Origin of the sequence: Thermococcus sp., assembly GCF_027052235.1 — an archaeon.
GTDB lineage: Archaea > Methanobacteriota_B > Thermococci > Thermococcales > Thermococcaceae > Thermococcus.
Genome location: NZ_JALUFF010000063.1, coordinates 1 through 51901, shown reverse-complemented (window position 1 = coordinate 51901; position 51901 = coordinate 1). Strand labels below are relative to the sequence as shown.

At 53.6% G+C, this 51901-nt stretch carries 72 protein-coding genes and 9 tRNA genes (1 of these 81 cut by a window edge); 60 read left to right on the top strand and 21 right to left on the bottom strand.

All coding sequences use genetic code 11. The features are described from left to right. From MVC73_RS08220 to MVC73_RS07980, 49 genes are all read left to right on the top strand, one after another. A protein-coding gene (locus tag MVC73_RS08220; RefSeq protein WP_297509508.1) for a 50S ribosomal protein L2 crosses the window boundary here: on the top strand, nucleotides 1–444 show its 3' portion. Its footprint begins 276 nt before the window's first position; 444 of the gene's 720 nt are visible here — the last part of the coding sequence; the start codon falls outside the window, past its left edge; it ends in the stop codon at nucleotides 442–444. A gap of 2 nt (nucleotides 445–446) precedes the next feature. Then, nucleotides 447–848: a 30S ribosomal protein S19 gene (locus MVC73_RS08215; protein WP_297509617.1), complete on the top strand. Its 402-nt coding sequence runs from the start codon at nucleotides 447–449 to the stop codon at nucleotides 846–848. Between the two features lie 10 nt (nucleotides 849–858). Next, nucleotides 859–1329 carry a 50S ribosomal protein L22 gene (rplV, locus tag MVC73_RS08210; RefSeq protein ID WP_297509505.1) on the top strand — a complete coding sequence of 157 codons (471 nt, stop codon included), beginning with the start codon at nucleotides 859–861 and terminating at the stop codon, nucleotides 1327–1329. Between the two features lie 4 nt (nucleotides 1330–1333). Then, the gene (locus tag MVC73_RS08205; protein WP_297509503.1) at nucleotides 1334–1963 is read left to right on the top strand and encodes a 30S ribosomal protein S3; all 630 of its coding nucleotides are present in this window, start codon (nucleotides 1334–1336) and stop codon (nucleotides 1961–1963) included. Further along, nucleotides 1950–2153 carry a 50S ribosomal protein L29 gene (gene rpmC / locus MVC73_RS08200; RefSeq protein WP_297509500.1) on the top strand — a complete coding sequence of 68 codons (204 nt, stop codon included), beginning with the start codon at nucleotides 1950–1952 and terminating at the stop codon, nucleotides 2151–2153. Before MVC73_RS08205 ends, rpmC begins: the two co-directional genes overlap by 14 nt. A gap of 36 nt (nucleotides 2154–2189) precedes the next feature. Continuing rightward, nucleotides 2190–2456: a stress response translation initiation inhibitor YciH gene (yciH, locus tag MVC73_RS08195; RefSeq protein ID WP_206205113.1), complete on the top strand. Its 267-nt coding sequence runs from the start codon at nucleotides 2190–2192 to the stop codon at nucleotides 2454–2456. Further along, nucleotides 2342–2719, top strand: a complete 378-nt coding sequence (locus MVC73_RS08190) for a ribonuclease P protein component 1 (protein ID WP_297509497.1) — start codon at nucleotides 2342–2344, stop codon at nucleotides 2717–2719. Before yciH ends, MVC73_RS08190 begins: the two co-directional genes overlap by 115 nt. Continuing rightward, nucleotides 2716–3060, top strand: a complete 345-nt coding sequence (locus MVC73_RS08185; protein ID WP_297509495.1) for a 30S ribosomal protein S17 — start codon at nucleotides 2716–2718, stop codon at nucleotides 3058–3060. Before MVC73_RS08190 ends, MVC73_RS08185 begins: the two co-directional genes overlap by 4 nt. 1 nt (nucleotide 3061) lies before the next feature. Beyond that, complete coding sequence (locus tag MVC73_RS08180) at nucleotides 3062–3487, top strand: 50S ribosomal protein L14 (RefSeq protein WP_297509492.1); 426 nt, start codon at nucleotides 3062–3064, stop codon at nucleotides 3485–3487. Between the two features lie 10 nt (nucleotides 3488–3497). Then, the gene (gene rplX, locus MVC73_RS08175) at nucleotides 3498–3863 is read left to right on the top strand and encodes a 50S ribosomal protein L24 (protein WP_297509489.1); all 366 of its coding nucleotides are present in this window, start codon (nucleotides 3498–3500) and stop codon (nucleotides 3861–3863) included. Then, nucleotides 3863–4594, top strand: a complete 732-nt coding sequence (locus MVC73_RS08170; RefSeq protein ID WP_297509613.1) for a 30S ribosomal protein S4e — start codon at nucleotides 3863–3865, stop codon at nucleotides 4592–4594. The genes rplX and MVC73_RS08170 overlap by 1 nt, the downstream gene beginning before the upstream one ends. 11 nt (nucleotides 4595–4605) lie before the next feature. Further along, a complete protein-coding gene (locus MVC73_RS08165; protein ID WP_297509487.1) occupies nucleotides 4606–5157 on the top strand; it encodes a 50S ribosomal protein L5 in 552 nt (183 codons plus the stop codon). 1 nt (nucleotide 5158) lies between these two features. After that, on the top strand, nucleotides 5159–5329 hold the full coding sequence (locus tag MVC73_RS08160; RefSeq protein ID WP_297509484.1) for a 30S ribosomal protein S14: 171 nt from the start codon (nucleotides 5159–5161) through the stop codon (nucleotides 5327–5329). Between the two features lie 11 nt (nucleotides 5330–5340). Beyond that, nucleotides 5341–5733 carry a 30S ribosomal protein S8 gene (locus tag MVC73_RS08155; protein ID WP_297509481.1) on the top strand — a complete coding sequence of 131 codons (393 nt, stop codon included), beginning with the start codon at nucleotides 5341–5343 and terminating at the stop codon, nucleotides 5731–5733. A 10-nt stretch (nucleotides 5734–5743) separates the two neighbouring features. Beyond that, the gene (locus MVC73_RS08150) at nucleotides 5744–6298 is read left to right on the top strand and encodes a 50S ribosomal protein L6 (protein WP_297509478.1); all 555 of its coding nucleotides are present in this window, start codon (nucleotides 5744–5746) and stop codon (nucleotides 6296–6298) included. 15 nt (nucleotides 6299–6313) lie between these two features. After that, complete coding sequence (locus MVC73_RS08145) at nucleotides 6314–6697, top strand: 50S ribosomal protein L32e (RefSeq protein WP_297509475.1); 384 nt, start codon at nucleotides 6314–6316, stop codon at nucleotides 6695–6697. 5 nt (nucleotides 6698–6702) lie between these two features. Beyond that, complete coding sequence (locus MVC73_RS08140) at nucleotides 6703–7149, top strand: 50S ribosomal protein L19e (protein ID WP_297509472.1); 447 nt, start codon at nucleotides 6703–6705, stop codon at nucleotides 7147–7149. Between the two features lie 10 nt (nucleotides 7150–7159). Next, the gene (locus MVC73_RS08135) at nucleotides 7160–7765 is read left to right on the top strand and encodes a 50S ribosomal protein L18 (protein WP_297509469.1); all 606 of its coding nucleotides are present in this window, start codon (nucleotides 7160–7162) and stop codon (nucleotides 7763–7765) included. After that, a complete protein-coding gene (rpsE, locus tag MVC73_RS08130; RefSeq protein ID WP_297509467.1) occupies nucleotides 7762–8466 on the top strand; it encodes a 30S ribosomal protein S5 in 705 nt (234 codons plus the stop codon). The genes MVC73_RS08135 and rpsE overlap by 4 nt, the downstream gene beginning before the upstream one ends. Nucleotides 8467–8477: 11 nt before the next feature. Then, on the top strand, nucleotides 8478–8945 hold the full coding sequence (locus MVC73_RS08125; RefSeq protein WP_297509464.1) for a 50S ribosomal protein L30: 468 nt from the start codon (nucleotides 8478–8480) through the stop codon (nucleotides 8943–8945). Between the two features lie 11 nt (nucleotides 8946–8956). Further along, a complete protein-coding gene (locus tag MVC73_RS08120) occupies nucleotides 8957–9403 on the top strand; it encodes an uL15 family ribosomal protein (RefSeq protein WP_297509462.1) in 447 nt (148 codons plus the stop codon). Nucleotides 9404–9436: 33 nt separating this feature from the next. Continuing rightward, a complete protein-coding gene (gene secY, locus MVC73_RS08115) occupies nucleotides 9437–10888 on the top strand; it encodes a preprotein translocase subunit SecY (protein WP_297509459.1) in 1452 nt (483 codons plus the stop codon). 72 nt (nucleotides 10889–10960) lie between these two features. Next, nucleotides 10961–11551: an adenylate kinase gene (locus tag MVC73_RS08110; RefSeq protein WP_297509456.1), complete on the top strand. Its 591-nt coding sequence runs from the start codon at nucleotides 10961–10963 to the stop codon at nucleotides 11549–11551. Further along, complete coding sequence (locus MVC73_RS08105) at nucleotides 11544–12068, top strand: DUF106 domain-containing protein (RefSeq protein ID WP_297509453.1); 525 nt, start codon at nucleotides 11544–11546, stop codon at nucleotides 12066–12068. The genes MVC73_RS08110 and MVC73_RS08105 overlap by 8 nt, the downstream gene beginning before the upstream one ends. 41 nt (nucleotides 12069–12109) lie before the next feature. After that, nucleotides 12110–12382: a 50S ribosomal protein L34e gene (locus MVC73_RS08100; RefSeq protein ID WP_297509450.1), complete on the top strand. Its 273-nt coding sequence runs from the start codon at nucleotides 12110–12112 to the stop codon at nucleotides 12380–12382. Nucleotides 12383–12392: 10 nt separating this feature from the next. Further along, a complete protein-coding gene (gene cmk, locus MVC73_RS08095) occupies nucleotides 12393–12989 on the top strand; it encodes a (d)CMP kinase (protein WP_297509447.1) in 597 nt (198 codons plus the stop codon). Beyond that, nucleotides 12990–13241, top strand: a complete 252-nt coding sequence (locus MVC73_RS08090) for a 50S ribosomal protein L14e (protein WP_297509444.1) — start codon at nucleotides 12990–12992, stop codon at nucleotides 13239–13241. It abuts the gene before it with no gap. Nucleotides 13242–13297: 56 nt separating this feature from the next. Further along, entirely contained in the window at nucleotides 13298–14011 is a 714-nt protein-coding gene (locus tag MVC73_RS08085; RefSeq protein WP_297509441.1) for an SDR family NAD(P)-dependent oxidoreductase, read from the top strand. Between the two features lie 58 nt (nucleotides 14012–14069). After that, nucleotides 14070–15074 (top strand): RNA-guided pseudouridylation complex pseudouridine synthase subunit Cbf5, encoded by a 1005-nt coding sequence (locus tag MVC73_RS08080; protein ID WP_297509610.1) that lies wholly within the window; start codon nucleotides 14070–14072, stop codon nucleotides 15072–15074. Between the two features lie 756 nt (nucleotides 15075–15830). Beyond that, complete coding sequence (locus MVC73_RS08075) at nucleotides 15831–16730, top strand: hypothetical protein (RefSeq protein ID WP_297509438.1); 900 nt, start codon at nucleotides 15831–15833, stop codon at nucleotides 16728–16730. Nucleotides 16731–16786: 56 nt separating this feature from the next. Then, nucleotides 16787–16978, top strand: a complete 192-nt coding sequence (locus tag MVC73_RS08070; RefSeq protein WP_297509435.1) for a hypothetical protein — start codon at nucleotides 16787–16789, stop codon at nucleotides 16976–16978. Nucleotide 16979: 1 nt separating this feature from the next. Next, nucleotides 16980–17303 (top strand): hypothetical protein, encoded by a 324-nt coding sequence (locus tag MVC73_RS08065; protein ID WP_297509432.1) that lies wholly within the window; start codon nucleotides 16980–16982, stop codon nucleotides 17301–17303. Between the two features lie 277 nt (nucleotides 17304–17580). Continuing rightward, nucleotides 17581–18168, top strand: coding sequence for a class I SAM-dependent methyltransferase (locus MVC73_RS08060; protein ID WP_297509429.1), 588 nt, complete (start codon nucleotides 17581–17583; stop codon nucleotides 18166–18168). Continuing rightward, nucleotides 18154–18240, top strand: a tRNA-Ser gene (locus MVC73_RS08055). Before MVC73_RS08060 ends, MVC73_RS08055 begins: the two co-directional genes overlap by 15 nt. Before the next feature lie 45 nt (nucleotides 18241–18285). Next, nucleotides 18286–18735 carry a 30S ribosomal protein S13 gene (locus MVC73_RS08050; protein WP_297509607.1) on the top strand — a complete coding sequence of 150 codons (450 nt, stop codon included), beginning with the start codon at nucleotides 18286–18288 and terminating at the stop codon, nucleotides 18733–18735. Between the two features lie 10 nt (nucleotides 18736–18745). Continuing rightward, complete coding sequence (locus MVC73_RS08045; protein WP_297509427.1) at nucleotides 18746–19288, top strand: 30S ribosomal protein S4; 543 nt, start codon at nucleotides 18746–18748, stop codon at nucleotides 19286–19288. Beyond that, a complete protein-coding gene (locus tag MVC73_RS08040; RefSeq protein WP_297509424.1) occupies nucleotides 19285–19707 on the top strand; it encodes a 30S ribosomal protein S11 in 423 nt (140 codons plus the stop codon). Before MVC73_RS08045 ends, MVC73_RS08040 begins: the two co-directional genes overlap by 4 nt. Nucleotides 19708–19728: 21 nt before the next feature. Next, nucleotides 19729–20514: a DNA-directed RNA polymerase subunit D gene (locus tag MVC73_RS08035; protein WP_297509421.1), complete on the top strand. Its 786-nt coding sequence runs from the start codon at nucleotides 19729–19731 to the stop codon at nucleotides 20512–20514. 1 nt (nucleotide 20515) lies between these two features. Then, nucleotides 20516–20603: transfer RNA gene (locus MVC73_RS08030), tRNA-Leu, on the top strand. Between the two features lie 58 nt (nucleotides 20604–20661). Next, nucleotides 20662–21027, top strand: a complete 366-nt coding sequence (locus tag MVC73_RS08025) for a 50S ribosomal protein L18e (protein ID WP_297509418.1) — start codon at nucleotides 20662–20664, stop codon at nucleotides 21025–21027. A gap of 6 nt (nucleotides 21028–21033) precedes the next feature. Beyond that, a complete protein-coding gene (rplM, locus tag MVC73_RS08020; protein ID WP_297509415.1) occupies nucleotides 21034–21462 on the top strand; it encodes a 50S ribosomal protein L13 in 429 nt (142 codons plus the stop codon). Between the two features lie 11 nt (nucleotides 21463–21473). Beyond that, nucleotides 21474–21881, top strand: a complete 408-nt coding sequence (locus MVC73_RS08015; protein ID WP_297509412.1) for a 30S ribosomal protein S9 — start codon at nucleotides 21474–21476, stop codon at nucleotides 21879–21881. A gap of 33 nt (nucleotides 21882–21914) precedes the next feature. After that, entirely contained in the window at nucleotides 21915–22112 is a 198-nt protein-coding gene (locus MVC73_RS08010; protein ID WP_297500424.1) for a DNA-directed RNA polymerase subunit N, read from the top strand. Between the two features lie 15 nt (nucleotides 22113–22127). After that, nucleotides 22128–22205, top strand: a tRNA-Pro gene (locus MVC73_RS08005). Nucleotides 22206–22261: 56 nt separating this feature from the next. Continuing rightward, the gene (locus tag MVC73_RS08000; RefSeq protein WP_297500473.1) at nucleotides 22262–22435 is read left to right on the top strand and encodes a DNA-directed RNA polymerase subunit K; all 174 of its coding nucleotides are present in this window, start codon (nucleotides 22262–22264) and stop codon (nucleotides 22433–22435) included. A gap of 6 nt (nucleotides 22436–22441) precedes the next feature. Then, complete coding sequence (locus MVC73_RS07995) at nucleotides 22442–23467, top strand: hypothetical protein (protein ID WP_297509409.1); 1026 nt, start codon at nucleotides 22442–22444, stop codon at nucleotides 23465–23467. Nucleotides 23468–23480: 13 nt separating this feature from the next. Then, entirely contained in the window at nucleotides 23481–24086 is a 606-nt protein-coding gene (gene rpsB, locus MVC73_RS07990) for a 30S ribosomal protein S2 (RefSeq protein ID WP_297509406.1), read from the top strand. Nucleotides 24087–24125: 39 nt separating this feature from the next. After that, nucleotides 24126–24213 (top strand) — tRNA-Leu (locus MVC73_RS07985). A gap of 52 nt (nucleotides 24214–24265) precedes the next feature. Next, nucleotides 24266–24421, top strand: coding sequence for a 50S ribosomal protein L40e (locus MVC73_RS07980; protein ID WP_011250446.1), 156 nt, complete (start codon nucleotides 24266–24268; stop codon nucleotides 24419–24421). Here the strand turns inward: MVC73_RS07980 and MVC73_RS07975 are convergent, their stop codons facing one another. Continuing rightward, a complete protein-coding gene (locus tag MVC73_RS07975; protein WP_297509400.1) occupies nucleotides 24422–24751 on the bottom strand; it encodes a PadR family transcriptional regulator in 330 nt (109 codons plus the stop codon). It lies immediately after the preceding gene. A gap of 106 nt (nucleotides 24752–24857) precedes the next feature. On the opposite strand from MVC73_RS07975, the gene MVC73_RS07970 reads away from it, so the two are divergent. Beyond that, nucleotides 24858–25157, top strand: a complete 300-nt coding sequence (locus MVC73_RS07970; RefSeq protein WP_297509397.1) for an FUN14 domain-containing protein — start codon at nucleotides 24858–24860, stop codon at nucleotides 25155–25157. Nucleotides 25158–25162: 5 nt separating this feature from the next. Here MVC73_RS07970 and MVC73_RS07965 read toward each other — a convergent pair whose 3' ends face one another. Together MVC73_RS07965 and MVC73_RS07960 are read right to left on the bottom strand one after the other, a co-directional pair. Then, on the bottom strand, nucleotides 25163–25924 hold the full coding sequence (locus tag MVC73_RS07965) for a metallophosphoesterase (RefSeq protein WP_297509395.1): 762 nt from the start codon (nucleotides 25922–25924) through the stop codon (nucleotides 25163–25165). A 379-nt stretch (nucleotides 25925–26303) separates the two neighbouring features. Next, nucleotides 26304–26381: transfer RNA gene (locus tag MVC73_RS07960), tRNA-Arg, on the bottom strand. Between the two features lie 69 nt (nucleotides 26382–26450). Between MVC73_RS07960 and MVC73_RS07955 the strand changes: the two genes are divergently transcribed. After that, nucleotides 26451–26900: an Lrp/AsnC family transcriptional regulator gene (locus MVC73_RS07955; RefSeq protein WP_297509604.1), complete on the top strand. Its 450-nt coding sequence runs from the start codon at nucleotides 26451–26453 to the stop codon at nucleotides 26898–26900. Here MVC73_RS07955 and MVC73_RS07950 read toward each other — a convergent pair. From MVC73_RS07950 to MVC73_RS07930, 5 genes are read right to left on the bottom strand one after another with little or no spacing between them, the layout of a single operon-like run. After that, nucleotides 26883–27212: a hypothetical protein gene (locus tag MVC73_RS07950; protein ID WP_297509393.1), complete on the bottom strand. Its 330-nt coding sequence runs from the start codon at nucleotides 27210–27212 to the stop codon at nucleotides 26883–26885. The genes MVC73_RS07955 and MVC73_RS07950 overlap by 18 nt on opposite strands. Before the next feature lies 1 nt (nucleotide 27213). Then, entirely contained in the window at nucleotides 27214–27930 is a 717-nt protein-coding gene (locus tag MVC73_RS07945; RefSeq protein ID WP_297509390.1) for a phosphoribosyltransferase family protein, read from the bottom strand. Nucleotides 27931–27990: 60 nt separating this feature from the next. Beyond that, nucleotides 27991–28485 carry a YkgJ family cysteine cluster protein gene (locus MVC73_RS07940; protein ID WP_297509387.1) on the bottom strand — a complete coding sequence of 165 codons (495 nt, stop codon included), beginning with the start codon at nucleotides 28483–28485 and terminating at the stop codon, nucleotides 27991–27993. Between the two features lie 4 nt (nucleotides 28486–28489). Then, nucleotides 28490–28729 carry an Lrp/AsnC ligand binding domain-containing protein gene (locus MVC73_RS07935; protein WP_297509385.1) on the bottom strand — a complete coding sequence of 80 codons (240 nt, stop codon included), beginning with the start codon at nucleotides 28727–28729 and terminating at the stop codon, nucleotides 28490–28492. Beyond that, nucleotides 28726–30072, bottom strand: a complete 1347-nt coding sequence (locus MVC73_RS07930) for a signal recognition particle protein Srp54 (RefSeq protein ID WP_297509382.1) — start codon at nucleotides 30070–30072, stop codon at nucleotides 28726–28728. Before MVC73_RS07930 ends, MVC73_RS07935 begins: the two co-directional genes overlap by 4 nt. 474 nt (nucleotides 30073–30546) lie before the next feature. On the opposite strand from MVC73_RS07930, the gene MVC73_RS07925 reads away from it, so the two are divergent. From MVC73_RS07925 to MVC73_RS07910, 4 genes are all read left to right on the top strand, one after another. Continuing rightward, the gene (locus MVC73_RS07925; RefSeq protein ID WP_297509601.1) at nucleotides 30547–30756 is read left to right on the top strand and encodes a hypothetical protein; all 210 of its coding nucleotides are present in this window, start codon (nucleotides 30547–30549) and stop codon (nucleotides 30754–30756) included. Nucleotides 30757–30835: 79 nt separating this feature from the next. Next, nucleotides 30836–32131: a hypothetical protein gene (locus MVC73_RS07920; RefSeq protein ID WP_297509379.1), complete on the top strand. Its 1296-nt coding sequence runs from the start codon at nucleotides 30836–30838 to the stop codon at nucleotides 32129–32131. Between the two features lie 41 nt (nucleotides 32132–32172). Beyond that, nucleotides 32173–32976 carry an S-methyl-5'-thioadenosine phosphorylase gene (gene mtnP / locus MVC73_RS07915; protein ID WP_297509376.1) on the top strand — a complete coding sequence of 268 codons (804 nt, stop codon included), beginning with the start codon at nucleotides 32173–32175 and terminating at the stop codon, nucleotides 32974–32976. 77 nt (nucleotides 32977–33053) lie between these two features. Continuing rightward, nucleotides 33054–34409, top strand: a complete 1356-nt coding sequence (locus tag MVC73_RS07910) for an FAD-dependent oxidoreductase (protein WP_297509373.1) — start codon at nucleotides 33054–33056, stop codon at nucleotides 34407–34409. A gap of 1121 nt (nucleotides 34410–35530) precedes the next feature. On the opposite strand, the gene MVC73_RS07905 is transcribed toward MVC73_RS07910, so the two are convergent. Both MVC73_RS07905 and MVC73_RS07900 read right to left on the bottom strand, forming a co-directional pair. Beyond that, nucleotides 35531–35608, bottom strand: a tRNA-Ile gene (locus MVC73_RS07905). 6 nt (nucleotides 35609–35614) lie between these two features. Then, nucleotides 35615–35690: transfer RNA gene (locus tag MVC73_RS07900), tRNA-Asn, on the bottom strand. Nucleotides 35691–35784: 94 nt separating this feature from the next. Between MVC73_RS07900 and MVC73_RS07895 the strand changes: the two genes are divergently transcribed. Beyond that, a tRNA-Thr gene (locus tag MVC73_RS07895) sits at nucleotides 35785–35861 on the top strand. Nucleotides 35862–35863: 2 nt separating this feature from the next. Here MVC73_RS07895 and tmk read toward each other — a convergent pair. The 3 genes from tmk to MVC73_RS07880 form a co-directional block, all read right to left on the bottom strand. After that, nucleotides 35864–36484: a dTMP kinase gene (tmk, locus tag MVC73_RS07890; protein WP_297509370.1), complete on the bottom strand. Its 621-nt coding sequence runs from the start codon at nucleotides 36482–36484 to the stop codon at nucleotides 35864–35866. Nucleotides 36485–36561: 77 nt separating this feature from the next. Continuing rightward, complete coding sequence (locus MVC73_RS07885) at nucleotides 36562–37269, bottom strand: phospho-sugar mutase (RefSeq protein WP_297509598.1); 708 nt, start codon at nucleotides 37267–37269, stop codon at nucleotides 36562–36564. A gap of 10 nt (nucleotides 37270–37279) precedes the next feature. Next, the gene (locus MVC73_RS07880; protein WP_297509594.1) at nucleotides 37280–38365 is read right to left on the bottom strand and encodes an NDP-sugar synthase; all 1086 of its coding nucleotides are present in this window, start codon (nucleotides 38363–38365) and stop codon (nucleotides 37280–37282) included. A 141-nt stretch (nucleotides 38366–38506) separates the two neighbouring features. On the opposite strand from MVC73_RS07880, the gene MVC73_RS07875 reads away from it, so the two are divergent. The 3 genes from MVC73_RS07875 (at nucleotide 38507) to MVC73_RS07865 (ending at nucleotide 44381) form a co-directional block, all read left to right on the top strand. Beyond that, nucleotides 38507–40381 carry a phosphoenolpyruvate carboxykinase (GTP) gene (locus MVC73_RS07875; RefSeq protein WP_297509367.1) on the top strand — a complete coding sequence of 625 codons (1875 nt, stop codon included), beginning with the start codon at nucleotides 38507–38509 and terminating at the stop codon, nucleotides 40379–40381. A 90-nt stretch (nucleotides 40382–40471) separates the two neighbouring features. Further along, nucleotides 40472–42964 (top strand): maltodextrin phosphorylase, encoded by a 2493-nt coding sequence (gene malP, locus MVC73_RS07870; RefSeq protein ID WP_297509364.1) that lies wholly within the window; start codon nucleotides 40472–40474, stop codon nucleotides 42962–42964. Nucleotides 42965–43088: 124 nt separating this feature from the next. Next, the gene (locus tag MVC73_RS07865) at nucleotides 43089–44381 is read left to right on the top strand and encodes a sodium-dependent transporter (protein ID WP_297509361.1); all 1293 of its coding nucleotides are present in this window, start codon (nucleotides 43089–43091) and stop codon (nucleotides 44379–44381) included. Nucleotide 44382: 1 nt separating this feature from the next. Here MVC73_RS07865 and MVC73_RS07860 read toward each other — a convergent pair whose 3' ends face one another. From MVC73_RS07860 to dcd, 7 genes are all read right to left on the bottom strand, one after another. Further along, on the bottom strand, nucleotides 44383–46101 hold the full coding sequence (locus MVC73_RS07860) for a glutamate--tRNA ligase (RefSeq protein WP_297509591.1): 1719 nt from the start codon (nucleotides 46099–46101) through the stop codon (nucleotides 44383–44385). A 122-nt stretch (nucleotides 46102–46223) separates the two neighbouring features. Further along, nucleotides 46224–47582, bottom strand: coding sequence for a DNA primase DnaG (gene dnaG / locus MVC73_RS07855; protein WP_297509341.1), 1359 nt, complete (start codon nucleotides 47580–47582; stop codon nucleotides 46224–46226). Beyond that, a complete protein-coding gene (locus MVC73_RS07850; RefSeq protein WP_297509338.1) occupies nucleotides 47579–47977 on the bottom strand; it encodes a toprim domain-containing protein in 399 nt (132 codons plus the stop codon). The genes dnaG and MVC73_RS07850 overlap by 4 nt, the downstream gene beginning before the upstream one ends. A 45-nt stretch (nucleotides 47978–48022) precedes the next feature. Next, complete coding sequence (locus MVC73_RS07845) at nucleotides 48023–48352, bottom strand: hypothetical protein (protein WP_297509335.1); 330 nt, start codon at nucleotides 48350–48352, stop codon at nucleotides 48023–48025. A 44-nt stretch (nucleotides 48353–48396) separates the two neighbouring features. Further along, complete coding sequence (locus MVC73_RS07840; protein ID WP_297509332.1) at nucleotides 48397–49668, bottom strand: TIGR04013 family B12-binding domain/radical SAM domain-containing protein; 1272 nt, start codon at nucleotides 49666–49668, stop codon at nucleotides 48397–48399. A 67-nt stretch (nucleotides 49669–49735) separates the two neighbouring features. Then, nucleotides 49736–49939 (bottom strand): archaeal histone HpkA, encoded by a 204-nt coding sequence (gene hpkA, locus MVC73_RS07835; protein WP_297509329.1) that lies wholly within the window; start codon nucleotides 49937–49939, stop codon nucleotides 49736–49738. A 282-nt stretch (nucleotides 49940–50221) separates the two neighbouring features. Continuing rightward, a complete protein-coding gene (gene dcd, locus MVC73_RS07830) occupies nucleotides 50222–50695 on the bottom strand; it encodes a dCTP deaminase (protein ID WP_297509325.1) in 474 nt (157 codons plus the stop codon). Between the two features lie 92 nt (nucleotides 50696–50787). Between dcd and MVC73_RS07825 the strand changes: the two genes are divergently transcribed. Continuing rightward, nucleotides 50788–50863: transfer RNA gene (locus tag MVC73_RS07825), tRNA-Arg, on the top strand. Nucleotide 50864: 1 nt separating this feature from the next. Here the strand turns inward: MVC73_RS07825 and MVC73_RS07820 are convergent. Continuing rightward, the coding region (locus MVC73_RS07820) for an ABC transporter permease (protein ID WP_297509323.1) at nucleotides 50865–51901 on the bottom strand (1037 nt) is incomplete at its 5' end.

The following is a 51901-nucleotide window of genomic DNA, read 5'->3' as shown; positions in this document are numbered from 1 at the left end:
ATAGGCAACACCCTTCCGCTGGCGAAGATACCGGAGGGAACCTACGTCTACAACATCGAGGGCATTCCTGGAGACGGCGGAAAGTACGTTAGGGCTGGAGGAACCTACGCCCTCGTCGTCAGCAGGGAGAGGGGAAAGGTCATCGTCCAGCTCCCGAGCGGTGAGCTGAAGCAGTTCAAACCCGAGTGCAGGGCAACGATAGGTGTTGTCGCTGGCGGTGGAAGGCTTGAGAAGCCGATCGTCAAGGCCGGTAAGGCCTACTACATAGCCAAGGCCAGAAACAGGTTCTGGCCGAAGCCGAGGGGCGTCAAGATGAACGCCGTCAACCACCCGCACGGTGGTAAGGAGCACCACATTGGAAGGCCTTCAACAGTCTCTAGAAGAGCCCCACCCGGAAGGAAGGTCGGTCACATAGCCGCGAGAAGAACCGGTAGGAGGAAGTGAAGATGGCGAGAAAGAAGGAGTTCAGGTATAGAGGTTACACCCTCGATGAGCTTCTCAACATGTCACTGGAGGAGTTCGCCAAGCTCCTCCCGAGCAGGCAGAGGAGGAGCCTAAAGAGGGGCCTTTCCCCGGAGCAGAAGAAGCTCCTCAGGAAGATAAGGCTCGCCAAGAAGGGCAAGTACAAGAAGCCCATAAGAACCCACAGCAGGGACATGGTTATCTTGCCAGAGATGGTTGGCATGACAATCCACGTCCACAACGGCAAGGAGTTCGTCCCGGTGGAAATAAAGCCTGAAATGATAGGTCACTATCTCGGAGAGTTCGCCATGACGAGGAAGGTCGTTCAGCACGGTTCACCGGGTGTTGGAGCAACCAGGTCGTCGATGTTCGTGGCAATCAAGTGAGGTGGTTTAGATGAGCAGGGGCAGGTTTTCCTACTCATTCCAAAATTTTGACCCCGACAGGATGGCGAGGGCGAGCGGAAGGGACTTAAGGATTTCGCCAAAGCACAGCGTTGAACTGCTCAGGGAAATCAGGGGAATGATGCTCAACGACGCCCTCAAGTACCTCGATGACGTCATAGCAAAGAAGAGGCCCGTTCCAATGAGGCGCTTCAACGACAGCCAGGGACACAAGCCGGGCAAGGGCTTCGGTCCCGGAAGGTATCCGGTCAAGGTGGCAAAAGCCGTCAAGAAAATACTCCTCAACGCCAAGAACAACGCGGAGCAGAAGGGCCTTGACGTTGACAGGCTCAAGATAATCCATGCCGCTGCCCACAGGGGCCCTGTCCTCAGGGGATACATCCCAAGGGCATTCGGTAGGGCAACCCCCTTCAACGAAGAAACAACCCACATAGAGATAGTCGTCGAGGAGATTAGGAGGTGAGACTTTGGCGATCGAGAGATACTTCATCAGGGAAGGCGTTAAGGAGATGCTCATCGACGAGTACCTTGAGAAGGAACTCAGAAGAGCCGGCTACGGTGGGCTCGACATAAAGAAGACCCCCCTCGGAACAAAGGTGATAATCTTCGCTGCAAGCCCCGGCTACGTCATTGGAAGGGGCGGAAGGAGGATAAGAGAACTTACCAGGACCCTTGAGAGGAAGTTCGGACTTGAGAACCCCCAGATCGAAGTCGAGGAGATCAAGAACCCCTACCTCAACGCCAAGGTTCAGGCGGTTCGCTTGGCTCAGGCCCTTGAGAGGGGTATACACTTCAGGAGAGCTGCCTATTCAGCGATCAGAGCCATCATGAGGAACGGTGCTCGCGGTGTCGAGATTCGCCTGAGCGGGAAGCTCACCGGCGAGAGGGCCAAGAGCGTCCGCTTCTACCAGGGTTACCTCGCCAAGGTCGGAAACCCGGCCGAAACCCTCGTCAGCAAGGGCTATGCTCAAGCTCTGCTCAAGCTCGGTGTCATAGGTGTCAAGGTCGCCATAATGCCGCCCGAGGCCAAGCTTCCGGATGAGATTGAGGTCAAGGAGATAGTCGAGGAAGAGGTGAGCGGAAATGAAGCCCAGTGAGATTAGGGACATGACCATCGAGGAGATCGACAAGAAGATAAGGGAGCTCCGCCTTGAGCTTGCCAAGGAGCGTGGTGTGCTCACCATGGGGGCCTCCATGGAGAATCCCATGGTCATCCGCAATCTTAGGCGCGACATAGCGCGCCTGCTTACCATAAGGAATGAAAAGCTTAGGGAGAAAAAAGGGTGAGGTTAGGTGCCGAGGATTGTGAACCCTCTGGATGAGATGCTCTTTAAGGAAGTGCTGAAGGAACAGCAGAGGATTAGGGTCTACATTGAGAGGGCCCGTTACGGAAAGCTTAAGACCATAATCGAGGGCATAGACGAGAAAGAGTTCGACCTTGAGGACATAGCAAAGAAACTGAAGGCGAAGCTGGCATGCGGCGGAACGGTAAAGAAAGGACGGATAGAGCTCCAGGGAGACCACAGAGACCGTATCAAGAAGTTGCTGGCAGACCTTGGATTTTCAGAGGAGCTCATAGAGGTCGAGTGACGGCAAAAAACATAATCTGGCACGAGCTCATTGGACTGAAAGCAAAGATTATAAGGGCATCTCATCCAGAGCTGGTCGGCATCGAGGGCTACGTCCTCGACGAGACTAGGAACACCCTCGTGATAGGTGGGGAGAGGGTGTGGATTGTCCCGAAGGATGTGGTCGAGATAGAGTTTGACCTCGGCGATGAGAAGATTAGGATTAACGGTCGCGAACTAATCGGCAGGCCCGAGATGAGATTGAAAAAGAGGTGGCGGAAATGAGAGAGATAGGATTGAAGGTTCAGCCTCCCTCTGAGGTTTGTAACGACCCCAGGTGCCCCTGGCACGGGAACCTCAAGATACACGGCAGGTACTTTGAGGGTGTAGTCGTCAGCGACAAGGGCAAGAAGACCGTAGTCGTTGAGAGACAGTACTACCACTACCTCAAAAAGTACGAGCGTTATGAGCTCAGGAGGAGCAAGATACACGCCCACAACCCCGAGTGCATCAACGCCAAGGTTGGCGACCGCGTTCTCATAGCGGAGACCAGACCGATAAGCAAGACCAAGAGCTGGGTTGTCGTCGCGGTAACCAAGAGAGCCGAGCACAGGGAGGGAGTGTGAAATGGCCAAGAAGGGTGCCGGTGCAACCAGGGGAATTAGCCCCGTCAGGCCCACCCGTGCTTTGCCCGTTGGGGCCTACCTCAAGGTTGCCGACAACAGCGGAGCCAAGGTAATCCAGATTATAGGTGTCGTCGGCTACAAGGGGACGAGGAGGAGGCTCGCAAGCGCGGGCGTTGGCGACATGGTCATAGCTACCGTCAAGAAGGGAAGGCCCGACATCAGGCATCAGGTAGTTAGGGCCGTCATCGTCAGGCAGAGGAAAGAATACAGGAGGCTCGACGGCATGCGCGTCAAGTTTGAGGACAACGCGGCAGCTATAGTTACCCCCGAGGGTGTTCCGAGGGGAACCGAGATCAGGGGTGCCATTGCTAGAGAAGCAGCTGAAAGGTGGGTCAGGCTCGGAAGCATAGCGAGCATAGTGTTGTGAGGTGAGAGAGATGGAGTTGAACACGAGACAGCCGAGAAAGCAGAGGAGGTTCCTCTACAACGCTCCCCTTCACCTGAGGGGCAAGATAATGAGCGCAACCCTCAGCAAGGACCTGAGGGAGAAGTACGGAGTTAGGAACCTCCCAATCAGGGTTGGGGACAAGGTCAGGATCATGCGCGGTGACTTCAGGGGGAAGGAAGGAAAGGTCGCTGAGGTCGACCTCAAGAGGTACAGGATATACGTTGAGGGCGTCACCCAGAAGAAGACCGACGGAACCGAGGTGTTCTACCCGGTTCACCCGTCGAACGTCATGATTGTGGAGCTCAACCTTGAGGATGAGAGAAGGGAGAAGATAATTAAGAGGAGGGCTGAGTGATGGCGAGAAAGGGCCCAAAGAGGCATCTTAAGAGGCTTGCCGCTCCCACGGCTTGGTACATCCCTAGGAAGGCCCACAAGTGGGCCGTCCGCCCGAGCCCGGGACCGCACAACATGAAGACATCAATTCCTCTGCTCTACATCGTCAGGGACTACCTCGGCTACGCAAAGACCGCCCGTGAGGCCAGGAAGATACTCAATGAGGGCAAGGTTCTCGTTGACGGTCGCGTTAGGAAGGACTACCGCTTCCCGGTTGGCATAATGGACGTCATCTCGATACCAGAGACCGGCGAGCACTACAGGGTTCTCCCGAACAGGATAGGAAAGCTCATACTCCACCCGATAAGCGAGGAAGAGGCCAAGATTAAGCCCTTCAGAATAAACAACAAGCGCATGGTCAAGGGGGCAAAGGTTCAGCTCAACCTCCACGACGGAAGCAACCACCTCGTGAGCCTTGTTGAGAAGGACGCCTACAGAACATCCTACACCGTCATAATGCAGGTTCCCGAAAGGCAGATCATCAAGGTGCTTCCCTTTGAGGTCGGCGCCTACGTCTTCGTTACCCAGGGTAAGAACGTTGCAAGGAAGGGCAGGATTGTCGAGGTCAGGCAGTTCCCGATGGGCTGGCCGGACGTCGTCACCATCAAGGACGAGAACGGTGAGCTCTTCGATACCCTGAAGGAGTACGCCTTCGTCGTTGGAAAGGAGAAGCCCGAGATTTCCCTGCCGTGAGGTGAGATGAGATGCAGATAAACAGAGAGGCTATCCTAGCGGACTGGGAAGCTCACCCGATGAGGAAGCCGAGGATAGCGAAGGTCACCATAAACATAGGAGTTGGCGAGAGCGGTGAGAGGCTTACCAAAGCCGAGAAGATGCTCGAAGGACTCGTTGGCCAGAAGCCGATAAGGAGGCGCGCAAAGCAGACCAACAGGGACTTTGGCATAAGGCGCGGCGAGCCGATAGCGGTGAAGGTCACCCTCCGCGGTGAGAAGGCCTACAAAATGCTCGACAGGCTTTTGGAAGCAGTTGACAGGAAGCTCAGCGTCGGCAACTTCGACGAGCACGGAAACTTCTGCTTTGGAATCCAGGAGCACATAAACATCCCGGGCGTTGAGTACGACCCGGAGATAGGAATCTTCGGTATGGACGTCTGCGTGACCCTTGAGAGACCGGGCTTCAGGATAGCGAAGAGGAAGAGGCAGAGGAGGAAGATACCGAACAGGCACAAGCTGACGAAGGAGGAAGGTATCGTATTCGCGATTGAGGAGCTCAACGCCAAGGTGGAGGGATTGTGAGATGGCGAAGGCTGACTACAACAAGAGGAAGCCGAGAAAGTTTGGTAAGGGCGCGAGAAGGTGCATGCGTTGCGGTCAGTACGGCCCTGTCATCAGGATACACGGCCTTATGCTCTGCAGGCATTGCTTCCGTGAGGTCGCCCCAAAACTCGGCTTCAAGAAGTATGAGTGAGGTGAGTGAAGATGACTTTGCTTGATCCGCTGGCGAACGCGCTCTCACACATAACCAACAGCGAGAGGGTTGGCAAGAAGGAAGTCTACATAAAGCCCGCCTCAAAGCTCATCGGCGAAGTGCTGAGAGTCATGCAGGAGAACGGCTACATAGGCGAGTTCGAGTTCATCGACGACGGAAGGGCCGGCATCTACAGGGTTCAGCTCATAGGCAAGATAAACAAGGCCGGTGCAATAAAACCCCGCTTCCCCGTCAAGGCGAGGGACTACGAGAGCTGGGAAAAGAGGTTCCTTCCAGCGTTTGAGTTCGGTATCCTAATAGTCTCGACCTCCCAGGGAGTTATGACCCACAAGGAGGCCCGTGAGAAGGGCATTGGCGGAAGGCTGATAGCCTACGTCTACTGAGGTGAGAGCGATGCCGATAGACGCGTGGATTCGTGAGGAAGTTGAGATACCAGAGGGAGTCGAGGTCACCGTTGAAGGTAATACGGTCAAGGTCAAGGGGCCGAAGGGAGAGCTTGAGAGGGAGTTCAGCTATCCGGGCGTTCAGATATTCACCGAAGACGGTAAGGTTGTAGTTTACAAGGAGTTCCCGAGGAGAAAGGATGTCGCCATAGTCAGGACCTTCAAGGCCCACATAGCCAACATGATCAAGGGCGTTACCGAGGGCTTCACATACAAGCTCAAGGTCGTTTACAGCCACTTCCCGATGACCGTCAAGGTTCAGGGAGACGAGGTGGTCATAGAGAACTTCCTCGGCGAGAAGAACCCGAGGAGGGCCAAGATACTCCCGGGAGTCACAGTCAAAGTTCGCGGTCAGGAGATAACGGTCGAGGGCATAGACAAGGAGGCTGTAGGTCAGACCGCTGCGAACATCGAGCAGGCGACGAGGATAACCAAGTGGGACAGGCGCGTCTTCCAGGATGGGATTTACATAGTTGAGAAGGCAGGCAAGCCGATTAAGTTCTGAAGTGAGGTGTGAGGGATGAACGAGAAGGCGAGACTCCTGAGGATAAGGGCCAAGCTCAAGAGGAAGAAGCCGAGGTTCCTCCGCCAGGAGTGGTGGAGGTTCCCCAAGTTCAAGAACGACCCCAAGTGGAGAAGGCCAAAGGGAATTGACAGCAAGATGAGGCTCAAGAAGAAGGGCAAGCCCCGCTCACCCAGCATAGGCTGGAGCTCTCCCAGGGCAGTCAGGGGACTTCACCCGAGCGGTTACGAGGAAGTCCTCGTTCACAACGTGAAGGAGCTCGAAGCCATAGACCCCACAAGGCAGGCAGCGAGGATAGCGAGAACCGTTGGTGCAAAGAAGAGGGAGCTTATCGTTGCAAGGGCTAAGGAGCTCGGGATTAAAGTTCTCAACGCGAGGTGAGGCTCATGCTCAAGATGCAGAGAAGGATTGCCGCCGAGCTGTTGAAGTGCGGTGAGAACAGGATATGGATAGACCCCGAGAGAATTGACGATGTTGCCTCGGCAATAACCCGTGAGGACGTGAAAAGGCTCATCCACGAGGGCGTCATCAAGAAGAAGCCGATAAAGGGCCAGAGCAGGGCCCGTGCCAGGGCCTTCCACGAGGCTAGGAAGAAGGGCCGTCACCGCGGTCCTGGAAGCAGGAAGGGTAAGAAAACCGCTAGGATGGGCAAGAAGGAGCGCTGGATGATGACCATAAGGGCTCTGAGGAAAGAACTTAGAAAGCTCAAGGCCGAAGGGAAGCTCGATGCCCACACCTACAGGAGGCTCTACATCCGTGCCAAGGGCGGTCAGTTCAAGAACAAGAGGCAGCTCTACCTGTTCATGCAGGAGCACGGTATCTTAAAGGAGTGAGGTGAGATAGATGGCGAGAGGACCTAGGTATAGGGTTCCGTTCAGGAGGAGGAGAGAGGGCAAGACCAACTACCACAAGAGGCTCAGGCTCCTCAAGAGCAAGAAGCCGAGGCTCGTTGTTAGGAAGAGCCTCAACCACCACATCGCCCAGATAATCGTTTACGACCCCAAGGGTGACAGGACACTCGTTTCCGCCCATACGAGGGAGCTCATCAGGGACTTCGGCTGGAAGGGACACACCGGGAACACCCCGAGTGCCTACCTTCTCGGACTGCTCATCGGTTACAAGGCAAGGCAGGCCGGCATCGAGGAGGCCATCCTTGACATAGGCCTCCACCCGCCGACGAGGGGTTCGAGCATCTTCGCAGTCCTCAAGGGAGCGGTTGATGCCGGCTTAAACGTCCCGCACAGTGAGGAGATATTCCCGGAGGACTACAGGATAAGGGGCGAGCACATAGCGAACTACGCCAGGGCCCTCAAGGAGGAGGACGAGAGCTTGTACCGGAAGCAGTTCGGTGGATACCTTGTTAAGGGCCTTGAGCCTGAAAAACTCCCCGAGCACTTTGAAGAGGTCAAGGGCAAGATAATCGAGAAGTTTGAGGGGGCGAGAGAATGAGCGACCCGAGAGAGATAGCCCAGAGGGTTCTTGAGGAGTGGGAGCCGAGGACGAAGCTCGGCAGGCTCGTTAAGGAGGGCCAGATAACGGACATTCACGAGATATTCAGGAAGGGTTACCAGATAAAGGAGCCCGAGATAGTTGACGTCCTCCTTCCCGAGGTCAACCTCCGGGAGAACCAAGAGGTACTCGACATAGCCCTCACCGTGAGAATGACCGACAGCGGTAGAAGGATTCGCTTCCGCGTTCTCGCGGCAGTTGGCAACAGGGACGGCTACGTGGGCCTCGGAATCGGCCACGGAAGGGAAGTCGGCATAGCCATCAGGAAGGCCATCAACTACGCCAAGATGAACATCATCGAGATCAAGCGCGGATGTGGCTCATGGGAATGCCGCTGTAGAAGACCGCACTCGATACCCTTCGCCGTCGAGGGCAAGGAGGGAAGCGTTAGGGTCAAGCTCATGCCCGGTCCGCGCGGTCTCGGCCTCGTCATAGGTGACGTCGGCAAGAAGATACTCAGCCTCGCTGGAGTGCAGGACGTCTGGTCTCAGACACTTGGTGAGACTAGAACGACAGTAAACTTCGCAAAGGCCGTCTTCAACGCCCTCTACAACACCAACCGCGTTGCCATCCAACCCGGCATGGAGGAGAAGTACGGTATCGTCGTTGGCAGGGCGATGCCCCAGAGCTTTGAGCTGTGAGGTGAGAGAAGATGGCCAAGTTAGCGCTCATAAGGCTGAGGAGCGGTATCAGGGCGAGGGGCGAAGTGAGGGATACTCTAGCTATGCTCCGCCTCCACAGGATAAACCACCTCGTAATCGTTGACGACAACCCGAGCTACCGCGGAATGATACAGAAGGTCAAGGACTACATAACCTGGGGCGAGATAGACAAGGAAACCCTGGCAAAGCTCCTCAGGAAGCGCGGAAGGCTCATTGGAAACAGACCCGTTACCGAGGAGTACGTCAGGGAGAAGCTCGGAATAGGCATCGATGAGTTCGCCGAGAAAGTCGTTAACGGCGAGATGAGGCTCAAAGATTTGCCAAATCTCAAGCCGGTCTTCAGGCTCCACCCGCCGAGGGGTGGCCTCAAGGGGAGCAAGAAGCGCTCCTTCAAGGAGGGTGGCGCTTTAGGCTACCGCGGTGAGAAGATAAACGAACTCATTGAGAGAATGCTCTGAGGTGGCGAGAGATGATAAGGAGGAGGAAGAAGGTTAGGAAGCTCCGCGGAAGTCACACTCACGGATGGGGCTGCAAGAAGAAGCACCGCGGCGGCGGAAGCAAGGGCGGTAAGGGAATGGCAGGAACGGGCAAGAGGAAGGACCAGAAGTTCACCTGGCTTATCAAGTACGCCCCCGACCACCTTGGCAAGAGGGGCTTCCACAGGCCCAAGGCTGTCCAGTACACCCCGACTGTTATAAACCTCAGCGAGATAGAGGAGAACTTCGAGCTCTTTAAGGACATGGGCGTCATCTACGAGGAGGAAGGAAAGCTCGTCTTCGACGCGACACAGCTCGGCATCGACAAGGTTCTTGGAACAGGGAAGCTCACCCGCGCTCTCGTCGTCAAGGCCTACTACGTCACCCCCAAGGCAGAGGAAAAGATCAAGGAAGCCGGTGGCGAGGTCATCCTCGCCTGACACCTTTAATTTAACTTTTGGCGGGTGTTAATCATGGGAAAGACTAGGGACATAATCTATGCTCTGGAAAGGTATTTCCCCGAGGTCGAGAGGCCCAAGAGGCACGTTCCCCTCAAGGAAAAGTTCATGTGGACGGGCATAGTGTTGCTCCTCTACTTCATCCTCGCGGAGATACCCGTTTACGGAATCCCCTCGAAGGTGCAGGATTACTTCGCAACGCTACGTTTCGTTCTCGCCGGTAGAAACGGTTCCCTTCTTACACTTGGTATAGGCCCTATCGTCACCGCGAGTATAATCATGCAGCTCCTCGTTGGTTCGGAGATAGTTAGGCTCGACCTTTCCAACCCTGAGGACAGGCGCTTTTACCAGGCCACCCAGAAGCTCTTCGCAGTCTTCATGAGCTTCTTCGAGGCCGCTATCTACGTTTTCGCCGGGGCATTCGGTAAGGTCAACGGTGGAATCGGGGCATTCCAGACCGTTACCAGCCCCACCGGTGTGGTCTACATAGGTCTCGGTCTTGCAACCCTCATAATACTCCAGCTTGGCTTTGCATCGACCCTCCTGATACTCCTTGACGAGCTCGTGAGCAAGTGGGGTATAGGGAGCGGTATAAGCCTCTTCATAGCGGCGGGCGTTTCCCAGACGGTCATATACAAGTCCCTAGCGCCTGTGCCAAGCAACCAGTACATTGACCCCCTCACGAACCAGCCGGCCATAGTCGGCGCCATACCTGCTTTCATCCAGCACCTGCTCAAGGGTGACATAATGGGTGCACTTTACCGTGGTCCAACGTTGCCGGACATAGTGAAGCTCACCGGCACGATAGTGGTGTTCCTCATAGTTGTCTACCTCGAAAGCATGCGCGTGGAGATACCCCTTAGCTACGGCCGTGTAACCGTCCGTGGCAGGTATCCAATAAGGTTCATGTACGTCAGCAACATTCCGATAATCCTCACCATGGCCTTATACGCCAACATACAGCTCTGGGCCAGGCTCCTCACCAACTACGGCATAACTTGGCTCGGTACCTTTGACAAGAACGGCTTCCCGGCTAGTGGATTCGTCACGTACCTATATCCGCCGAGGGACATCTTCCATGTTATCAACGAGCCCGTAAGGGCCACTGTGTATGCCCTCCAGACGATATTCTGGTCGCTGATCTTCGGTTTCCTCTGGGTTGAGCTGACGGGTCTCGATGCCAGAAGCATAGCCAGACAGCTCCAGCAGGCGGGCCTCCAGATACCCGGCTTTAGGAGGGATCCGAGGATCCTTGAGAGGGTTCTCCAGAGGTACATACCCTACGTTACCTTCTGGGGCTCCTTTACGCTGGCAGTGGTGGCAGTACTAGCCGACTTCCTCGGGGCGCTTGGTACTGGAACGGGAATACTGCTTACAGTCGGTATACTCTACAGGTTCTACGAGGAAATAGCGAGGGAGCAGGCGACCGAGATGTTCCCGGCCCTGAGAAAGTTCTTCACGAAGTGATTTCCTTTTTTGCAAAACCTTTTAAGTCCGCTTTTTTATTATCCTTGCAGAACCCCCCCCTGGGTGAGGCTCATGCCGTTCGTAGTGATGATCACCGGTATTCCTGGAGTCGGAAAGAGCACCATCACCAGAATTGCCCTTAAGAGGACGAGGGCCAAGTTCAGGCTCGTTAACTTCGGTGACCTCATGTTCGAGGAGGCGGTTAAGGCCGGCCTCGTCAAGCACAGAGACGAGATGAGGAAGCTCGAACCTAGAACCCAGAAGGAGTTACAGCTCAAAGCGGCCCAGAGGATTGTGGAGATAGCCCGCAAGGAGCCCGTGCTACTCGATACCCACGCCACAATAAAGACCCCCGTTGGGTATCTCCTCGGCTTTCCCAGGGAGGTCATCGAGGTTATAAACCCAAACTTCATAGTCATCATCGAGGCCACCCCAAGTGAGATCCTCGGAAGACGCCTCCGTGACCTCAAAAGGGACAGGGATGTCGAGACTGAGGAGCAGATTGAGAGGCATCAGGATCTCAACAGGGCCGCGGCGATAAGCTACGCCATGCACTCAAACGCCCTCGTGAAGATAATCGAGAACCACGAGGATAAGGGTCTTGAGGAGGCCGTTAATGAGCTTGTAAAAGTACTTGATCTGGCGGTGGGAGAGTATGAGTGAGGCGATATACCACTTCCTTGACGTCCTGTTCGGACCCTTTATCATGAAGTACCACCCGATATGGGTGATAACGGTAGCGGGAGCAATAATCGGCGGTTTCTACACGCTGATATACTACTTCTTCACCGACGTGGAAAAGCAGAAGAAGATACAGAAGCTCAGCAAGGAGCTCCAGAAGGAAATGCGTGAGGCTCAGAAGAGTGGGGACGAGAAGAAGCTCCGCAAGGTTCAGCAGAAGCAGATGGAACTTATGAAGATGCAGAGCGAGGTTATGAAGCAGACTATGATTCCAATGCTGATCACACTGCCCCTGTTCTGGGTGTTCTTCGGGTGGCTCAGGCGGTGGTACGTTGAAGTGGGCATAGCAAAGTTACCCTTCAACTTCTTCCTCTTCGACTGGTTCCACAAGATGTATCATTCCAACCTGCCACCTGATCAGCTCGGCTACCTTGGCTGGTACTTCCTCACGAGCTATGCGGTCGGTATGATACTGAGAAAGCTCCTCGACATGGGATAAATTTAAAAACGCTCCGCTAAAAGGGGTTGCGAGGTGAGAGCATGAAGCCGATGTACAGGTCAAGGTCATGGAGGAGGAAGTACGTCCGCACTCCGGGCGGAAGGACGGTCATACACTTTGAGAGGAGGAAGCCGAGGATAGCCCACTGCGCCCTCTGTGGCAGGCCCCTCAACGGTGTCCCGCGCGGAAGGCCGAGCGAACTCAGGAAGCTCCCCAAAACCAAGAAGAGGCCTGAGAGGCCCTACCCGAACCTCTGCCCGAGCTGTATGAGAAAGGTCATGAAGGCCCAGGTAAGGGCCGGCATAGCCCTCTGAAGGTGTCCCCATGCCGAAGGGCTGCCTCGTAATAACCGTCAGTGGCCTTGCCGGGTCCGGGACAACGACCCTCTGCCGGAACCTAGCTAGGCACTATGGCTTCAAGCACATCTACGCTGGTCTAATCTTCCGCCAGATGGCCAAGGAAATGGGTATGACCCTTGAGGAGTTCCAGAAATATGCGGAACTCCACCCGGAGATAGACAGAGAGGTTGACAGGAGGCAGGTCGAGGCAGCCAAGGAGTGTAACGTTGTTATTGAGGGCCGTCTCGCCGGTTGGATGGTCAAGAACGCCGATCTAAAAATCTGGCTCGACGCTCCAATAATGGAGCGCGCCAAGAGGGTCGCGAGGAGAGAGGGCATCTCCGTTGAGCGGGCCTTCATTGAGATAGCCGAGAGGGAGAAGGGGAACAGGAAAAGGTATTTAAACCTCTACGGCATCGACATCGAGGACAAGTCGATTTATGATTTGATCATAAACACCGCGAAATGGGGTCCCGATGGGGTCTTCGCGATTGTGAAGGCCGCCATCGACCACCTTTACCCCGACGGCGACGCGGGGTCGGGTAGATACCCGGGCAACGAAAAAAAGAAGGAGGTGGGATGAATGCCTGCTATAGACGTTGGAAGGATTGCCGTTGTTATTGCCGGAAGGAGGGCCGGTCAGAAGGTAGTCGTTGCCGACATAATAGACAGGAACTTCGTCCTCGTTACCGGTGCTGGCCTCAACAAGGTCAAGCGCAGGAGGATGAACATCAAGCACCTTGAGCCCCTTCCGGAGAAGATAAACATCCCAAGGGGCGCCTCAGACGATGAGATAAGGCAGGCCCTTGAGCAGGCTGGAATCAGCCTTGAGTGAGGCCTTTTGGCCTCTTCTATCCTATGTTTTGAAAGGACTTTTTCTCAGGTGGTTCCATGAAGATTGCTCTCGTTACGGGAGTCACCGGTGGCATTGGCAGGGAACTTGCTGTGGCTCTCCTCAGAGAGGGTTACTTTGTTGTTGGCGTTGCCAGAAATCTGGAAAAGCTTAAGGAAATGAAGAATAAGCTCGGCGAGAGGTTTGAGTTTTTGGTTGCCGACCTCCTCAGGCAAGGTTCTTCAGAGAAGGTTGCCGAGGGGTTGAGGGACCTTGGCATCGAGAGGCTCGACGTGCTCGTGAACAACGCTGGCTATGGGCTTAGAAAGCCTCTCATCAAGCACTCCCCGGAGGAACTTGAGGGTGTCTTCAAGCTCAATGCCCTATTTCCCGTTATTCTCACAAGGGAACTCCTTCCCTTTATGGGCCAAGGCTCCACTGTTGTTTTCGTTATAAGTGGTGTGGCCTTTGTCAACGCCCCTGAGCTACCCTCCTACTGCGCCTCCAAGGCTGCCCTCCACAGTATGGCCCTGAACCTCGCTGGAGAACTCGGGAAGCTGGGAATCAGCGTAATGCGCGTCTATCCAAAGCAGGTCAAAACCGATTTCTGGGATGGAAAAGTTCCCAGGGGCTCAATAGGGCCAGAAAAAGTTGCCAGGGCCATAGTCAAAGGTCTTGAGGCCGGAAAAAGCGAGGTCTTCGTACCGGGCTACCTAAAACTCCTGAAGTATCTCCCGGGCTGGCCTGCATTTACCTACAGGTTCAAGTATTAAGCTCAGGTTTATAAGCAGTGTCAGGAATTTAGAGCGATAACGCTCATCGGTGATGCTCATGGCGAGGGATGAAGTCAGGAGAATCCTACCAGCTGATATAAAGCGCGAGGTTCTGGTTAGGGATGAGAAGGCTGAGACGAACCCGAAGTGGGGCTTTCCGCCCGAGAAGAGGCCCATGGAAATGCACATCCAGTTCGGCATAATAAACCTCGACAAGCCTCCTGGCCCGACGAGCCATGAGGTGGTTGCATGGATTAAAAGACTCTTCAACCTCAGCAAAGCAGGTCACGGCGGAACCCTTGATCCGAAGGTGAGTGGAGTTCTCCCTGTTGCGCTTGAGAGGGCAACAAGAGTAGTTCAGGCGCTTTTGCCAGCGGGTAAGGAGTACGTCGCTTTAATGCACCTCCACGGTGACGTTCCCGAGGATAAAATCAGAGCAGTCATGAAGGAATTCGAGGGTGAGATAATCCAAAGGCCACCCCTTAGGAGCGCAGTCAAGAGAAGGTTGAGGACGAGGAAGGTCTACTACATCGAGGTGCTTGAGATTGAAGGAAGGGATGTGCTCTTTAGGGTTGGGGTTGAGGCAGGAACCTACATCCGCTCCCTTATCCATCACATAGGCCTGGCCCTCGGCGTCGGTGCCCACATGGCCGAGTTGCGCCGCACCAGAAGCGGCCCATTCAAGGAGGATGAAACCCTCGTCACGCTCCACGATTTGGTTGACTACTACCACTTCTGGAAGGAGGACGGCATCGAGGAGTACTTCAGGAAGGCGATACAGCCGATGGAGAAAGCGGTGGAGCACCTGCCCAAGGTGTGGATTAGGGACTCTGCGGTTTCCGCGGTAACTCATGGTGCAGACTTGGCGGTTCCCGGGATAGTGAAGCTGCACAAGGGCATAAAACCCGGCGATCTGGTTGCAGTAATGACCCTGAAGGATGAGCTGGTTGCCCTTGGAAAGGCCAAGATGACTAGTCAGGAGATGCTCACAAAGACTAGGGGAATAGCTGTGGACGTTGATAAGGTTTTCATGCCGAGGGACTGGTATCCAAAGCTCTGGTAGCGGCCCTTGCTGACGCAAGCGCCGGCGGAAGGTTGAGTGCTTTTTGATTTTGATTTTTAGCTTTTAGTGGGTTTGTTCTCAACTTTATTTTTTGGTGAATGTTCCACTTTTAAAACGGCGTCCGAAGGACGCCAATAATGAGCTGGAACCGCTTTAAAGTTTCCATTGACATTAAACCCCCGCTTAGAATTATTAAATCAGGTGCACAACTGATTTTCTGCTCCTTGAAACGAGAGGGTACTTTTTCGCCAGCCTTTCCCAAAGGCTATTGCAAAGTTTCATCAAAGTTTGTACGTGCTTTTCGTGTGCTTTATTCCCATGGGCTTTCACACTCGAACTAACTTTTTGGATGTGGTTTACTTTCCATAGCGCCCGAGGGGCGCGAAGGAGATAAACCCAGCAGATATCAGCTACTCTATCCAAGAAAGTCAACTACAAGCCTTCTCATTACAAAGCACGTACGAACTGTTCCAAGGTGATTAAATTGAGTCAGAGCCATTTGGTCAGGCTTTGTGCAAGCAAAGGTTGCTGAGGGGCTATGCCCCCACGCCCCGAGCTTTGGTTGCATAAAATAATCGTTTGTGTTCTTTTGTTCGTTCTTTTACTTGGGCTTTTTTCGACTTAATTGATTCGTTTTTGCATGGTTATAAATTGAAAATCCTACGAAAAAAAAACGTTAGTTAATTCAACTTTAAAAAGAAAAGTTTATATAGTTTCATGTGTTATTGAATATGGCCAACTGGTCAGGTGGTGGCCATGAATTGGAGAAAGACTGCTTTCGGAACGTTTCTCGTGGCCATGGTGCTGAGTCTTCAATTGATTGCGGCTCCCCAAGCAATGGCAATGAGCACTAACAACGCCAGTATAACATTCCGCAGGGCGGTTGTTGCCTGGTATGACGATAAGGGCAGGCTCCAGATGAACGTTACATGGGTGAATAAGGTCGTTAACTTCACTAACCTGACTAAGGGCTGTCCGCTCTACAAGTCCAACGTTACTCCCAAAGTTAACGTTTCAGTAGTCACGCTTTACAACATGAGTGAAAGGCATGAGCAGTTGCTGTTCTTCAGGCTGAACTTCTACAACAGCACGTTTAACTATACGATGTACGCGCTCGTTTATCGTGCCGAGAGGAGCCAGTACAACTTTACTCTCGTCACGAGGATATTTACTGACCCTAAGACTGGCGAGTACAGGGCTTATCTAACTGGGATGAACATTGCTCCAAAGGACGAAAATAGAGTAGTTCCTGTTGCTGACAGTATTATTGTCAGAAACAACTTGACTCTCTCGGAGTATTACTGGACTCTTAACAAGGTTCTTATGAAGCTTAGGAGGCATGATGAGACAGCTTGGATCTGGGGCAGAAGTGCTTACGAGCTGAGACACTTATCGCACTTAGTAAGACTCACACTTCCAGAATACAACCAACAGAAAGCAGTGGGAGTGGCAGTGATCATAGATGGATATGGGGCATGTGTTGTAGGTTGTATACTAGAAAAACTTGTCGGAGATAGCGACTTAGCTAAATTATGCTATTGGACCTGTTGGACTGCTTTTGTAATGCCCAATCCCTACAGTGTGGGATTATGCGTGGCATGTGTTGGTTTAGCATTTGCACTTCCTTGTCTCGTACAGTGCAAATTAGAGGGATAAAACCTTATACTTTTTATTTTGTACAAACTCTGTGCACAAACTCAGAGGTGATCCCAATGGATGATATCACGAGGGAGGAACTTCTAAGGGCTGTACCGTTGTTTATTTTAGTTTTTATGACATATGCGTTTGTGTGGAATGCAACTGGTCAGAAGATACCTGCTGTTTGGGCGCCGGTGATCTCATTGGTGGTTACAGCCATCATCACTCCCTTACGTATCTGGTACCGGCACAGGAGGGGGTGGTGATGTGAGACTTGCATTTGGCATTCTTGGCCTCGTCCTTTATGCACTCCTTGGGGTAGCGGGCTCTTACTTGAACAGTCCACTCTGGAGGACAGTTCTCTTTATCCTGAGTATTATCCCAGTCACGCTCATGACTTTCCTGTTCGTTGACAACCTTAATGAACTCAAGGATGCCAAAAAGTTCGCCTCGTTTGTAACTCTCCTAATTTTCCTTACCCTTATTGGCTCCCTTTACCACGGAACTGCTACTAAGGAGAACCTAACCGAACTGTTACTCTTCGGGTTTTTTGTCTGGATATTAATTCCACTAAGCAAAACTAGGCTTTAAAGTCAATGGAGGTAAAACTTATGTCGTGGATAGAGTTGATGCATACGCACGATAATTGCGGGAATCCTTATACTCTTTTCTACTTTTTGCGTTTAGATGCTCCTTGTGCGGATAGGAGCCTAAAAACCCAACTTGGTGGTTCTTCTGTGTACTTGGATGCAACTGTGTGAATATGGTTCACAGTGATTATACTCAACAGTTCTTATTAGCTTTAGGCGGCATTAACCAACGAATCCCTTTCCCCCATCTTTATAAACCCCATCTCTTACCCTCCACTATGACCCACTACTACTCAGAGGAGCCGAGCACACCGTTGAAGACCAAGACTATAGAGGTCTGCCTTAGGGGGCAGTGCTTCAAGTTCATAACTGCCAGTGGAGTCTTCTCCTTCGGGAAGCTCGACAGGGGGACCGAACTTCTCATAGAGAGCATGGTGCTCGATGATAACTGGCGCGTCCTCGATCTCGGCTGCGGCTACGGCGCCATCGGCATTGTCGCCTCCCGCTTCGTTGACCATGTTATTATGACCGACGTGAACAGGAGAGCGGTTAGCATAGCGAGGAAAAACTTAAAAATCAACGGCGTTAAAAACGCCGAAGTCAGATGGGGGAACCTCTACGAGCCCGTTAAAGGCGAGAAATTCGATTCAATCATAACTAACCCCCCGGTGCACGCGGGAAAGGATGTCCTGAGGGAAATAGTTATAAACGCTCCCCGGCATCTCAACGATGGTGGCTTGCTCCAGCTCGTCATCAAGACGAAGCAGGGGGCAAGGTTCATAAGGTCCCTGATGGAGGAGACCTTCAGCGAGGTGAGGGAGCTCGCCAAGGGAAGCGGGTACCGCGTATACGCCGGGATCGCCTAGCCTGGGATGGCGCGGGCCTTGAGAGCCCGTGGGCGTTAGCCCACCGGGGTTCAAATCCCCGTCCCGGCGCCAAAATCACTGTAATCGTTTGAAACCCAAAGTGGAGGTGTGGTGATAATGTCAGACAACTTCAGGCATATCGTTCGTGTTGCGGGTGTTGATCTCGACGGACACAAGCAACTGAGATGGGCCCTTACTGGAATAAAGGGCATTGGAATAAACTTCGCCACTATGGTGCTCAGAGTAGCGGGCATAGACCCCTACATGAAGGCAGGTTACCTGACGAACGAGCAGGTCAAGAAGCTTGAGGAGATTATAGCGAATCCGGTGAAGCACGGCATCCCCTCATGGGCCGTCAACAGGCCGAAGGACTACGAGACCGGCAAGGATATGCACCTTGTCACCGCCAAGCTCGTCATGGCTTGGCGCGAGGACATCAACAGGCTAAGGAGGATTAGGGCCTACCGCGGTATAAGGCACGAGCTTGGCCTGCCACTTCGCGGTCAGAGAACGAGGTCGAACTTCAGGCATGGCACTACCGTTGGTGTGAGCAGGAGGAAGAAGTGAGGTGGTGTAAATGGGAGACCCGAAGAGGCAGAGGAAGAAGTACGAGACTCCCTCTCACCCCTGGATTAAGGAGAGGCTCGACCGCGAGAGAGTCCTAATGAGGAAGTACGCCCTTAAGAACAAGAAGGAACTCTGGAGGCATGAGACTCAGCTCAAGGAGTTCAGGAGGAGGGCAAGAAGGCTCCTCGCAGCCCGTGGCAAGCAGGCGGAGATCGAGAGGGCACAGCTCCTCCAGAGGCTCAACAGGCTCGGCCTTCTCCCGGCCGATGCGGTTCTCGATGATGTCCTATCCCTGACCGTTGAGGACGTTCTCGACAGAAGGTTGCAGACCATCGTCTACAAGAAGGGCCTCGCCAGGACAATTAGGCAGGCCAGACAGCTCATAGTTCACGGCCACATAGAGGTCAACGGACAGGTCATCCGCTCACCCGGCTACCTCGTTCTCCGTGAGGAGGAAAACTCAATAACCTACGCCAAGGGCTCACCTTTCGCCAAGGAGAGCCATCCCGAGAGGATTGTTATTGAACAGGCTAAGCAAGGTGGTGAGGCATGAGCGAGGAGCAGACCCAGCAGGTTAGTCTGAAGAAGAAGGAGAAGTGGGGAGTGGCACACATCTACTCCTCCTATAACAACACGATAATACACATCACCGACATCACCGGAGCCGAGACTGTCAGCAGATGGAGCGGTGGTATGGTCGTCAAGGCCGACAGGGACGAGCCATCCCCATACGCGGCCATGATAGCTGCGAGAAGGGCGGCCGAAGAGGCAATGGAGAAGGGCTTCGTCGGCGTCCACATCAAGGTTCGCGCCCCTGGAGGGAGCAAGAGCAAGACCCCTGGTCCGGGTGCCCAAGCTGCTATCCGTGCTCTGGCAAGGGCCGGTCTCAGGATTGGTCGCGTTGAGGACGTCACCCCAATCCCGCACGACGGAACGAGGCCCAAGGGCGGAAGGCGCGGAAGGCGCGTCTGACCACAACTTCTTTTTTTGGTGATGCCCATGGTGGAGTTTGAGATTCTTGAAAAGAAGGAGGACTCGATAAAGTTCATCCTCAGGGGCGTTGAAGTACCATTTGCCAACGCCCTAAGGCGGACAATCCTGGCGGAAGTTCCCACCTTTGCTGTCGACGAAGTTGAGTTTTTCGAAAACGACTCCGCCCTCTTCGATGAGATAATCGCCCACAGGCTTGCAATGATACCCCTGACAACCCCCCACGAGAGGTTCTCACTTGACTCTCTGGAACTTGATGACTACACCGTTACGCTCTCCCTGGAAGCGGAGGGGCCGGGGATGGTTTACTCCGGCGACCTTAAGACGGACGACGAGGGCATAAAACCCGCTAACCCAAACATCCCGATAGTCAAACTTGCAGAGGGCCAGAGGCTGGTCTTCAACGCCTACGCGAAGCTCGGTCGCGGTAAGGACCACGCCAAGTGGCAACCCGGCTTCGTCTACTACAAATACCTCACGAAGATTCACGTGAGTAAAGAAGTCCCCGACTGGAAAGAGCTTGGAGAGCTCGCCAAGAGGCGCGGTCTGCCCGTTGAAGAAACTGAAAACGAGCTCATCGTAACAACGACCAAGGCTTTCTACCTCCCCCGGAAGTTCGAGGCCTACTGGGGTGACAAGATACGGGAGGAAGTCCTTCCCAATACGTTCGTCTTTACGGTGGAAACGAACGGAGAACTCCCCGTTGAGGAAATGGTGAGCATAGCGCTCAAGATACTCATGAGAAAGAGCGATAGATTTATAAACGAGCTCCATAAATTAGCCGACTGACGCGGGGGTTGCCGAGCCTGGTCAAAGGCGCGGGATTCAGGGTCCCGTCCCGTAGGGGTTCCGGGGTTCAAATCCCCGCCCCCGCACCATAACGCTCACCCCGTCCACCTGTCGGTTTCCCTGCGAGAGCGTTGGGGAGGTATGTTCATGGTTAAGAGAACCGGTCCAACCGACATCAACCTGAGGAGGCTCATTCGCTCCCTCAGAAAGAAGTCGAACGAGGAAGGAGTTAAGATATGGAAGGACCTAGCCTGGCGCCTTGAGAGGCCCAGAAGGCAGAGGGCAGAGGTAAACGTCAGCAAGATAAACCGCTACACCAAGGAAGGCGATACCGTCGTTGTCCCGGGAAGCGTTCTTGGAGCGGGAAAGCTTGAGCACAGGGTAATCGTTGCCGCATGGAAGTTCAGCGAGACTGCAAGGAGGAAGATAGTTGAGGCAGGCGGAGAGGCCATCACGATAGAGGAGCTTATGGAGAGAAACCCCAAGGGTAGTGGAGTAATCATAATGGAGTGATGGGCCATGAGGATTATTAACGCTGAAGGACTTATCCTTGGAAGGCTCGCCTCGAAGGTTGCCAAGATGCTCCTCGAAGGCGAGGAGGTTATCATAGTCAACGCCGAGAAGGCCATCATCACAGGAAACCGTGAGGACATCTTCGCCAAGTACAAGCAGAGAACCGAGCTCAGAACCAGAACCAACCCGAGAAGAGGCCCCTTCTACCCGAAGAGGAGCGATGAGATCGTCAGGAGAACCATCAGGGGAATGCTCCCGTGGAAGACCGACCGGGGAAGGAAGGCCTTCAAGAGGCTCAGGGTCTACGCTGGAATTCCGAAGGAGTTCGAGGGCAAGGAGCTTGAGACCATAAGCGAGGCCCACATGTCGAGGCTCGCAACCCCGAAGTACGTTACAGTTGGTGAGGTTGCCAGGTTCCTCGGTGGAAAGTTCTGAGGTGAGAGAAGATGAAGGTCATCCAGACTGCTGGAAAGAGGAAGACCGCCATAGCGAGGGCGACCATAAGGGAAGGGAAGGGTCGCGTTAGGATCAACCACAAGCCGGTCGAGATTATCGAGCCGGAGATAGCGCGATTCACCATTATGGAGCCCCTCATTCTGGCAGGGGAAGAGATTGTGAGCAAGGTTGACATTGACGTCAAGGTTGAGGGCGGGGGTTTCATGGGACAGGCCGAGGCAGCGCGCGTCGCCATAGCGAGGGCTTTGGTTGAGTGGACGAATGACATGAACCTCAAGGAAAAGTTTATGAAGTACGACAGAACCATGCTCGTTGGGGACAGCAGGAGAACCGAGCCCCACAAGCCCAACCGCTCAACCAAGGGTCCGAGGGCCAAGAGGCAGAAGTCCTACCGCTGATGCCCTTCCTTTAAAAATTTGAGGTGTTGAGAAATGATAGTTCCCGTCAGGTGCTTTACCTGCGGAAGGGTGCTGGCAGATAAGTATTATGAGTTCAAGAAGAGGGTTGAGGCCGGGGAAGACCCGGGCAAGGTGCTCGACGACCTCGGGGTTGAGAGGTACTGCTGCAGGAGAACCCTCCTCAGCCACGTCGAGCTCATCGACCAGGTAATGGTTTACAAGGTGTACTAAAACCACAATTCTTGGGGGGCCGTGGGGTAGCTTGGTCTATCCTCCCGGCTTGGGGTGCCGGAGACCCGGGTTCAAATCCCGGCGGCCCCACCAAAACTCTCTGAATGGGAAAAACGGCTCTTGGAGGCGGAAGGAAGGGGGGAATAGCCGTGTTTAAGTACACCCGCTTTGAAAAGGCCCGCATCATCGGAGCAAGGGCCCTGCAGATAGCTATGGGAGCTCCCGTGCTCATAGACGTCCCCGAGGGGGCAACGCCACTGGAGGCTGCCCTGCTTGAGTTTGAGAAGGGTATCATACCAATCACTGTGATAAGGCCGAGCTGATGAAAGATGACGGTCATAGAAAACGTAATAGGCAGGGTTGCAGTGCTCAGGGGAGGTAAATACTCCGTCGAGGTAGACGTTATAACCAGCTCTGGCTTTGGTCGCTTCGCCTCCCCGATAGACGAGAACCCCGACCTCTACATAGCCGAAGCCCACAGGGCGGTCAGCGAGGTAGATGAGATAATTGGGCCCGAGCTAATAGGCTTTGACGCAACGGAGCAGGAGCTTATAGACAGTTACCTGTGGGAGATAGACGGAACCGACGATTTCAGCCACATCGGGGCAAACACCGCTCTGGCAGTTTCTGTTGCCACGGCCAAGGCCGCCGCCAACGTTAAGGGGATGTCCCTCTACAGCTATCTCGGGGGAACCTTCACTACAGAGCTCCCTGTTCCCGTACTCAGGCTCTCGGGGGAGGAGCTCTTCGAGTACTACGTGATGGTCAGGGATTTGATGGAGATTACAGACGTCGTTGATGCCCGCAACAGCGTCCTCAAGAACCTTGAGGGTAGGGACATAGGTGATTACTCAAAGGCAACAGAGAAGGCGAGCGATGAACTGGGCCTTGACGTTGCTCTTGGCATCGTCCAGAGACGGCCCCTTGAGATCGAAGAAGTCCTATCTCTCGTTGAAGACAATAACGTCTCATACATAAAGCCGGTCGGGGGGGAGGAGCTCTTCCTTGAGCTTATAGCTGGCACGCACGGTGTTTTTATAGATGGGGAGAATCTCTTTCGTGAGAAGGGCATACTTGACAGGCGCTATTACAACGCGCTCTCAATCAAGCCCATAAACCTTGGCACTCTCACAGACCTCTATAATCTCGTGAACGATGCGAGGTCTGAGAGGATAACCCCAATCCTCGCGGAGGCTCGCTACGAGTCCTCCGACGAGGCACTGGCCCACTTAGCCGTGGGCCTGCGCTTCCCGGCGATGGTGCTCCAATCGGACTCCATCGCCAAGCTGAACGAGCTGATAAGGATAGCCGAAGATTTGGGTGAAAGGGGTAGAGTGATAACCTTTGAAGGATGAGGAGGTGATAAGAATGGAGGAATATCTCGTTCCGCTTGACCAGTACCTCGCTGCGGGCGTCCACATCGGAACCCAGCAGAAGACGCAGGACATGAAGAAGTTCATCTACAGGGTTAGGCAAGACGGTCTCTACGTCCTTGACGTCAGGAAGACGGACGAAAGACTTAGGGTCGCTGGTAAGTTCCTTGCAAGGTTTGACCCGGAGAGCATTCTCGCTGTGAGCGTTAGGCTCTACGGTCAGAAGCCCGTTAAGAAGTTCGGTGAGGTTACCGGTGCCAGGGCAATCCCCGGCCGTTTCCTCCCGGGAACGATGACGAACCCCCAGGTCAAGAACTTCTTTGAGCCCGACGTGCTCATCGTCACCGACCCAAGGGCCGACCACCAAGCTATGAAAGAGGCGGTTGAGATCGGCATCCCAATAGTTGCGCTTGTCGACACCGAGAACTTCCTCAGCTACGTTGATCTCGCTATTCCAACCAACAACAAGGGAAGAAAAGCTTTGGCTCTCATCTACTGGATCCTCGCGAGGGAGATACTCTATAACAGAAAGGAGATTGAGAGCAGGGAGGACTTTAAGATACCCGTTGAGGACTTCGAGATGAGGATTATACGAACCTGAGGGGAAGGTTTTTAATCCCTTCCCTTTAGTTTAGCTCGCGCGGGGGTGCCCGAGCCTGGCCAAAGGGGGCGGACTTAAGATCCGCTGCCGTAGGGCTGCGCGGGTTCGAATCCCGTCCCCCGCACCAAAGGTTTAAAAGATTCAACGTTCCGGTGTGTTCAGGTCATGAGGTGATAAAGATGGCGAGATTCCCTGAGGCTGAAGCCAGGATCTTTAGAAAGCTCGTCTGCATGCGCTGTGGTGCCACTAACCCGTGGGGAGCCAAGAAGTGCAGGAAGTGTGGTTACAAGGGCCTTCGCCCGAAGGCCAGAGAGCCGCGCGGTGGCGGGCGCTGATCACTCCCCCTTCAGTTTTTTTACGGTCTCCTCCAGAAAGGCGAGGCCCTCTTTTAGAAGTTCTTCCCCTTTGGGAGTGAGCCTGTAGTACTTCCTCGCAGGTTTTCCTGTTTCGCTCTCCTGCCACTCGGCAGTTACGTATCCTTCTTTCTCCAGCTTGTAGAGAACGACGTAAGAGCTTACCGTCGCGGGTTCAAATTCAAAGCTCTCTTTGATCTTGCTCTTAAGCTCGTAAGCGTACATGGGCCTCTCCTTCAGGAGCCTCAGGATGTATATCCAGAGAACCTCCTTCGTTATCTTGTTTTTCAACCTCTCTATGGGAGCCGTCATGTTCTCACCTGTTTTATATCCTGTAAATATTTTGGAAGCATGTAATTTTAAGCGTTTTGGCAAAAGGTTTTTTAGTTGGGAACCTTACAGGAAAATGGGTGGTTTGATGGACCTGAATCTCAATGGTATTGTTGGTGACGTTGGAGTCTGGGGTGTTGTGGGATTTATAACTGGCTACGCCCTCAAAAAACTCTTGAAACTTACAATGGCCCTCATAGGTGCCTATATCCTCAGCCTCTTCTACCTTCAGCAGAAGGGAGTAATCACAATAAACACTGACAAACTCTTTAATCTGGCGAATAACATAACCCAGCAGGTTATGGGTCTGGGTCAGAAGGTGCTGGGCATTCTTCCTGGGACAGGAAGCTTCGTTGCCGGTTTTTACATCGGCTTCAAAAAAGGTTGAGGAAATCAGACTTTACCCCTGTAAAGCACCTTTATGAGCTCCTCGGGAAGCCCTTCCCTCTTGATTTTCTCCTCGACCAGCTTCTTTTCGTCATCGTAGTCAACCTCAATGAACTTTGCGTGGAGTGTGTCAACGTCAACCAGAGCGAAGGTTGCTTTGTGGTTCTTCCCCGGCGGATAGCCTATGCTTCCGGGGCATATGACCCTTCCGTAGCGGGTCATTGCGTTAACGGGATACTTCGGTGATGCAACGAACAGTATCTCGTAGTCCTTGACCGGTCTCATTATGGCCTCGTAGTAGCTGGTCGGCTGGTCGGGGAGGACCTTACCCTCGAAGGGATTGAGCGGGCTTCCGTAGACGCCAAAGATGTCGTTCTTTCCAATCTTGTCAACTAGGTATATCGGCAGGTCCCTTATGAATTCCCTTCCCTCGTGTCCCAGCTTTTCCCAGGTGTATTTGAGAGCTTTTTTGACGTACTTTGGGTAGTCTGTCTCGTCTATGTACTCCGGTCCTTCTGCGTGGGGGTCACTCGCCGCTATAACCTGGTCGAACTCGCCACGGATGACCTTGACGGTGTTGTTCCTTATTAGGTCGTCAAGTGCGTCTATAACCTCCCTTGGATATGGGAACAGGCCGACGATGTTCCCGAGAACGTAGTATTTTTCAATCTCATATCCTTCCTCTTTCAGTGCCTCTATCTTCTCCAGGGCCTTTGCCAGGGCCGGGAAGTTCCCGTTGATGTTCGCCAGAACAGCCACGTAGACCATCCCTTACCACCTCCATATTTTTCTTACCCAAAGAAACTAAAAAGTGGGAGGTATTTAAGCCTTTCGCTTTCCGCGCTTTTTCCTTTCGCGGTTGAGTGCCATAAGATAGGCGAGGAGAGCGTCCTCTATCATCTTTCCTCACCTCCTCTGGTTTTGTTCAAGTTAATGAAGTGGGCATGATAATGCACTAACTGAGTACGGCTTTGGCGGGATGCTGGGTTTTAAACGCTAAGCAGAACCTCTCAAGTAGTTTCGCTTCTTATCTGAGCCGAAGAGCACATTTTGAGGAAAACACTGGTGAGGAAGCAATAGATTGAAACACGAGAGCACGCTCAAGAATGTGGCTCATCTTCCGCCAGCGTTTACACAAACAAGCCGATGGCGGACCGGCGGGGCTTCGAACCCCGGACCTGCGGCTTAGGAGGCCGCCGCCCTATCCTGGCTAGGCTACCGGTCCACTGCCCGCTATTCCCTCACAGGGAAGGGTATTTAAAGTTTGCGGTTTACTGAAAGCGGTGAGGTGAAAATGGTGGATGAACTCGACAGAAAAATAATCTCACTGCTCCAGAAGAACGCCCGTCTCTCGTACCGCGAGATTGCAAGGGAGCTCAATGTAGCCGTTGGAACCGTCTACAACAGGATAAAGCGCCTTGAGGAGGAGGGAGTCATTAAGGGATACTCTCCTATTCTCGACTACGAAAAGCTCGGCTTTGGCTTAACTGCGCTAATAGGGATAAAGGCCAAGGGAAGGAAGATAACGGAGATAGAAGGCAGGATAGCCGAGAAGAACAACGCCATGATGGTCTACGACATAACTGGGGAGTTCGACATTTTCGTCATAGCTAAGTTCAGAAACAGGGAGGAGATGAACCGCTTCGTTAAGTGGCTACTCTCTCTGGACGGAGTAGAAAAAACGAACACGAGCGTCGCTATGGAAGTTGTCAAGGAGGAGCCAAGGCTAAGGCTTGAGGACTAACACCTCATCCAGAAAGCGCTCCGCGAAGTCATCGAGGCTCTCAACGGGGAGCGTTTCATCCTTTCCGTTCACCTTTCCCCTGAAGATAAACCTCCGGGCGTTTATCTCCAGAATCCGCCTAAAGTCCGGGTTCTCCCTTACGACTCTCTCAAGGACTTCCGTGAACTCACTGCTGCTTACCTCTACAATAACCCCTTCGATGACAACCCTTTTGCCGCACTCCTCCTCACTGCACTCAAACCTGAAGGGAACACCGGGGGTGAACTCTAGTGGTATGCTCAGTCCCCCGGCGTTGTATATGAAGCCCTTCATGTCAATCCAACCTTATCAGGCTTTCAACTGGGAAGTCGTATTCGTCCTTCAGGTACTCAAGGATGTCTCCGACGCTGACAAGGAAGAACATGCCCACCGGCTTTGCCCCGGCCTGTCTCGTCAGTTCTACGAGGGCCTTCTGGGTTTCCCCGCTCCTTATGACGTCGTCAACTATCAGGACTTTTTCACCTTTCCGCAGGGCCCAGTATGGGAGGTATAGCGTCATGACGCTTCCCGAGGCGCTGGGAACATAGCTGGCCTCGTAGAACTTCTCGACTCCAACTTCCTTTTTCTTCTTGGCGTAGACGATGTCAACCCCTAGTTCCCTCGCTATGTGCGTCCCGAGAACGATGCCGTCGGTTTCGGCGGTGAGAACCTTGTCCACGTCCCTGTCGAGGTATCTCCCTGCAACCTCTTCCGCTATGAGGCTCATCAGAGCCGTATCGCTCAGCACGGGCATGTTGTCGAAGAAGCCCCTCTCGTCGAACTTTATCCTCTTCCTGACCTCTTCCTCGATGTTTATGTAGGGGAGCAGGAGGTTCAGGAGCTCCCTCGTCCTCTCAGCACTGGGGAGAACCTTTCCCCTGACGTATCTGTTCAAGACAGTTATCGGCAGTCCCGTTATCCTTGAGAGCTCCTCGTAGGTGTAGCTCTTTTTGAGTAATCGGAGAATCCTTATGAGACGGAGCTTCTCTTGGACGGACTTTAGCTGGCTCACGTTATCACCTCCGCGTGGCGATTGATTAACAAAAAAATGTATAAATACGTTTCGGTCGCTTCACTCGTTTAAAACTTTGGCCCGGTACTCTTTGATCACATCCCCGTACTCTTTCAGGAGAAACTCCCTCGTCACGGGCTCTCCATTGGGATGGTTTATTCCGGGACAGAATGAGTCCATTCTGACGTAGACTTCCATCTTCTTTCCGTTTCTCACGAAGATGAAGGGGTAAAGCCTGCAGGCCAGGGGACGGTGGGAGTATATCCTGCACCTCTTAGTATCGGGGTCAAGAAAGACGCAGGCGTCGTCAAAGGGTCTCTTCTTGAGGGCATAGCCGAGGAACTTGTCCCCCCTGTAGAAGAGCTTCTCGTAGTCCACAAACTCCCAGGCGTTGTAGCCCAGCTCTTCTATCCGGGCTATGTCCTCGTCGCGCAGGGGTATCTCAAGCACCTCACAGCACTTACCGCAGTTGTCGAGGCACTTGAACCTGAACTCCGGGTCGGCTCTGACCTCAAGGGTTTCGAGGTCTATAGTGGCCATCCAGCGCTTTTCCAACCCATCACCCCCGGTAGGTGCTTGCTATTAGCGTCTCCGTCATCTCAATGTCCTGTATGCGCCTGAGGACGTCATCGTGGAATCTGTCGAGCTCTCCTATGTCGGGAACCTCGACGCGAATCACTATGTCGTACTCCCCATACACCCTGTAGGCCTCCTTGACGCGGGGGTCTTCCCTGACCCGCTCGAAGACCTTCTCTTCGTTCCCGGGTTTAACAACTATAAGGACAAAGGCCTCCATCATACCCCAAACCCCCCGAAGTTGAAGTTCTTGGCCAGTCTGGCCAGTTTCCTCTTGTTCATGCCTTTAAACATCTTCTTCATCTGGTTGTACTGGTTCAAAAGCTCCCTTACTTCAGCCGTGCTCGTACCCGAACCCCGGGCTATGCGCTTTATCCTCGAATAGTTGATTATAGACGGGTTCTCAAGCTCCTCCTCGGTCATTGAATCCATTATCACCCTGTACCTCTTGAGCTTCTCCTCGCCGACCCTGACGGCATCCTCGGGCAGGGAGTAACCCAGGCCGGGTATCATTTGGAGTATCTGCTTCAACGGCCCCATCTTCTGCATTGCCTCCAGCTGGGCGTACATGTCCTTGAGGTTGAACTTACCCCGGAGGAACTTCTCCAGATCTTCCTCCCTGAACTCCTGCTGTTTCTGGAGCTCCTCTATCTTCTCAAGGAGTCCTTGAATGTCCCCGAGACCGAGAAGCCTTGAGACAAAGCGCTTCGGGTCAAATGGTTCAAGGTCATCTATTCTCTCGCCCGTTCCTATGAACTTTATAGGTGCCCCGGTAGCCGCGACAGCGGAGAGAGCACCCCCACCCTTCGCAGAACCGTCGAGTTTCGTGACTATTATCGAGCCTATTGGCGTTGCCTCTTTGAAGGCCATTGCTTGGTTGTAGGCCTGCTGGCCTATCGTGCCGTCTATGACGAGTATGACCTCATGGGGTTTTATGGCCTCACTTATCTGCCTCATCTCCTCTATGAGGCCCTTCTCCTCCTTGTGCCTTCCGGCGGAGTCAACGATGATGACGTCAACTCCCTTCTTCCTGAAGTACTCCACGCCCTCCCTGGCAAGCTTGACTGCATCCTTCTCCTGCGGGTCACCGAAGACCTCTATTCCATAGGGGTCGAGGAGCTGTTTCAACTGCTGGTAGGCACCCGGGCGCCACGTGTCGGAGCAGACAACGCCAACTTTGTAGCCCCTCTTCTGCAGGTAGCGGGCGAGCTTGGCGACGCTCGTGGTCTTTCCTGAGCCCTGAATGCCTACCGTGAGGATAACCGTGGGCTTTTCCTTTATCTCAAGGGGCTTCGCCTCGGTTCCAAGGAACTTAGTCAGCTCCTCGTAAACTATCTTTATTATGTGCTCCTTCTTCGAGACTCCGGCGGGAGGCTCTTCCTCAAGGGCCCTCTTCTGAATCGTCTTCGTGAGCTGAAGAACGAGCCTGACGTTAACATCCGCTTGTAAAAGGGCCCTCTGGATGTCCCTCACGACTTCCTTTATCGTCGCCTCGTCAACGGTGCTTGAGCGGGCGAGCTTCCTGAGGGCGTTGTTGAGGGCCTTCCCTAACCTTTCAAGTGCCATCTCACCACCCCTATTATGAGCGGTGGGAAGTTTATAAACGGTTGGGTGGTGGCTCTGAAAAGTCAATGTACTTATTTTTCCACTAAATTCCCCTCTAATCTCCTATTACATGCCATAAATGTTCATCAAAGGCCAAAGCCATCCTGCGGGCTCTTTTTGTGAGATTGGAGCTCTGAAAGGTTCATGAACGATAAAGTCGGAGCTACAAACCTTTTTAAGCATTTTATGGCTTATACTTGGGTTGGAGAGAATGAAAGGGGGTGAGAGAGATGATCTGGCCTATCGCAGTTTATGAGTATGCACTCACACGCGAGAAGAAGAGGAGGAGGGCGATCCCCGAGGAGCTTGAGTACGTCGAGATGCTTGAGTGAGCTCCTTTCAATTTTTTCTCGTCAATCGACGATATAATGTTTAACGAATGTCTATCAGAAAGGTTTTTATACAATGAAGTTGTATATCTAAATGGTGATGCCTATGTCAACTATACTTAAGCGTGACCCCGAGAAGTTTTTGAGGGAACTGCGCGTCCATTACGGTGATGTCTGGAGAGTTCCAGCCAGTAAATACCTTCTGAAGCCCGATTTTGTCGTTGTTGACCCCAAAACCGGGAAAAAGACAAAGGTCAGCTTCGTCTCCCTCGACGATGGGGAGGTTGTGGGGGTCGTTTACGACACCCTCGGCTGATTTCGTCTTTTGCCTTATCCCTTCTGTCTTTTGCCGGAAACCATAAATACCGCCTCTTCTTACCTGAAGTGGTGGGATTATGGCCCCGAACATTTACCGGGAAGTGCTCCGTTTAGCTGGGAGCATAGAAGACCCTTATCTCCGCGCGGTAACCTACGCGAGGATCGGTTATTACCTCTACCGCGCTAGGGAGCCCTCCTATAGGGAGGCCTTCGCGCGGGCTCTGAAAGCCGTTGCTTCCATTGAGAATCCCCTTTTTCTGGTCAAAGCTCTTATTGAAGTGGGAACGTTCTTCGCGAGGACTGGATCAAAAACCGCTGACAAAATCTTCCATCAGGCCTATGAGTCTATAAGGGCGTTTCCCCAGCCCCTGAAGGATGAACTCCTAGGAGAGCTTTCGCTCAGGCTTGTGGAGCTTGGAAAGGTCGTCGATGCCCAGTTCTACGCGACCGAAATAAGCAACCCAGTTAAGAGGAACGACGTCCTTCTGAAGGTTCTGTACGCCTACCTTCAGGCGGGCAACCTCAGAAAGGCCAAGGCACTGCTCAACTCTATAACAGAGGAACCCTGGCGCTCCATAGCATCTTTTGAAGTCCTTAAGGAGCACCTCAGGAGGGAAGAGTTCGGCAGTGCCATCAGGGTTCTCTCGGAGCTTGAAAGTGACTACTGGCTTGGGGAGGCCATGAAAACCGTGGCTAGCTACCTGAAGAGGTCGGACGTGCCTCCGGGAACCTACGAGAAGTTCGTTGATATGGCCCTCGGGATGCCGCCTGAAAGGCAGGAGGAAGTTCTGAAATCACTCCTCGTTGGCCTTGCGGTTCAGGGAGAGGTTGACTTCATACTGAGCGTCCTCAGGAGACTTGGTGAAGAGACCAGACGGAACCTGCTGGAGGCAATAGTTGTGGCGATAGCCGATCGCCCGGAAGTCCTCCTTGAGTTCCTCAAAAAGGGCCCCGGGAGGGAGGACCTTTACGCCAAGGTTATGGACGAGCTCCTTGGGAAGGAGCCGGATAGGGAGTACCTTGAGGTTGTAAAGTTCATCGGTGACAAAACGAGGAGTGAGAGAACCCTTGTAAAGGTCGTGAGATATCTCTCCAAGCTCGGCGAGTTCGAGAAGGCCTGGGAGCTGGCATCCAAGATAGAAGACCCGTATCTGCGCTCCTTGGCCTTTGGTGGAATAGCCGTTGAAAAGCTGAAGGGCAACGACATAGACGGGGCAATAGACGCGGCCCTTGAGGTGAGGGACAAGCGCTGGGGTTCATGGCTCCTCAGTGAGATACTCGCCAAAATCCTCGAACTCCAGACGGGTGAGGCCCTAAGCGAAGACCTTGAGAACAGGGCAAAGGAACACAGGGCACTCTGGGAGAGGGGCTAACGTTATTAAGCCTCCGCTCCCTCTTCTCTTGAGGTGATAAAATGCCTAGGATAGCCATAATTGGAGGCTCCGGTGTCTACGACCCAAAGCTTCTCCAGAACGTTAGGGAAGAGTTCGTGAGCACACCCTACGGAAAGGTCAGGGTCAAGGTTGGGGAATACGAAGGCGAGGAAGTGGTCTTTCTTGCCAGACACGGCGAAAAGCACGCGGTTCCGCCCCATAAGATAAACTACCGCGCCAACATCTGGGCGCTATATGAACTCGGCGTCGAGAGAATTCTCTCAACCTCAGCTGTCGGCTCCCTCAATCTGGACATGAAGCCTGGCGACTTTGTAGTCCTTGACCAGCTCATGGACTTCACAAAAACCAGGCACTACACATTCTACGACGGCGAGGAAAGCCCCCACGACAGGAAGTTCGTGGCTCATGTTGACTTCACGGAGCCGTACTGTCCCGAGCTCAGGAAGGCCCTCATCAGTTCGGCGAGGGAGCTGGGCTTCAGGTATCATCCAGCTGGAACCTACGCCTGCATGGAGGGTCCGCGCTTCGAGACGAGGGCAGAGATAAGGGCCTTAAAGATACTCGGTGCCGACGTCGTGGGAATGACCCAGTGTCCGGAGGCGGTTCTCGCGAGGGAGCTTGAGATGTGTTACGCCAGCGTTGCGATAGTGACCAACTTCGCGGCTGGAATAAGCAGGGAGAAGCTAACCCACAGAGAGGTCGTCGAACTCATGGCCCGGAAGGGCGAGGAAATCAAGCTCCTCCTCATGAAGGCCATCAAGTACATTCCGAGGGAAAGACGCTGTCCCTGCAAGGACGCCCTTAAGGGTGCAACGGGCGAATGAGCCTTTCCTTTAATTTGCTTACGTTCTGAACCAGAGGTTAAAGAAAGCGTTTAATACCCCCTGGCATAGTCCCTACGGTGGTATGGAGGATGAAGTACGACGTCGTGATAATAGGCGCGAGTGCCGGGGGAATAACGACCGCAATAGCTGCAAGGCGCTTTTACCCCGACAAGAGCGTCCTCGTTGTTAAGAAGGAAGAAATTGGCATGATACCCTGCGGAATTCCCTACGTCTTCGGAACCCTTGGGAGTGTTGAGGACGACGTCCTGCCTCTTGAGAGGTTTCTGGAGCCCCTCGGGGTGGACATCCTCACGGACGAGGTGGTGGAGGTAGACCCGAAGAGGAAGGTCATTAAGACTAGCTCGAGAAAGGAGATTGGCTGGGAGAAGCTTGTCATTGCAACTGGCTCAAAGCCGGTAAAGCCCGAGTTTCCGGGGAGCGACCTTGAAGGTGTTTACACGGTTCCCAAGGACTACCACTACCTCAAGGAGCTCCGCGAGAGGGTTGATGATGCTGAGAGGATAGTCATAATCGGCGGTGGCTTCATAGCCCTCGAAGTCGGGGACGAGATAAGGAAGCTTGGTAAGGATGTTACCATAGTGGTCAGGAGCAGGCTCCTGAGGAGCTCCTTTGACCCCGAGTTCAGTGAGATGGTCGAGGAGAGGCTTAAGGAGGAGGGGGTAAAGGTCGTTAAGGGCCAGCTTGAGCGCGTCCTCGGTGATGGAAAGGTTGAAGGCGTAAAACTCATAGACGGCAGGGAGCTTCCCGCCGACCTCGTGATATTCTCCATCGGCTACCGTCCCAACGTCGAGCTGGCTGTTAAGGCGGGTTTGAGGGTCACTCGCTACGGCATCTGGACGGATGAATACATGAGAACCTCCTGCCCGGACATCTTTGCCGTCGGCGACTGCGTTGAGCACCGCGACTTCTTCACGGGTAAGCCCTACCCCCTCATGCTGGCATCAACGGCGACATTTGAGGCGAGGATTGCCGGCGCGAACCTCTTCAAGCTCCAAATCGTGAGGGAGAACAGGAGAACCATAGGTGCCTACTCAACCCACGTGGCCGGGCTGACTTTAGCGGCGGCCGGACTTACCGAGGAAAAGGCTAGGGAGGAGGGCTTTGAGGTAATAGTCGGCTACGGAAAGGGGCCCGACAGGCATCCGGCGAAGTTCCCGGATACTTCTATGGTTACGGTGAAGCTCATATTCTCCCGCGACAGGGGTGCTATACTTGGTGCTCAGATAGCCGGCGGAAAGAGCGTTGGCGAGATGATAAACATCCTTGCCCTTGCCATACAGAAGAGGCTCACCGCGAGCGAGCTGTACACGTTGCAGATAGCGACCCATCCGCTCCTGACGGCTTCCCCTGTCGGCTACCAGATACTTCAGGCTGCTGAAGACGCACTGGCGAAGCTTAGAGCCGGCCCCTGATTTTTCTTTTCACTTTACCTGCGCTGAAGCTTTTGGAAAAAAGCTTGGCCAAAAATAACCCTTGTCACTCAAAAAGGGGCACAGATTAGTCGTGCACTAATCAAGTGCAACTTTAACGGGGGATTTAACACCAAACAAAGCCTTCTTAGTAGTTTCAGCTTTGTTTTTGGCACCCGAAGGGCGCTTTGGCAGTGAAACACTCACCAAAGGAGCAGGCGAGTAAAACCCCTTCAAAATCCGGACATTATAGAAAAGGGCATCTCATTTCCGCCAGCGCGAAACTTTGCAGGGCAAAGTTTCATCAAAAGTTTGTGATTCCTCGTTAATGTTACCCTTTCAAGGATTTCAAGTTAAGTTCACAGTGTTAATGAGTGGATTCTTGGGAGGGGCTTTTTCTTGAGGGGTTCACTCTCACTCCGCTCCTTCGGGGCGCTAAAAAGCTGAACCGGCTTGAAAAACGCTCCCGATAAAGAATTCACTCCTGAAGGGTGCTTTAAAGGAAAATCCGGCTATAATGAGCTCTAGAGAAGAATCACGAACCTTGATCAAACTTCGCGCAGGCAAACAAACTTTGCTCTGCAAAGTTTGATTAAAGAGTTCCTTTCTCGTGAGAATGCCGAACACCAAGCGTGCACTCTCTTTGCGACTCATTAGCAAGGGGGTTTGTTCCCAAAAGAATCCCTTCAAGCAAGTTTGCAGTTTACTCTAGCGTCCAAAGGACGCCTTGAGGAGAGCAAACACTCGAGAGATAGCGATTAATGAGTAAACCCCTTTGGAAATTAGTATTTCCAGAATAGCACGCAATCTTTCCGTCAACACTGAAGCTTTTAGAAAAAGCTTCACCAAAAGTTCGTGGTTCTTCTTAAACTGCCAGTTTAAGGGGGATTCCATGTCAAAAACGCTGGAATGAATCTTGAATTCTCCTTGTTAATTAGCTTTTTATTTGGAGTTCAACTTTAATCGACGCCCGGAGGGCGTCAAAGCGAAGGAACTCCTTGAGAGAGGGCCATAATTAAGGAATTCAAACCCAAAACAGCTCGTAAAAAGAAATCTCCTCGCGCTTTGGCATCACTAAAAGGAACCACGAACTTTGATGAAACTTTGCGCAGGCAAAGTTTCAATGGTGGGCCCGGGGGGCTTTGAACCCCCGACCACGCGGTTATGAGCCGCGCGCTCTGACCAGGCTGAGCTACGGGCCCGCCCTCTGGCGCCGCCGCCCGGATTCGAACCGGGGACCGCCGGATTAACAGTCCGGCGCTCTACCAGCTAAGCTACGGCGGCTCGACCCAATGAATGGGGGGTTGGGGGAATTTATAAATTTTGCGGTAAAGCCCGCGGAAAGATTTATAACTGCACTATCCTTCAATAAAGCGATGCCCCGGTAGCCTAGCCTGGCGGGGCGGCGGACTTGTAATCCGCCGGTCGCGGGTTCAAATCCCGCCCGGGGCTCCAGTCTATTCTCCCAGCAAGGTTTCCACGAGGGCGACAACCTGCTGGTGGACGGTTTCAACGTCGTCGAGGGCGTTCACTATTTTAATCTCCGGGAACATCTCGGCGAGCTTCAGGTAGTTTTCTCTGACCCTCTTCTGGAGCTCGAATATCTTGTCGAACTCGCTCTTTATCCTCCTGCTCCTGAGCCTTTTCATGCTCTCCCTCACGGGTAAATCAAGGAGCACCACCAGATCGGGCCTCACGGCGAAGCGGTTCAGGTCTATGAGCCACTCCAAGTCGAGCCCCCTGGCCCACTGATAGGCCAGCGAGGAGTAGAAGTACCTGTCAGATATCACGACCTTTCCTGCCTGCAGAGCCGGTCTTATCAGCTTGTCAACGTGCTCCGCCCTGTCGGCCGCGAAGAGGAGAGCCTCGGCCTCGTGGCTTATTTTAGCACCGTCTATTATGCCTTCCCTCCCGCCGGTGAGAACGAGCCTCCTTATGAGCTTTCCAAAGGCCGTATCCGTCGGCTCCTTCGTAAGGACGACCTCGTATCCCCTCTCCTCAAACCACTCCGCCAGAAGTCTGGCCTGCGTTGACTTGCCGGCACCGTCGATGCCCTCAAGCACTATGAACGTTCCCACCGATGACACCTCCCGAGTAGAGTGATGACAGCTATCCACCGAACCATTGTTTATAAGGTTGTTGAAAACAAAAAAGGTCAGAGGACGCTCTTCATATGGTCGAGGAGCTTCCAGATGCTTCCAAATTCCTTCTCCTCGCCCCTGTGGTGGAACTCGACGATTCCCTCCGGCCGGAACCTGAGGCCGAAGGTGTAGTCCCCCTTGGCCAGCTTGTGGAGGAATACCTCCTTGGGCTTGGGCGGGAGGTAGCTTGTCATCATGTCGTTCATCAGCTCGACCTCGAAGCCGAAGTGGTCGCTCATGCGCGGGAAGAAGAGCACCGCCGGCGTGTTCATGGCATCGACGAGGGCCTTACCCCCGACCTTGAAGTTGTAGTGCTTGAAGACTTCGTGGAGGAAGTCGTCCAGCGCGTTGGGATAATAGACCGTCGCACCTATGTCGTTGGGATGGGCCTCTATGAAGCTCCTGCTTTCTAGGATTGTCTCTATCTCCTCAACGTCTATCCCGCTGACGTAGACGCGGACGCCGTTGTAGTAATAGACGTAGGCCAGCGGGAGGCCCTTTCTGTGGGCGAAGTCTTTCAGGGCTATCAGCGGAATTAGGCGGACGTCCATTATTGTGGAGCCCGTGCTCACTATGCCCACTACCATTGCCCTCTTTCCGTACCTTGATATGGCCCTTCCGTCCCTTCCGACCACTATCGTGCCGTGGGAGACCGTTCCTATGGCCCTTCCGAGAAGGGCAAGCTCCTCGGGGTTAAACCTCTGGGAGTAGTACACCTCCACCTTCATCACCTCAGTCAGGGAGTACTATACTTTCCCTTCCAATCCTTGATTCAACCCAGATTTTGACGTTCGAGCCAATCTTGCTGAAATCCTCTATCAGGGTGTTATCCCCTATAACGCTTCCGGGCTGTATTATGACGCCCTTGCCTATGTGGACGTTTTCTCCTATTATCGCCTCCCTGATTTCGCTTCCTTCCTCTATGGTCGCCCCTGAGAAGATAACGGAGCGCTCAATTTTAACGTTTCTCCCTATCTTCACATCGTCTCCTATCACCGCAAACCCCCTGATCTCAGGCCTTCTCAGAATGCATCTCCTTCCCGTGAAGAGCGCCCCTCCGTATTCGAGGTTGCCCTTGAGGGTTTCGGTTTTTATCTGTGGTAAGATGAGTCTTCCGAGGAAGACGTCCTCCGTTGCTTGAAGGTAGCTGGAGGGCCTTCCAACGTCGTTCCAGTACTCGCTGAAAGGAAAGCCGTACAGGGGCAGGCTGTTCTCCAGCATTAGGGGAAAGAGGTCCTTTGAGAAGTCGAAGTTTTTCCCCTCCGGGACGAGGTCGAAGGTCTCTGGCTCAAAGACGTAGATGCCGGCGTTTACGAGGTTGCTGAATGCCTCCTCCGGCTTGGGCTTCTCCTTAAAACGGAGTATCCTTCCCTCACCGTCGATTATCGCTATTCCGTACTGGGTTGGGTCATCAACCCTCGACAGCGCTATTGTCGCCAGGGCACCCTTTTCCCTGTGGTACTCGTAGAGGGCCCTGAGGTCGAGGTTCGTGAGGACATCGCTCGAAACCACGAAGAAAGAATCATCCATGTGCTTTACAACCTTCCTTGTTGCCCCGGCAGTTCCCAGCTTTATGTTGTCCCCGTTGGAGTAGTGGATTTCAATTCCCCACCTGCTCCCGTCCCCGAAGTAGTCAATTATGCGCTCCTTCAAATAGCCGACCAGAACGTAAACCTCGTCAACTCCCGCCTTTATCAGGTTCTCAAGGGCGTACTCCATGAGGGGTCTGTTGAAGAAGGGTATCATTGGTTTGGGTCTATAGACAGTGAGCGGAAGTAACCTCGTTCCCCTTCCCCCGGCCAGAATCACTGCCTTCATACAGTGCACCATCTAAATTGTATGGAACGGCGTTAAAATACTTTACCCTGTTCATCGCTCCCCTATTGGAGACAGCGGTGGACTATATCAGCTCCAGCAACTATTTTAAGGCATCGGTCAACTGGTCTCGGAGGCGATACAATGGAACCCCTCGAAAGGCTTGAGAAGCTCCTCGACAAAGAGCAGTTCGAGAAGATAAAGGCCATAGACAACCCCGAGTTGCATGCTTTTCTGGCGGAGTGGATTGGATGGCTTGAACCCGAGAGGGTCTTCGTCTGCACCGACAGCGAGGAGGACGAGCAGTATGTCCGCTGGAAGGCCCTCTACTATGGAGAAGAGAAGATGCTCGAAACGCCGAACCACACCGTCCACTACGACAACTACTACGACCAAGCTCGGGACAAGGCCAACACCGCAACCCTTTTGCCGGGCGGAAAGAAGCTCCCCTACATCAACACCAAGGACAGGGACGAAGGCCTGAAGGAGATACGCGAGCTCATGAAGGGTATCATGAAGGGCAAGGAGCTCTTCGTCTGCTTCTTCGTTTTAGGGCCTAAAAACTCAATCTTCACGATTCCTGCCGTTCAGCTCACCGATTCCGCTTACGTTGCCCACTCCGAGTTCATCCTTTACAGGAAGGGCTACGAGGAGTTCAAGAGATTGGGGAGACAGGCTAGGTTCTTCCGCTTCGTTCACTCCGCCGGAGAGCTGGACGAGAGGAAGACGAGCAAGAACCTCGATAAGAGGAGGATATACATCGACCTTCAGGATGAGACTGTTTATTCAGTTAACACCCAGTACGGCGGGAACACGATAGGCCTCAAAAAGCTCGCCTTCCGCCTTACGATCAAGAGGGCCGTCGAGGAGGGCTGGCTCAGCGAGCACATGTTTCTAATGAGAGTGAACGGTCCACACGGCAGGAAGACCTACTTCACAGGGGCATACCCGAGCATGTGCGGAAAGACCTCAACTGCCATGATACCGTGGGAGAACATAGTCGGCGATGACCTGAGCTTCATCCTTCCGGTCAACGGAGTGGCCAGAGGAGCGAACGTAGAGAAGGGTGTCTTCGGCATAATCCAGGGAGTAAACCCGGAGGACGACCCTATAATCTGGCAGGTTCTCCACTCGCCGGTTGAGATAATCTTCTCGAACGTTCTGGTGAAGGACGGAAAGCCCTACTGGAACGACATGGGGATTGAGATTCCAGACGAGGGCGAAAACCACAGCGGAAAGTGGTGGAGAGGCAAGAAAGATGAAGAGGGCAACGAGATACCGCCCAGCCACAAGAACGCCCGCTTCACCGTTTCTCTTGAGCACTTCCCCAACGCCGATTTGGAGGCTCTGGAGAACCCCTGCGGTGTTGAAATTGGCGGAATGATATTCGGAGGAAGGGATGCCGACACATGGCCACCGGTTAGGGAGGCCTTCAACTGGGAGCACGGAGTCATAACGATGGGGGCTTCCCTTGAGAGCGAGACGACCGCGGCAACGCTCGGAAAGGAAGGGGTTAGGGCCTTCAACCCGATGGCCATCCTCGACTTCATGAGCGTCCACCTCGGTGACTACCTCCGGAACTACCTTGAGTTCGGCAGAAAGCTGAAGAAGGCCCCCAAGATATTCGCCGTCAACTACTTCCTCCGCGACAACGGACAGTGGCTTAACCACAAGCTGGACAAGGCGGTGTGGCTCAAGTGGATGGAGCTCAGGGTTCACAACGACGTCGATGCAATAGAGACCCCGATAGGTTACATTCCGAGGTACCGCGACCTCGTGAAGCTCTTCAAGGATGTCCTTGGCAAGGACTACACCAGGGAGGACTACGAGAAGCAGTTTATGATAAGGGTTCCCGAGTTGCTGGCCAAGATAGAGAGGATTGAGGGGATTTACCGCGAGAAGGTTGGAGATGTCCCGGAGGAGCTCTTCAGAGTTCTGGAGGAAGAGCGGAAGCGTCTGCTTGAGGCCAAGGAGAAGTACGGCGACTACATCAGTCCTTTTGCCCTTGAGGGCTCCTAACCTTCTCTTTCCTTTTCGTCACTCAACGATGGGAGAATTTTTAAAGGACGAAAACATTAGTATCACTACCAATGATACAGGGTGATCGAGATGGCCGAGAGCCTCCGTTGCACTCAGGATGAAATAAGAAAGAAGCTTCCGTATTCCCTGAAAGGACTTGCGGATTTGGCCTACAACTACTGGTGGAGCTGGAACAGAAGGGCCACGAAGCTCTGGGAGCGCATTGACCCGGAGCACTGGAGGGAGTACAAGAACCCGGTTAAGCTCCTCTTGGACACGCCCGGGGAGAGGTTTAAGGAGCTCCTCAGGGACGATGACTTCATGAACCTCTACGAGCTCGTTATGGAGCAGTTCGAGAGCTATATGAACCCCCAATCAACGTGGTTCTCCACCAACTATCCCAAGTGGGACAAGCCGATAGTCTACCTCTGCATGGAGTACGGCATAAGCAAGAGCCTCCCGATTTACTCCGGTGGCCTTGGAATCCTCGCAGGAGATCACGTCAAGACCGCGAGCGACCTCGGTCTTCCGTTTATAGCGATAGGCCTCCTCTACAAGCACGGCTACTTCAGGCAGGAGATAGACAGGAACGGAAGGCAGAGGGAGATATTCCCCGAGTACAGACCCGAGGAGATGCCCCTCAAGCCCGTCCTCGACAGGAACGGCAACAGACTCCTGATTGAGGTTCCAATAGAGGACAGGATTGTCTACGCGAGAGCCTTCGAGGTCAAGGTGGGGCGCGTGAGGATATACCTCCTCGACACCGACGTTCCCGAGAACGGCCCCGACGACAGGACTATCTGCGACTACCTTTACAACGCCGAGATGGACAAGAGGATAAAGCAGGAGATACTTCTCGGAATAGGTGGAATGAGGCTTCTCAAGGCCCTTGGAATTGAGCCCGGTGTCGTTCATCTCAATGAGGGGCACCCTGCCTTTGCGAATCTCCAGAGGATAGCCTGGCACATGGATGATGGTCTCAACTTCACCGAAGCCCTAAGTCTGGTGAGGGGGACAACTGTATTCACAACTCATACACCCGTTCCCGCTGGCCACGACAGGTTTCCGATTGAGGAAGTGAGGAAGAGGCTCTCAAAGTTCCTTGAGGGGAGAGAAGAACTCCTCGAACTCGGTCGCGAAGGAGATCAGCTCAACATGACTCTCTTGGCTATAAGAACTTCGAGCTACGTCAACGGTGTCAGCAAGCTCCACGCCGAGGTAAGCAAGAAAATGTGGAAGGACCTCTGGCCGGGGGTTCCGCTCAACGAGATACCCATCGAGGGCATAACCAACGGCGTCCACACGATGACTTGGGTGCACAACGAGATGCGCAAGCTCTTCGACCGCTACATAGGCAAGGTCTGGCGTGAGCACACCAACATCGAGGGTATCTGGTACGCCGTCGAGAGAATTCCTGATGAAGAACTCTGGGAGGCTCATCTAGAGGCCAAGAGACAGTTCATTGAACTCCTCAGGAGGAAGGCAATAGAGAGGAACGAGAGGTTAGGAATAGACGACCCGATACCCGCTATGGACGAGAACGCCCTCATAATAGGCTTCGCCAGGCGTTTCGCAACCTACAAGAGGGCAACTCTCATCCTGAGCGACCTCGAAAGGCTGAAGAAGATACTCAACAACCCGGAGAGACCTGTCTACATAGTCTTCGGAGGAAAGGCGCACCCGATGGATGAGGCCGGTAAGGAGTTCCTCCGGAGGGTTTATGAAGTCAGCCTTATGCCGGAGTTCAGGGGCAAGATATTCGTCATGGAGAACTACGACATGGGTAGCGCAAGGCTGATGGTTGCCGGCGTTGACGTCTGGCTCAACAACCCGCGCAGGCCACTTGAAGCGAGTGGAACGAGCGGTATGAAAGCTGGATTGAACGGTGTTCTAAACGTCAGCATCTACGACGGCTGGTGGGTTGAGGGCTACAACGGCAAGAACGGCTGGGTTATCGGTGAAGAAACGACCGAGCCCGAAACCGAGGCGGACGATGCAAAGGACGCAGAAAGCCTTTACAGACTCCTTGAGGAGGAGGTAATCCCAACCTACTATGAAAACAGGAGTCGCTGGATTTACATGATGAAGGAGAGCATAAAGAGCATAGCCCCGCGCTTCAGCACACACAGGATGGTCAAGGAATACATGGACAAGTTCTATTCAAAGGCAATGAGCAACCACATCTGGCTCACCAGGGACGACTACAGCGGGGCTAGGGAAATCGCCGCATGGAAGGACCGCGTTACCTCAGCGTGGCCGAAGGTCGAACTTAGGGGGGCAAGCGTCAAGGACGGCAAGCTTGAGGTCAGGGTTTACCTGGACAGCCTCAGGCCCGATGACGTGAAGGTGGAGCTCTACTACGGCGTCCGTGCTCGGGGATACGAGATAGAGAAGCCCCACATAGTTGAGCTTAGGCATCCGGAGCAGGCCGGGGAGAACGAATGGCTCTACACATACGAGGGCAGTGCCCTCAAGCACCTCGGCGACCCATGCTGGCACTACGCGGTGAGGATTCATCCGCACCACGAGAAGCTCCCGCACAAGTTCCTCTTAGGACTTGTCAAGTGGCTTGGTCTCGATTAGGCCCTTTAATTTTCTACTTGTTCCTATATGTATCAGACTTTTTTTGGTAGTGTGACTTTTGCACAGTTAAATTTTTTTACTTTGAACCCTAGACCCCCATGAAAAATCAAATTGGGTGATGGATATGGATGAAATGAAAAAGTGGACGCTGTACATAACGTTTCTCGTGGCGGGATTTGCCACGGGAATCGGGAGCATCGGTTTATTCCCTCAGTTCTGGCTGGAGTACGGTATGACAGGGCTGATAGTCCACGTGATTTTCCTGGCTTTGTTCGCATATCTGGCCATCCTTGAAACTGAGACCGTCATGAAGTCCGGTTACTACTTCGTCGAGCTGTTTCAGAAGGTTCTCAAGAAGCCGGCCATAGTCCTGACGTTCTTCATAGTAATCGTCATGTTTCTCTCATACTACACAGCCAACGTCATGCTGAGCTTGCTGTCACCTGTTCTGGGAACGGGAACGGTTGGGAGGCTAATAGCAAAGCTCCTAATGTTTGCCATTGTCTTCGTCATAATCACCCGTGCCAAGGAAAAGACCTTCGTGATAATGGCCGGTGGCTCGCTGCTGTTCGTCATAGCCGTTATCGTCACGACAATAGCATTCAAGGTTGTTATACCAGAGAACCCTGCTTATCTCAACACAGCCAAAAGTATGGTTTTTTCTTGGCCGGGGATTACCTTCAACATGATAAAGGACGCCGCCGTGAGGGCAATATACGGAGTGGGGCTTGGCTTCGCCTTCTATCTCATGCTCGGAAGCTTCCTCAACGAGCGCTTCAATGCAAAGCTCATAATCGGTTCCGGTATCTTCATTGAGTTCCTGATAAGCATCTTCTCAACTTTTATAGTGGTCTATTCGGTATCCCTCGCGACCGTTCAGAGACTGGCTGAGTACGCCTATGGCGGAGAGGAAGGTGCTATAAAATTCATGGGTGACCTGCCCACCATACTCTCTCACCACCCCCTGCTGCTCGCCCTTATAGCTACATCCATCTTCTTCGCCGGGCTTACAAGTATACTGCCCACGGCGGAGGTGGGCCTCCAGATTGTCGAGTCCACAATGAAGGTCTCAAGGGGTAAGGCGGCAACATACCTCACGGCCATCGCCCTCGGCCTTGGAATCCTCGACTCACCTCCGAGCATAGCGGACATGATGCTCAAAGCAGTGACGATATCAACGTTCTTTACAGCAATTTACGAGGCGTATCCAATCATAGCCGGCAAGGCTTCCGGTGTTGAGAAAGGTGTGGCGGTGTTTGCATCCCTTATCTTTGCAATAGCCGGCCTAGGAGCTTTCTACCTCTACGGCAAGATGGGCGGTGTTTACATACTCTCAGCAATACTGGCCGCGATAGTGGTGCTCTTTGGGCTCTTCGGAGACAGCCTTGTAAAGAAAGGGACAGAAGAAGGGACATGATTTACTTGTGGGCGAATATCGCCCGCACCTTTCCGTCTTTTACCTCGTCTATTCTAACGAAGCCGAAGCGCTCGAACTGGACTACATCGTCCACCTTAACGTCGGCGTCGCTCTCAAGGAGGCCATTTCTCACGATAAGCTCCTCCCCTTTGGGGATCCAGACTTCACAGGGCTTTCCCTCGGTTACCCAGTGCACCATCCTCCAGCGGTTTTCCTTGGCTATCTCGTACTCAACGCTGTGGAAGCGCGCCTTTACGCCTTCCTCCCCCACCTCAACTATCTCGACGTTGAAGAGGTCCTTGAGCCTTACGAAGTTGCCCGGTTTAAAGAGCTCCATGTCGTCCTTGGAAACGTAGACCGGCTTTCCGGGAACAAACTTGAGCTTCCTCATTCCCCTCTCGGGGTAATCCGGGTGGAGGGGTATCTCGGCAACAAGCTCCTCCCCATAACCTTCTATGTACATCGGAACCGGGTCGGCGACGAAGAAGTAGCGGTTGGCTATCGGCTCGATTATCCTTCTGTTTATTGCCGCGAGGTTGTCCCAGCTTATCGTCGTGTCGCTTCTCTTCAGACCAACTTCTATGATTAGCTCCCTTATCGCCTCTGGCTGTATTCCACGCCTTCTCAGGGCGCGAATCGTTCCTAACCTCGGGTCGTCCCAGCCAAGGTACTTGCCCTCCTTAATGCCTTTCCTCGTCTTTGACTTGCTGAGGATAACCCCTTCAATGCTGAGCCTGCCGTGGTGCACCGTTACCGGGTATTCCCAGCCAAAGTAATCGTAGATGTAGCGCTGTTTCGTTTCGTTCTCGGCGTGCTCCTGTCCGCGGAATATGTGGGTAACCCCTAACTCGTGGTCGTCTATCGCTGATGCAAAGTTGTACAGCGGCCAGACGCGGTACTTGTTGCCCGTCCTCGGGTGGTTGGGGTTGTCTATGATCCTCAACGCCGGCCAGTCCCTGACCGCTGGGTTCGGATGCTTGAGGTCGGTCTTTATCCTGACGACCGCTTCTCCTTCCCTGTACTCGCCGTTCAGCATCTTCCTCCAGCGTTCGAGCTGAACCTCAACTGGTTCGTCCCTGTGGGGACAGGCGATTCCTTTATCCCTAAGCTCGCGGAACTTCTCCGGCGGACAGGTGCAGACGTAGGCCTTGCCCATCTTAATCAGCTTCTCGGCGTAGGAGTAGTAGAGTTCAAGCCTGTCGCTTGCTATGTGGATTTCGTCAATCTTGAAGCCGAGCCACTCCAGGTCTTCCTTAATCCAGTCATAGAAGATGGGCTCAGGCCTCTTGACTTTAGGGTCTGTGTCGTCAAAGCGGAGGATGAACTTGCCGTCGTAGAGTCTCGCGTACTCGTGGCTTAGAATAGCCGCTCTGGCGTTACCGAGGTGGAAAGCTCCATCCGGATTCGGGGCGAAGCGCGTGATGACTTTCCCCTTCTCGGCCTTTGGAAGCGGTGGGAGGCCCTTCTTCTCCTTCTTGGCCTTCTTCTCCTCAAAGAACTCGGGATAAAGCTCCTTCAGCTTCGCCTTCTGCTCCTCAAGGCTGAGGGAGTTCACCTTCTCGACAATCTCGTTCACGAGGGGGATTATCTCCCTGGCCTTTGGCCTCAGCTCGGGGTTTTCACCGAGAACCTTTCCGATGACCGCCTTCGGGTTTGCCTTTCCCTTGTGGGTGTAAGCGTTAACCAGGGCGTACTTCCAGATGAGCGTCTCAACTTCCATTTCCACCACCGGGAAAAGAAGAGGCGGGAAAGTTATAAAGGTTAGTCCCTGGGAATTGCTCCCTCCTCACGGACACCCCATAACCCAGAACCACAAGAAAATCATGAAGGAAAAGAAGGAAGTCACTCCGCGAAGGTGATTATCTTGAGGTGGACGGGCCTTCTAACAACGTTGTACTTCCTCGCGCCGACGAGGTAGCGGACGCCGGTCTCGCTGACCGTGTCTATGAGCCTCTGGGTTATCACGCCGTTGAAGACGACTGCGTAGACGTCCTTGCGCTCCTTGAGCTGGTTGGTAAGTTCCCTCACCGGTATCTCCGCTACGACGTTCTTGTTCTCGTCGAGGAGCAGAGCAACGCCGTCCTTCTTGACGCGCTCTATGAACTCCGAGAACTCCTCAAGCTCCGGGCTCGCCGACTTCTCTATGGGCTTAACGATTTTCTCGACCTTCGGCTCGGGCTTTACCTCGGGCTTGACCCTGTGCTCCATCCTCTGGGGCTGAACCTGAGGCTGGGGCTTCTCGCTTTTCTCCTCCGAGCGCTCCTTTATGAGCTCGTAGAAGCTCTTCCCCTTGTTGAACATCTCGTTAATGACCTGCTCTGCCGGAACCTTGCTCCTTAAGGCCTTCACTATCTCCTTCTTGGTCAGTTCTTCGACCTCTTTCCCCTCTGGTGCCCTTGCAACGTAGTCCACATCGGCAACTTGGAGGAGCTCCTTTAGGATCAGCTCCCCGCCGCGGTCGCCGTCGGTGAACGCTGTAACAATCCTCTCCTTGCTGAGTTTGATTATGGTCTCTGGAATCGAGGTTCCCTCGACGGCAATGGCGTTCTTTATGCCGTGCTTGAGCAGGTTGAGGACATCCGCCCTGCCCTCAACGACTATGATTGAGTCGGAGAACGGCACGTGAGGCCCGGCTGGAAGCTTTTCTGGCCCGTATTCGATGAGTTCCTTAGCTCTAACGGCCTTCTTGACCTCCTCCGTGAGCTCCTGGGTCTCGGGTATCTCCTGCTCCATAAGGGTCTCAAGTATCTCCTTGGCCCTCTCGATTATGTACTTCCTCTTAGTTGCCCTCACATCTTCGATGCGGAGAACCCTTATCTTCGCCTCGGCCGGCCCAACGCGGTCAATAGTTTCCAGAGCCGCCGCGAGTATTGCCGTCTCGACCCTGTCGAGGCTTGACGGGACTGTAATGGTTCCGTAGGTCTTCCCGGCCTTGTTGTGAACCTCAACCCTTATCCTACCAATCCTTCCGGTCTTCTGGAGCTCCCTCAGGTCGAGGTCGTCCCCGAGAAGACCCTCGGTCTGGCCGAAGATGGCCCCGACGACGTCGGGCCTTTCCACAACACCGTTAGCCTCAAACTCTGCGTAGATAACGTATTTGGTCGTTCCGAATTCGTCCTTTCCAGACATGAAACCACCCTCTTTAGCCTTTTTTCGCTTTTCAGCCAAAACGTGCTGAAGCACTGCCTTTTTCCTCTTCATTGAATCCCCTCCCTCCGGGGGTCAGAAACGGAGACCTTAAGGTAGAGTTCGTAAAGGTCTTCCACACCCTTGACGTCCTTCTTTACGAGCCTTCTGAGCTCCTTCCATGTCTTTACGTCCACCCTGCAGGGGTAGCCCTCAAGGTACCTGAGGAGCTTTTTTGCAAGCTCCTCGCCCTTCCTGTCGAAGTCCGTGAGTATCATGACGTCCCGATGTGATGAGGCAATGAGCGCCACCTCGGCCAAGGGCAGGCGTGAGAGCCTTATTATCTCCGCCCTGACCCCCAGGTTTCTCAGGGCCACCTCGTCTCGCATGCCCTCCACGATGAGGGCACCTTCAAACTCTCGCAGTTCGTCTATAATCTGCAGGAATCTTTTATAGTTTTCGGCGTACATTTCACTTTCATGCTGAAGTAATGAACCGGATTATAAGTCTTTGGGTCATGGCCTGAGGCTCCACCAGAGCCTGTAGTTACTCCTCTTTCCAGCGTATACTGCCAGAAGAGTTCCCAGAATGGGCAACGCCCAGAGTATTACCGACTTCCAGCCGGTAGCGTTCGTTTTGACGCCTATGGCTATTGCAAGGGCGAAGCCGAGGAGGAAGCCTATGAAGGCGTAGAGCATGAGAGCCCCAAGCCTTGGCTTAAAGCTCAGGGCGTAAACCCCGAGGAAGACTGCAGCCAGAGAAAGCGCACCCACTGCGTCCCCTTTCAGAACGTAATACGCTCCGGCGGTAATCAGGATGAGGGCGATAACTGCAACATCCCTCATACGACCACCGGATTCAGTAAGGTGAAGGGCGTTAAAACCTTTGCTCAGCAGGTCTCTCTTATCTTTCCGTGGTAGCTCATAGGCTCCTCGTAGAACTCCTCGATGAGCTTCTGGAGTCTCGTTGAGAGCTCAATCTGTTTTCCCCATGAACCTTCAATCTTCCCCTTTGCAGCCATCCTGCCGAGGAACTTCTTCATCTCGTCGCTCAGGGGTGAGGGCTTACACCTCGCCCAGGGAGTCCCTGGCAGGGGCATGAAGTAGTGCGCCCTCACCTTCCCGCCCTTCCTCATAATCCACTTCATGAGCTCGATGCTCTTCCTCTGGCTTTCAACGCTCTCGTTGGGCAGGCCGACTATGAAGTCAACCACAGGCTCGAAGCCGTATTCGACCATGTATTCCACTGCCCTCATGACGTGTTCAACTTTGTGAAGCCTGTGCATGGCCTTGAGCATCTCATCGTCCCCGCTCTGGGCACCTATGGCCAAGCGCCTGTTGTCGGCGTAGTCGATAAGCAACTCCAGCGTCTCTGGAAGGGCGAACTCGGGCCTCACTTCACTCGGGAAGGTGCCGTAGAAGAGCCTCCTCCCCTCTTTTCTGAGGGGTTGAAGGGCCTTGAGGAGGGCCTCAAGCTTGTCCAGCCTGAGTATTGCCCCCGGCGAGCCGTAGGCGAAGGCGTTTGGAGTTATGTAGCGCATATCTTTCATCCTGCGCGAATACCTCACTATCTGGTCTATCGGCCTGTGCCTCATGCGGAAGCCCTTGATGTAGGGTGTCTGGCAGTAGTAACAGCGGAAGGGACAGCCCCTGCTTATCTCGATTGGGGAAATCAGGCGGACGCTTTCCGGGTAGGGCGGAAACCTCCAGAAGTCCTCGACTTTGGCGAAGCCGGTAAAGGTGAACTCGCCGTTGAGGTAGAAGGCGAGCCCCCTTATGCTCGCCAGCTCTTTTGTTATTTTGTAGTCCTTTTTCTTGAGAGCGGTCAGAAGCTGGTAGAGAACTTCCTCACCCTCGCCGATGACCGCTATATCGAAGCCGAGCTTTAGCGTGTGCTTCGGCATCGCTATCGCGTGGTAGCCACCCGCTATCAAGAGCGCCCCCCTCTCCTTCAGGAGCTTTACTTCCCGTGGCAGGTTCCCCCATATCTCCTCCGTGAAGAAGGAGTATAGGACAACCTTTGGCCTCGCCTTCAAAATCTCGTTGAAGTCCTTTGTTATCAGCAGTTCACCGAGGTCAAAGCCCTGGCTCTCAAGGGCACCGAGGAGGTGGACGAATGCGTTGTGGTTGCGCTTTGTCATTCTGACCGCTATCTCGGGCATGGTCGGCACTTGAAGAAGAACTTTAAAACCGTAACGGGACAAAAACGGGGAGAAAAGCCAAAGGCCATCAGGCCTTGATGGCAAGCTTTATGTCCTCGGCCTTGACGGTCTTCCTGCCGGCGTGCCTGGCGAACTCAACGGCCTTCTTGCTGAGCTCGATGGCGTACTCCTCAAGGTACTCGGCGAGGACCTTGGCTGCCTCCTCGCTGACCCTCTCGGCGCCGGCCTTCCTTATAAGCCTGTCAACCGGGGCAATCGGGAGCTCGGCCATTCACAACACCTCCTTAAGGTTTTCTTCGGTATTCTTTAGATGAACGGAGGTATATAAAACTTTCGGTAACTAAGCCCTCTCAACCGTCCAAACTGCCAGTGAACCTTAAAGTACATTCCGTTTGCCCCGGAAGAGGTCCACCCAACCGGATACACCAGCAAAGTTCTCGACAATTGTTTAAATCTCAAAAGGAGGCCCCACCTAGATGGGCTCTTCTAGGAGGTTCAGCCGGGTTGCCGTTGTGGATGTTGTTCCTAGCTTGGAGTATTGGCTGGTAATTCACTACCGGCGCGATTTCCTCCTAGAAAACGCAATATGAGCACTTCCCTGATAGTTTCCCCTGTAGGGATTGCGGGCCGGCCCCTCAAGTCTCACGAAGGCAATCTGCACAAACCTCTCCCCGTATTCCAGATCAACGGCCTCGTGGGAGGCATTGTAAATGCCCAAGGTTAGCTTCCCGTCCCAGCCCGGGTCAACCCACGCGAAGGAGCCCAGCAAACCTTCCCGGGCCAAACTGCTCCTCAGTTTCATGTCCCCCATGACGCCATCGGGAAGCTTTACCCTCTCAAGGGTGAGGATGAGAGCGTATGAACCCGGCGGTATGGTGACCTTCCCTTCCCCCTTAACGTCCACGAGCTTTCCTTCCACGTAGGCTTCATCGCCAACGCGGAGGTCGTAGCCGGCCGGCTGTAGCGACTCCTCCGAGAACGGCTCTATCAGTATTCCCTTCCTTATTTTCCAGTCCGGCAGTATCATTTAGCACCACCGAAAGAGCTATAATCCGGGTAAATAAAAACCCACTGGCCTGTGATGGGCTGTGCTGAAGGCCACCACTCCTGAGGCATCGCGGGCCGGTGGCCTAGTGGATAGGGCGTCGGCCTTCGGAGCCGAAGGTCGCGGGTTCGAATCCCGCCCGGCCCGCCATTTACTGGAGCCTCTTGACTGCCCAGTTGTAGAGGAGCACCGCTATCAGGAACATTGCTAGAGAGCTTACGGACAGCCACACGATATCTGGCAGGATTTCTGCGGGAGCCCTGTGGTAGATTTCCAAGAGTCTTAGGTCCTTGACTGCTGTGCCGAGCGGGAAGTAGTCCGCTATCGGCCTCGCCCACCCGGGCAGTATGCTTTCGGGAATGACTATGGCAGCTAAGAAAAGCAGGGGCATCGAGATCAGGTTCACGAGGGCGTTCGTTGCCTTCATGCTCCTCGTTCCCATCGCTATTGCCAGCCCAAGGCTCATCGAGAAGACCGCTGAAAGAGCTATTATGAGCCATCCCGTGGGGCCCGGGAAGACAGTCTCCTTAAATACTGCCTTGGAGTAGCCTATCCCTATCAGTATGCTCGCCGTTATCACAATGAAGGTCGAGAGCATCTTTCCAATCAGAAAGTCCCAGGCGGTGGCAGGTGAGGCGGCGATCCTCCTCAGCGTTCCCTTCTCGATCTCCTCGAAGAGCAGGTTCGAAACCGTCAGCATCGTGGCGAAGAGGAACTGGATGCCTATGAAGCTCGTCACGTAGAACTTTATCGGTGAGGGCCTCTCACCCGTAACGGCCTCCTCCCTGAGGTCTATTGGGTCCATCATCCCCACAAGGTAGGCCCTTACCATGAAAGGCGAGAAGTTTGCGGAAATGTTCTTTGGCAGATAAACTTCAACGTATCTGAGGGTGATGTTGAGCTTTCTGTATGTCATCTCCCTCTCGAACTCCGAGAAGAAGCCCTTAACGACACCGCTTACTATCTGGTACTTCTGGGGGTCGCTCCTGTCAAAGTAGGCGTAGACCTTCCCTTGTAAACCACTGCTCACGTTTCTGCCGAATCCCCTTGGGAAAACCAACAGAACGTCAATCCTGCCTGCCTTTACCGCCTCCAGTCCGGCGCTCTCGTCTGGATACCTGGTTATGCGGAATACCTTCTGGCCGTCAACGCTCACGTTCTCCATTATGCCGATCAGCGTTGACGCGG

Excerpts from the sequence above, each read along its gene's own strand:
- MVC73_RS08190 (WP_297509497.1), top strand. The coding sequence starts at position 2,342 with ATGCGGCGGAACGGTAAAGAAAGGACGGATAGAGCTCCAGGGAGACCA.
- MVC73_RS07840 (WP_297509332.1), bottom strand. The coding sequence starts at position 49,668 with ATGCCCGAGATAGCGGTCAGAATGACAAAGCGCAACCACAACGCATTC.
- MVC73_RS08170 (WP_297509613.1), top strand. The coding sequence starts at position 3,863 with ATGGCGAGAAAGGGCCCAAAGAGGCATCTTAAGAGGCTTGCCGCTCCC.
- MVC73_RS08105 (WP_297509453.1), top strand. The coding sequence starts at position 11,544 with ATGAGTGAGGCGATATACCACTTCCTTGACGTCCTGTTCGGACCCTTT.
- MVC73_RS07845 (WP_297509335.1), bottom strand. The coding sequence starts at position 48,352 with ATGAGGGATGTTGCAGTTATCGCCCTCATCCTGATTACCGCCGGAGCG.
- MVC73_RS08145 (WP_297509475.1), top strand. The coding sequence starts at position 6,314 with ATGAACGAGAAGGCGAGACTCCTGAGGATAAGGGCCAAGCTCAAGAGG.
- MVC73_RS07965 (WP_297509395.1), bottom strand. The coding sequence starts at position 25,924 with ATGGTCTACGTGGCTGTTCTGGCGAACATCAACGGGAACTTCCCGGCC.
- rpmC (WP_297509500.1), top strand. The coding sequence starts at position 1,950 with ATGAAGCCCAGTGAGATTAGGGACATGACCATCGAGGAGATCGACAAG.
- malP (WP_297509364.1), top strand. The coding sequence starts at position 40,472 with ATGGCCGAGAGCCTCCGTTGCACTCAGGATGAAATAAGAAAGAAGCTT.
- MVC73_RS07860 (WP_297509591.1), bottom strand. The coding sequence starts at position 46,101 with ATGGAAGTTGAGACGCTCATCTGGAAGTACGCCCTGGTTAACGCTTAC.
- MVC73_RS07970 (WP_297509397.1), top strand. The coding sequence starts at position 24,858 with ATGGACCTGAATCTCAATGGTATTGTTGGTGACGTTGGAGTCTGGGGT.
- MVC73_RS08185 (WP_297509495.1), top strand. The coding sequence starts at position 2,716 with ATGAGAGAGATAGGATTGAAGGTTCAGCCTCCCTCTGAGGTTTGTAAC.
- MVC73_RS08140 (WP_297509472.1), top strand. The coding sequence starts at position 6,703 with ATGCTCAAGATGCAGAGAAGGATTGCCGCCGAGCTGTTGAAGTGCGGT.
- MVC73_RS08035 (WP_297509421.1), top strand. The coding sequence starts at position 19,729 with ATGCCCATGGTGGAGTTTGAGATTCTTGAAAAGAAGGAGGACTCGATA.
- yciH (WP_206205113.1), top strand. The coding sequence starts at position 2,190 with ATGCTCTTTAAGGAAGTGCTGAAGGAACAGCAGAGGATTAGGGTCTAC.
- MVC73_RS08150 (WP_297509478.1), top strand. The coding sequence starts at position 5,744 with ATGCCGATAGACGCGTGGATTCGTGAGGAAGTTGAGATACCAGAGGGA.
- MVC73_RS08215 (WP_297509617.1), top strand. The coding sequence starts at position 447 with ATGGCGAGAAAGAAGGAGTTCAGGTATAGAGGTTACACCCTCGATGAG.
- MVC73_RS08050 (WP_297509607.1), top strand. The coding sequence starts at position 18,286 with ATGTCAGACAACTTCAGGCATATCGTTCGTGTTGCGGGTGTTGATCTC.
- MVC73_RS07875 (WP_297509367.1), top strand. The coding sequence starts at position 38,507 with ATGGAACCCCTCGAAAGGCTTGAGAAGCTCCTCGACAAAGAGCAGTTC.
- MVC73_RS07920 (WP_297509379.1), top strand. The coding sequence starts at position 30,836 with ATGGCCCCGAACATTTACCGGGAAGTGCTCCGTTTAGCTGGGAGCATA.
- MVC73_RS08135 (WP_297509469.1), top strand. The coding sequence starts at position 7,160 with ATGGCGAGAGGACCTAGGTATAGGGTTCCGTTCAGGAGGAGGAGAGAG.
- dcd (WP_297509325.1), bottom strand. The coding sequence starts at position 50,695 with ATGATACTGCCGGACTGGAAAATAAGGAAGGGAATACTGATAGAGCCG.
- MVC73_RS07995 (WP_297509409.1), top strand. The coding sequence starts at position 22,442 with ATGACGGTCATAGAAAACGTAATAGGCAGGGTTGCAGTGCTCAGGGGA.
- rplV (WP_297509505.1), top strand. The coding sequence starts at position 859 with ATGAGCAGGGGCAGGTTTTCCTACTCATTCCAAAATTTTGACCCCGAC.
- MVC73_RS08070 (WP_297509435.1), top strand. The coding sequence starts at position 16,787 with ATGGATGATATCACGAGGGAGGAACTTCTAAGGGCTGTACCGTTGTTT.
- hpkA (WP_297509329.1), bottom strand. The coding sequence starts at position 49,939 with ATGGCCGAGCTCCCGATTGCCCCGGTTGACAGGCTTATAAGGAAGGCC.
- MVC73_RS07950 (WP_297509393.1), bottom strand. The coding sequence starts at position 27,212 with ATGAAGGGCTTCATATACAACGCCGGGGGACTGAGCATACCACTAGAG.
- MVC73_RS07955 (WP_297509604.1), top strand. The coding sequence starts at position 26,451 with ATGGTGGATGAACTCGACAGAAAAATAATCTCACTGCTCCAGAAGAAC.
- MVC73_RS08110 (WP_297509456.1), top strand. The coding sequence starts at position 10,961 with ATGCCGTTCGTAGTGATGATCACCGGTATTCCTGGAGTCGGAAAGAGC.
- rpsB (WP_297509406.1), top strand. The coding sequence starts at position 23,481 with ATGGAGGAATATCTCGTTCCGCTTGACCAGTACCTCGCTGCGGGCGTC.
- rplM (WP_297509415.1), top strand. The coding sequence starts at position 21,034 with ATGAGGATTATTAACGCTGAAGGACTTATCCTTGGAAGGCTCGCCTCG.
- mtnP (WP_297509376.1), top strand. The coding sequence starts at position 32,173 with ATGCCTAGGATAGCCATAATTGGAGGCTCCGGTGTCTACGACCCAAAG.
- MVC73_RS08090 (WP_297509444.1), top strand. The coding sequence starts at position 12,990 with ATGCCTGCTATAGACGTTGGAAGGATTGCCGTTGTTATTGCCGGAAGG.
- MVC73_RS07850 (WP_297509338.1), bottom strand. The coding sequence starts at position 47,977 with ATGTACGCCGAAAACTATAAAAGATTCCTGCAGATTATAGACGAACTG.
- MVC73_RS08045 (WP_297509427.1), top strand. The coding sequence starts at position 18,746 with ATGGGAGACCCGAAGAGGCAGAGGAAGAAGTACGAGACTCCCTCTCAC.
- MVC73_RS07865 (WP_297509361.1), top strand. The coding sequence starts at position 43,089 with ATGGATGAAATGAAAAAGTGGACGCTGTACATAACGTTTCTCGTGGCG.
- MVC73_RS08015 (WP_297509412.1), top strand. The coding sequence starts at position 21,474 with ATGAAGGTCATCCAGACTGCTGGAAAGAGGAAGACCGCCATAGCGAGG.
- MVC73_RS08010 (WP_297500424.1), top strand. The coding sequence starts at position 21,915 with ATGATAGTTCCCGTCAGGTGCTTTACCTGCGGAAGGGTGCTGGCAGAT.
- MVC73_RS08155 (WP_297509481.1), top strand. The coding sequence starts at position 5,341 with ATGACTTTGCTTGATCCGCTGGCGAACGCGCTCTCACACATAACCAAC.
- MVC73_RS07975 (WP_297509400.1), bottom strand. The coding sequence starts at position 24,751 with ATGACGGCTCCCATAGAGAGGTTGAAAAACAAGATAACGAAGGAGGTT.
- MVC73_RS08085 (WP_297509441.1), top strand. The coding sequence starts at position 13,298 with ATGAAGATTGCTCTCGTTACGGGAGTCACCGGTGGCATTGGCAGGGAA.
- MVC73_RS07880 (WP_297509594.1), bottom strand. The coding sequence starts at position 38,365 with ATGAAGGCAGTGATTCTGGCCGGGGGAAGGGGAACGAGGTTACTTCCG.
- MVC73_RS08160 (WP_297509484.1), top strand. The coding sequence starts at position 5,159 with ATGGCGAAGGCTGACTACAACAAGAGGAAGCCGAGAAAGTTTGGTAAG.
- rpsE (WP_297509467.1), top strand. The coding sequence starts at position 7,762 with ATGAGCGACCCGAGAGAGATAGCCCAGAGGGTTCTTGAGGAGTGGGAG.
- MVC73_RS08180 (WP_297509492.1), top strand. The coding sequence starts at position 3,062 with ATGGCCAAGAAGGGTGCCGGTGCAACCAGGGGAATTAGCCCCGTCAGG.
- cmk (WP_297509447.1), top strand. The coding sequence starts at position 12,393 with ATGCCGAAGGGCTGCCTCGTAATAACCGTCAGTGGCCTTGCCGGGTCC.
- MVC73_RS08075 (WP_297509438.1), top strand. The coding sequence starts at position 15,831 with ATGAATTGGAGAAAGACTGCTTTCGGAACGTTTCTCGTGGCCATGGTG.
- MVC73_RS08125 (WP_297509464.1), top strand. The coding sequence starts at position 8,478 with ATGGCCAAGTTAGCGCTCATAAGGCTGAGGAGCGGTATCAGGGCGAGG.
- secY (WP_297509459.1), top strand. The coding sequence starts at position 9,437 with ATGGGAAAGACTAGGGACATAATCTATGCTCTGGAAAGGTATTTCCCC.
- MVC73_RS08040 (WP_297509424.1), top strand. The coding sequence starts at position 19,285 with ATGAGCGAGGAGCAGACCCAGCAGGTTAGTCTGAAGAAGAAGGAGAAG.
- dnaG (WP_297509341.1), bottom strand. The coding sequence starts at position 47,582 with ATGAAGAGGAAAAAGGCAGTGCTTCAGCACGTTTTGGCTGAAAAGCGA.
- MVC73_RS07925 (WP_297509601.1), top strand. The coding sequence starts at position 30,547 with ATGTCAACTATACTTAAGCGTGACCCCGAGAAGTTTTTGAGGGAACTG.
- MVC73_RS07980 (WP_011250446.1), top strand. The coding sequence starts at position 24,266 with ATGGCGAGATTCCCTGAGGCTGAAGCCAGGATCTTTAGAAAGCTCGTC.
- MVC73_RS08100 (WP_297509450.1), top strand. The coding sequence starts at position 12,110 with ATGAAGCCGATGTACAGGTCAAGGTCATGGAGGAGGAAGTACGTCCGC.
- MVC73_RS08060 (WP_297509429.1), top strand. The coding sequence starts at position 17,581 with ATGACCCACTACTACTCAGAGGAGCCGAGCACACCGTTGAAGACCAAG.
- rplX (WP_297509489.1), top strand. The coding sequence starts at position 3,498 with ATGGAGTTGAACACGAGACAGCCGAGAAAGCAGAGGAGGTTCCTCTAC.
- MVC73_RS08165 (WP_297509487.1), top strand. The coding sequence starts at position 4,606 with ATGCAGATAAACAGAGAGGCTATCCTAGCGGACTGGGAAGCTCACCCG.
- MVC73_RS07935 (WP_297509385.1), bottom strand. The coding sequence starts at position 28,729 with ATGATGGAGGCCTTTGTCCTTATAGTTGTTAAACCCGGGAACGAAGAG.
- MVC73_RS08080 (WP_297509610.1), top strand. The coding sequence starts at position 14,070 with ATGGCGAGGGATGAAGTCAGGAGAATCCTACCAGCTGATATAAAGCGC.
- MVC73_RS08120 (WP_297509462.1), top strand. The coding sequence starts at position 8,957 with ATGATAAGGAGGAGGAAGAAGGTTAGGAAGCTCCGCGGAAGTCACACT.
- MVC73_RS07930 (WP_297509382.1), bottom strand. The coding sequence starts at position 30,072 with ATGGCACTTGAAAGGTTAGGGAAGGCCCTCAACAACGCCCTCAGGAAG.
- MVC73_RS08025 (WP_297509418.1), top strand. The coding sequence starts at position 20,662 with ATGGTTAAGAGAACCGGTCCAACCGACATCAACCTGAGGAGGCTCATT.